At 71.7% G+C, this 55,744-nt stretch carries 50 protein-coding genes, 7 tRNA genes and 1 pseudogene (1 of these 58 cut by a window edge); 40 read left to right on the forward strand and 18 right to left on the reverse strand.

Going from position 1 to position 55,744, the window contains the following annotated elements; genetic code table 11:
• Positions 1-289: 289 nt before the first annotated feature.
• Entirely contained in the window at positions 290-1,726 is a 1,437-nt protein-coding gene (locus tag AB0M11_RS23340; RefSeq protein ID WP_365708457.1) for a hypothetical protein, read from the forward strand.
• Positions 1,727-1,765: 39 nt separating this feature from the next.
• Here AB0M11_RS23340 and AB0M11_RS23345 read toward each other — a convergent pair whose 3' ends face one another.
• Positions 1,766-2,521, reverse strand: a complete 756-nt coding sequence (locus AB0M11_RS23345) for an HAD family hydrolase (protein WP_365708459.1) — start codon at positions 2,519-2,521, stop codon at positions 1,766-1,768.
• Positions 2,522-2,847: 326 nt separating this feature from the next.
• Between AB0M11_RS23345 and AB0M11_RS23350 the strand changes: the two genes are divergently transcribed.
• From AB0M11_RS23350 to AB0M11_RS23360, 3 genes are all read left to right on the forward strand, one after another.
• On the forward strand, positions 2,848-3,819 hold the full coding sequence (locus AB0M11_RS23350; protein WP_365708461.1) for an aldo/keto reductase: 972 nt from the start codon (positions 2,848-2,850) through the stop codon (positions 3,817-3,819).
• An 85-nt stretch (positions 3,820-3,904) separates the two neighbouring features.
• On the forward strand, positions 3,905-4,456 hold the full coding sequence (locus AB0M11_RS23355; RefSeq protein WP_365708463.1) for a helix-turn-helix domain-containing protein: 552 nt from the start codon (positions 3,905-3,907) through the stop codon (positions 4,454-4,456).
• Positions 4,453-5,967, forward strand: coding sequence for an MFS transporter (locus tag AB0M11_RS23360; protein WP_365708465.1), 1,515 nt, complete (start codon positions 4,453-4,455; stop codon positions 5,965-5,967). Before AB0M11_RS23355 ends, AB0M11_RS23360 begins: the two co-directional genes overlap by 4 nt.
• 96 nt (positions 5,968-6,063) lie before the next feature.
• On the opposite strand, the gene AB0M11_RS23365 is transcribed toward AB0M11_RS23360, so the two are convergent.
• Both AB0M11_RS23365 and AB0M11_RS23370 read right to left on the reverse strand, forming a co-directional pair.
• Complete coding sequence (locus AB0M11_RS23365; protein ID WP_365708468.1) at positions 6,064-7,710, reverse strand: multicopper oxidase family protein; 1,647 nt, start codon at positions 7,708-7,710, stop codon at positions 6,064-6,066.
• Between the two features lie 180 nt (positions 7,711-7,890).
• Complete coding sequence (locus AB0M11_RS23370) at positions 7,891-8,562, reverse strand: lysophospholipid acyltransferase family protein (protein WP_365708470.1); 672 nt, start codon at positions 8,560-8,562, stop codon at positions 7,891-7,893.
• 319 nt (positions 8,563-8,881) lie between these two features.
• On the opposite strand from AB0M11_RS23370, the gene AB0M11_RS23375 reads away from it, so the two are divergent.
• The 3 genes from AB0M11_RS23375 to AB0M11_RS23385 all read left to right on the forward strand — a co-directional run bounded on the left by AB0M11_RS23375 (position 8,882) and on the right by AB0M11_RS23385 (position 11,185).
• Complete coding sequence (locus tag AB0M11_RS23375) at positions 8,882-10,063, forward strand: glycerophosphodiester phosphodiesterase (RefSeq protein ID WP_365708472.1); 1,182 nt, start codon at positions 8,882-8,884, stop codon at positions 10,061-10,063.
• 73 nt (positions 10,064-10,136) lie between these two features.
• Positions 10,137-10,643, forward strand: coding sequence for a sigma-70 family RNA polymerase sigma factor (locus AB0M11_RS23380; protein WP_365708474.1), 507 nt, complete (start codon positions 10,137-10,139; stop codon positions 10,641-10,643).
• Between the two features lie 44 nt (positions 10,644-10,687).
• Complete coding sequence (locus tag AB0M11_RS23385) at positions 10,688-11,185, forward strand: GNAT family N-acetyltransferase (RefSeq protein WP_365708476.1); 498 nt, start codon at positions 10,688-10,690, stop codon at positions 11,183-11,185.
• A 70-nt stretch (positions 11,186-11,255) separates the two neighbouring features.
• Here AB0M11_RS23385 and AB0M11_RS23390 read toward each other — a convergent pair whose 3' ends face one another.
• Positions 11,256-11,678, reverse strand: coding sequence for a hypothetical protein (locus AB0M11_RS23390; RefSeq protein ID WP_365708478.1), 423 nt, complete (start codon positions 11,676-11,678; stop codon positions 11,256-11,258).
• 1 nt (position 11,679) lies between these two features.
• On the reverse strand, positions 11,680-12,039 hold the full coding sequence (locus AB0M11_RS23395; protein WP_365708480.1) for a hypothetical protein: 360 nt from the start codon (positions 12,037-12,039) through the stop codon (positions 11,680-11,682).
• Positions 12,040-12,078: 39 nt separating this feature from the next.
• Here AB0M11_RS23395 and AB0M11_RS23400 point away from each other — a divergent pair.
• From AB0M11_RS23400 to AB0M11_RS23440, 9 genes and pseudogenes are all read left to right on the forward strand, one after another.
• Positions 12,079-12,297 (forward strand): annotated as a pseudogene (locus AB0M11_RS23400) (hypothetical protein); the annotation flags it as partial.
• A 321-nt stretch (positions 12,298-12,618) separates the two neighbouring features.
• A complete protein-coding gene (locus tag AB0M11_RS23405) occupies positions 12,619-13,662 on the forward strand; it encodes an ATP-binding cassette domain-containing protein (protein WP_365708482.1) in 1,044 nt (347 codons plus the stop codon).
• 20 nt (positions 13,663-13,682) lie between these two features.
• Positions 13,683-14,396: a methionine ABC transporter permease gene (locus AB0M11_RS23410; protein ID WP_365708568.1), complete on the forward strand. Its 714-nt coding sequence runs from the start codon at positions 13,683-13,685 to the stop codon at positions 14,394-14,396.
• A 75-nt stretch (positions 14,397-14,471) separates the two neighbouring features.
• Positions 14,472-15,302 carry a MetQ/NlpA family ABC transporter substrate-binding protein gene (locus AB0M11_RS23415; RefSeq protein WP_365708484.1) on the forward strand — a complete coding sequence of 277 codons (831 nt, stop codon included), beginning with the start codon at positions 14,472-14,474 and terminating at the stop codon, positions 15,300-15,302.
• Between the two features lie 207 nt (positions 15,303-15,509).
• Positions 15,510-16,139 carry a GNAT family N-acetyltransferase gene (locus tag AB0M11_RS23420; protein WP_365708486.1) on the forward strand — a complete coding sequence of 210 codons (630 nt, stop codon included), beginning with the start codon at positions 15,510-15,512 and terminating at the stop codon, positions 16,137-16,139.
• A gap of 114 nt (positions 16,140-16,253) precedes the next feature.
• The gene (gene cbiE / locus AB0M11_RS23425) at positions 16,254-17,480 is read left to right on the forward strand and encodes a precorrin-6y C5,15-methyltransferase (decarboxylating) subunit CbiE (RefSeq protein WP_365708488.1); all 1,227 of its coding nucleotides are present in this window, start codon (positions 16,254-16,256) and stop codon (positions 17,478-17,480) included.
• Positions 17,481-17,825: 345 nt separating this feature from the next.
• A complete protein-coding gene (gene cobT / locus AB0M11_RS23430) occupies positions 17,826-21,767 on the forward strand; it encodes a nicotinate-nucleotide--dimethylbenzimidazole phosphoribosyltransferase (protein WP_365708490.1) in 3,942 nt (1,313 codons plus the stop codon).
• A 635-nt stretch (positions 21,768-22,402) separates the two neighbouring features.
• Complete coding sequence (cobA, locus tag AB0M11_RS23435; RefSeq protein WP_365708492.1) at positions 22,403-23,647, forward strand: uroporphyrinogen-III C-methyltransferase; 1,245 nt, start codon at positions 22,403-22,405, stop codon at positions 23,645-23,647.
• Between the two features lie 79 nt (positions 23,648-23,726).
• On the forward strand, positions 23,727-24,545 hold the full coding sequence (locus AB0M11_RS23440; protein WP_181807761.1) for an RNA methyltransferase: 819 nt from the start codon (positions 23,727-23,729) through the stop codon (positions 24,543-24,545).
• Positions 24,546-24,557: 12 nt separating this feature from the next.
• On the opposite strand, the gene AB0M11_RS23445 is transcribed toward AB0M11_RS23440, so the two are convergent.
• A complete protein-coding gene (locus AB0M11_RS23445; protein WP_365708570.1) occupies positions 24,558-25,889 on the reverse strand; it encodes a protein kinase in 1,332 nt (443 codons plus the stop codon).
• Between the two features lie 196 nt (positions 25,890-26,085).
• On the opposite strand from AB0M11_RS23445, the gene AB0M11_RS23450 reads away from it, so the two are divergent.
• The 4 genes from AB0M11_RS23450 to AB0M11_RS23465 all read left to right on the forward strand — a co-directional run bounded on the left by AB0M11_RS23450 (position 26,086) and on the right by AB0M11_RS23465 (position 28,595).
• Entirely contained in the window at positions 26,086-26,361 is a 276-nt protein-coding gene (locus AB0M11_RS23450) for a hypothetical protein (RefSeq protein ID WP_365708494.1), read from the forward strand.
• 209 nt (positions 26,362-26,570) lie between these two features.
• On the forward strand, positions 26,571-26,747 hold the full coding sequence (locus AB0M11_RS23455; protein WP_365708496.1) for a hypothetical protein: 177 nt from the start codon (positions 26,571-26,573) through the stop codon (positions 26,745-26,747).
• Positions 26,748-27,220: 473 nt separating this feature from the next.
• Positions 27,221-28,153 (forward strand): phosphotransferase, encoded by a 933-nt coding sequence (locus AB0M11_RS23460; RefSeq protein WP_365708498.1) that lies wholly within the window; start codon positions 27,221-27,223, stop codon positions 28,151-28,153.
• A 100-nt stretch (positions 28,154-28,253) separates the two neighbouring features.
• Positions 28,254-28,595 carry a zf-TFIIB domain-containing protein gene (locus AB0M11_RS23465; RefSeq protein ID WP_365708500.1) on the forward strand — a complete coding sequence of 114 codons (342 nt, stop codon included), beginning with the start codon at positions 28,254-28,256 and terminating at the stop codon, positions 28,593-28,595.
• Positions 28,596-28,646: 51 nt separating this feature from the next.
• Here AB0M11_RS23465 and AB0M11_RS23470 read toward each other — a convergent pair.
• The 5 genes from AB0M11_RS23470 to AB0M11_RS23490 form a co-directional block, all read right to left on the reverse strand.
• Positions 28,647-28,718 (reverse strand) — tRNA-Val (locus tag AB0M11_RS23470).
• A 33-nt stretch (positions 28,719-28,751) separates the two neighbouring features.
• Positions 28,752-28,823, reverse strand: a tRNA-Val gene (locus tag AB0M11_RS23475).
• A gap of 34 nt (positions 28,824-28,857) precedes the next feature.
• A tRNA-Val gene (locus AB0M11_RS23480) sits at positions 28,858-28,929 on the reverse strand.
• A gap of 1 nt (position 28,930) precedes the next feature.
• Positions 28,931-29,004: transfer RNA gene (locus AB0M11_RS23485), tRNA-Cys, on the reverse strand.
• Positions 29,005-29,042: 38 nt separating this feature from the next.
• Positions 29,043-29,115, reverse strand: a tRNA-Gly gene (locus AB0M11_RS23490).
• A 178-nt stretch (positions 29,116-29,293) separates the two neighbouring features.
• Between AB0M11_RS23490 and AB0M11_RS23495 the strand changes: the two genes are divergently transcribed.
• The 3 genes from AB0M11_RS23495 (at position 29,294) to AB0M11_RS23505 (ending at position 32,050) form a co-directional block, all read left to right on the forward strand.
• On the forward strand, positions 29,294-30,331 hold the full coding sequence (locus AB0M11_RS23495) for a chorismate-binding protein (protein ID WP_365708501.1): 1,038 nt from the start codon (positions 29,294-29,296) through the stop codon (positions 30,329-30,331).
• Between the two features lies 1 nt (position 30,332).
• The gene (locus AB0M11_RS23500; RefSeq protein ID WP_365708503.1) at positions 30,333-31,154 is read left to right on the forward strand and encodes an aminodeoxychorismate lyase; all 822 of its coding nucleotides are present in this window, start codon (positions 30,333-30,335) and stop codon (positions 31,152-31,154) included.
• Positions 31,155-31,225: 71 nt separating this feature from the next.
• Positions 31,226-32,050 carry a GNAT family N-acetyltransferase gene (locus AB0M11_RS23505; RefSeq protein WP_365708505.1) on the forward strand — a complete coding sequence of 275 codons (825 nt, stop codon included), beginning with the start codon at positions 31,226-31,228 and terminating at the stop codon, positions 32,048-32,050.
• Positions 32,051-32,090: 40 nt separating this feature from the next.
• On the opposite strand, the gene AB0M11_RS23510 is transcribed toward AB0M11_RS23505, so the two are convergent.
• Positions 32,091-32,609 carry a DsbA family protein gene (locus AB0M11_RS23510; RefSeq protein WP_365708507.1) on the reverse strand — a complete coding sequence of 173 codons (519 nt, stop codon included), beginning with the start codon at positions 32,607-32,609 and terminating at the stop codon, positions 32,091-32,093.
• 230 nt (positions 32,610-32,839) lie between these two features.
• Here AB0M11_RS23510 and AB0M11_RS23515 point away from each other — a divergent pair, with 230 nt between their 5' ends.
• Together AB0M11_RS23515 and AB0M11_RS23520 are read left to right on the forward strand one after the other, a co-directional pair.
• Positions 32,840-33,295, forward strand: coding sequence for a hypothetical protein (locus AB0M11_RS23515; protein ID WP_365708509.1), 456 nt, complete (start codon positions 32,840-32,842; stop codon positions 33,293-33,295).
• Positions 33,296-33,460: 165 nt separating this feature from the next.
• Positions 33,461-33,613, forward strand: coding sequence for a hypothetical protein (locus tag AB0M11_RS23520; RefSeq protein ID WP_167450005.1), 153 nt, complete (start codon positions 33,461-33,463; stop codon positions 33,611-33,613).
• A gap of 73 nt (positions 33,614-33,686) precedes the next feature.
• Here the strand turns inward: AB0M11_RS23520 and AB0M11_RS23525 are convergent, their stop codons facing one another.
• A complete protein-coding gene (locus AB0M11_RS23525; protein WP_365708511.1) occupies positions 33,687-34,247 on the reverse strand; it encodes a CGNR zinc finger domain-containing protein in 561 nt (186 codons plus the stop codon).
• Positions 34,248-34,515: 268 nt separating this feature from the next.
• Positions 34,516-34,929 (reverse strand): SsgA family sporulation/cell division regulator, encoded by a 414-nt coding sequence (locus AB0M11_RS23530; RefSeq protein ID WP_004002642.1) that lies wholly within the window; start codon positions 34,927-34,929, stop codon positions 34,516-34,518.
• A gap of 191 nt (positions 34,930-35,120) precedes the next feature.
• On the opposite strand from AB0M11_RS23530, the gene AB0M11_RS23535 reads away from it, so the two are divergent.
• From AB0M11_RS23535 to AB0M11_RS23575, 9 genes are all read left to right on the forward strand, one after another.
• A complete protein-coding gene (locus tag AB0M11_RS23535) occupies positions 35,121-35,585 on the forward strand; it encodes a TIGR02611 family protein (protein WP_365708513.1) in 465 nt (154 codons plus the stop codon).
• Positions 35,586-35,660: 75 nt separating this feature from the next.
• Positions 35,661-35,732 (forward strand) — tRNA-Val (locus AB0M11_RS23540).
• Positions 35,733-36,718: 986 nt separating this feature from the next.
• Positions 36,719-38,005, forward strand: a complete 1,287-nt coding sequence (locus AB0M11_RS23545) for an extracellular solute-binding protein (RefSeq protein ID WP_365708515.1) — start codon at positions 36,719-36,721, stop codon at positions 38,003-38,005.
• An 11-nt stretch (positions 38,006-38,016) separates the two neighbouring features.
• Complete coding sequence (locus AB0M11_RS23550) at positions 38,017-38,973, forward strand: sugar ABC transporter permease (protein ID WP_365708517.1); 957 nt, start codon at positions 38,017-38,019, stop codon at positions 38,971-38,973.
• Positions 38,970-39,845 carry a carbohydrate ABC transporter permease gene (locus AB0M11_RS23555; RefSeq protein WP_365708519.1) on the forward strand — a complete coding sequence of 292 codons (876 nt, stop codon included), beginning with the start codon at positions 38,970-38,972 and terminating at the stop codon, positions 39,843-39,845. The genes AB0M11_RS23550 and AB0M11_RS23555 overlap by 4 nt, the downstream gene beginning before the upstream one ends.
• Before the next feature lie 16 nt (positions 39,846-39,861).
• The gene (locus AB0M11_RS23560) at positions 39,862-40,440 is read left to right on the forward strand and encodes a hypothetical protein (RefSeq protein WP_365708572.1); all 579 of its coding nucleotides are present in this window, start codon (positions 39,862-39,864) and stop codon (positions 40,438-40,440) included.
• Between the two features lie 138 nt (positions 40,441-40,578).
• Positions 40,579-43,317 carry a Tat pathway signal sequence domain protein gene (locus AB0M11_RS23565; protein WP_365708521.1) on the forward strand — a complete coding sequence of 913 codons (2,739 nt, stop codon included), beginning with the start codon at positions 40,579-40,581 and terminating at the stop codon, positions 43,315-43,317.
• A gap of 120 nt (positions 43,318-43,437) precedes the next feature.
• On the forward strand, positions 43,438-43,884 hold the full coding sequence (locus AB0M11_RS23570; RefSeq protein WP_365708574.1) for an SRPBCC family protein: 447 nt from the start codon (positions 43,438-43,440) through the stop codon (positions 43,882-43,884).
• Positions 43,885-43,923: 39 nt separating this feature from the next.
• Positions 43,924-43,998: transfer RNA gene (locus AB0M11_RS23575), tRNA-Val, on the forward strand.
• A gap of 61 nt (positions 43,999-44,059) precedes the next feature.
• Here the strand turns inward: AB0M11_RS23575 and AB0M11_RS23580 are convergent.
• The gene (locus AB0M11_RS23580; RefSeq protein WP_365708523.1) at positions 44,060-44,785 is read right to left on the reverse strand and encodes a 3'-5' exonuclease; all 726 of its coding nucleotides are present in this window, start codon (positions 44,783-44,785) and stop codon (positions 44,060-44,062) included.
• Between the two features lie 169 nt (positions 44,786-44,954).
• Here AB0M11_RS23580 and AB0M11_RS23585 point away from each other — a divergent pair, with 169 nt between their 5' ends.
• The 3 genes from AB0M11_RS23585 (at position 44,955) to thrS (ending at position 48,840) form a co-directional block, all read left to right on the forward strand.
• Positions 44,955-45,521, forward strand: coding sequence for a DUF4365 domain-containing protein (locus tag AB0M11_RS23585; protein WP_365708525.1), 567 nt, complete (start codon positions 44,955-44,957; stop codon positions 45,519-45,521).
• Positions 45,518-46,753: a hypothetical protein gene (locus AB0M11_RS23590; protein ID WP_365708527.1), complete on the forward strand. Its 1,236-nt coding sequence runs from the start codon at positions 45,518-45,520 to the stop codon at positions 46,751-46,753. Before AB0M11_RS23585 ends, AB0M11_RS23590 begins: the two co-directional genes overlap by 4 nt.
• Positions 46,754-46,863: 110 nt before the next feature.
• On the forward strand, positions 46,864-48,840 hold the full coding sequence (thrS, locus tag AB0M11_RS23595; RefSeq protein WP_365708529.1) for a threonine--tRNA ligase: 1,977 nt from the start codon (positions 46,864-46,866) through the stop codon (positions 48,838-48,840).
• A 26-nt stretch (positions 48,841-48,866) separates the two neighbouring features.
• Here the strand turns inward: thrS and AB0M11_RS23600 are convergent, their stop codons facing one another.
• On the reverse strand, positions 48,867-49,526 hold the full coding sequence (locus AB0M11_RS23600; RefSeq protein WP_365708531.1) for an ion channel: 660 nt from the start codon (positions 49,524-49,526) through the stop codon (positions 48,867-48,869).
• A gap of 67 nt (positions 49,527-49,593) precedes the next feature.
• Between AB0M11_RS23600 and AB0M11_RS23605 the strand changes: the two genes are divergently transcribed.
• Positions 49,594-50,157 (forward strand): HIT domain-containing protein, encoded by a 564-nt coding sequence (locus AB0M11_RS23605; RefSeq protein WP_365708533.1) that lies wholly within the window; start codon positions 49,594-49,596, stop codon positions 50,155-50,157.
• Between the two features lie 114 nt (positions 50,158-50,271).
• Here AB0M11_RS23605 and AB0M11_RS23610 read toward each other — a convergent pair whose 3' ends face one another.
• Both AB0M11_RS23610 and AB0M11_RS23615 read right to left on the reverse strand, forming a co-directional pair.
• Positions 50,272-51,915 (reverse strand): hypothetical protein, encoded by a 1,644-nt coding sequence (locus tag AB0M11_RS23610; protein WP_365708535.1) that lies wholly within the window; start codon positions 51,913-51,915, stop codon positions 50,272-50,274.
• Positions 51,916-52,068: 153 nt separating this feature from the next.
• Positions 52,069-54,267 carry an elongation factor G-like protein EF-G2 gene (locus tag AB0M11_RS23615; protein WP_365708537.1) on the reverse strand — a complete coding sequence of 733 codons (2,199 nt, stop codon included), beginning with the start codon at positions 54,265-54,267 and terminating at the stop codon, positions 52,069-52,071.
• 280 nt (positions 54,268-54,547) lie between these two features.
• Here AB0M11_RS23615 and pgsA point away from each other — a divergent pair, with 280 nt between their 5' ends.
• Together pgsA and AB0M11_RS23625 are read left to right on the forward strand one after the other, a co-directional pair.
• Positions 54,548-55,225: a phosphatidylinositol phosphate synthase gene (gene pgsA, locus AB0M11_RS23620; RefSeq protein ID WP_365708539.1), complete on the forward strand. Its 678-nt coding sequence runs from the start codon at positions 54,548-54,550 to the stop codon at positions 55,223-55,225.
• A protein-coding gene (locus AB0M11_RS23625) for a phosphatidylinositol mannoside acyltransferase (RefSeq protein WP_365708541.1) crosses the window boundary here: on the forward strand, positions 55,222-55,744 show its 5' portion. It continues 386 nt past the right edge of the window; only the first 523 of its 909 coding nucleotides appear in the window; its start codon is at positions 55,222-55,224; its stop codon lies off the right edge, out of view. The genes pgsA and AB0M11_RS23625 overlap by 4 nt, the downstream gene beginning before the upstream one ends.

Here is a 55,744-nt window from a genome sequence, read left to right on the forward strand (position 1 = left end):
TCCCCCGCCCCCCCACCGCGGGGGCCCCCCCCCCGACCCCCCCCCCCCCCGCCCGTCCCCCGACCGGCCGCCGACGGCATCGCGTCCGGCGGGCCGTGCGCGGCGGGGGTGGGCCAAGGGGCGCAGGGGCCGACCGCCGCCGGCGGCCGGTCAAAGGCGCCTCCGGCGGCTCCTGTTCGGATTGACACCGGGCTGCCGGGGCCTCGTACTGAACCAGGAGACGCTTTTGGTCAAAGGCGTCTTTTTGGTGCATTCCACCACCCCCATCCCACCCCCCCATGGAGCCGCCATGACGGTGCAGCCACAGCAAGCGACCATGCCGACGGTCCTGGTGTTCGAGGACGACCCCGGCGGAGACCCGCTGCACATCAACATGCCCGTACCGCACCCCGTCCCCCAGCTGGACACCCAGCCCTTCCCGACGGCCATCGCGGAGACCGCGCCGCAGCCGAACGGCGCCGGGCCCGGCACCGAGGCGTTCCGCTACTGGGTGGCGGCCGACTCGCTCAGCCGGGCCGCCCAGACCTGGGGGCCGCTGGTCCCGACCGGGACGAAGTGGCATCCGCAGGTCGGACGCGCCCTCACGGCGCACCTCAACGCGGGGGACGACCTGAACGCCTTCTACGACCGCAAGGGCCTGTGGTTCTTCCGCTCCACGGTGGCGGGCGTCAACGTGGCGGCGTGCGAGAGCAACGAGGTCGTCCAGCACGAGGCGGGGCACGCGGTCCTGGACGCCCTGCGCCCCCAGCTGTTCAACATGGCGAGCGCGGAGACGGCCGCCCTGCACGAGGCGTTCGGTGACATCAGCGCCCTGCTGGGCTCGCTCCAGCTGGAGTCGCTGCGGATCGCGGTGCTGGCCGAGACGCAGAGCAACCTCGAGATGTCCTCGCGGATCTCCCGGATGGCCGAGCAGCTGGGCTGGGCGATCCGGCAGGGCCACCCGAACGCGGTGGACCCGGACTGCCTGCGCAACCTGTCCAACACCTTCTTCTACCGCGACCCGGTGCTGCTGTCGCCGAACGAGCCCGCGAGCAGGCTCTCCAGCGAGCCGCACTCGTTCTCCCGGGTCTTCAGCGGCGCGTTCCTGAAGATCGTCGCCGGGATCTTCCGGCAGCAGGACCTCCAGGACCAGGCCGGTCTGGGCCGGGCGGCCGAGATCGCCGGACAGCTCCTGGTGGACGCCGTCGTGGCCGCACCGGTGGTGTCCGCCTACTACGCCCAGGTCGCCGGTCACATGATCGCCGCGGACCACCGCCGCAACGGCGGGATGTACGGCCAGTCCCTGCGCTCGGCGTTCATCCGGCACGGCATCCTCTCCCTGGAGTCCGCCGCGTCCATCACCGAGCCGGAGGTGGCCCGCCGGGGCGCCGGGATGGCCGAGGCGACGCCGGGCGGTGGTGACGACGAGGGCCTGACCCCCGTCACGGTCCAGGGGACGACGTACGGCATCACCCAGCCGCTCACCCTCTCGGCCCCGGCGCAGGAGCGACGCTTCGGCATCGCGGGCTCCGACCCCGCCGGCGGCTCGGTGCGGCCCTCCGACCCCGACCGGGTCGCGACCTCGTACCTGGAGGACCTCTTCCGCCGCGGCCGGGTCCACGTGCCCGAAGAGCACCGCTCCGCCACGTCGTTCGCCGACGACAGCCCCTACCGGCTCAAGACGCACGAGATCACGCGGAGCACGACCAGTGAGGGGCTGACCCTGGTCCGGCGCTGCTTCGACTGACCAGCAGGTCCGGGACGTCCGAGCGGGCCGCCCGGGACGTCACCGGGAGAAGCGCAGACGACGGACGGTGAGCCGTCCGTCGTCCTCGCGCCTGATCACGTGTGTCGTCCCGGGCGTCGGCTCCTCGCCCTCGAAGACCGCATCGCCGCGGGCCAGCAGGTCCTCGGCGAACTTGTCGGCGGCCGCCAGGTCCTCCACCGGCCCCTGCACGGTCACCGTGAAACCGGCGTGTTCGAGCACTTCGCCGCCCAGCGCGGTGACCATGGCGACCACGAGCCGGGGGGAGACCACCCGCACGGGCACGGCCTCGGTCCCGTCCATGGCCGCGGTCGACGCGGACGGGCCCTGGCCGTCCGGCAGCCCGATCCGCGCCCGGAACACGGGACGGTCCTCCAAAGCGGCCCGGGTGAACACCGGATGTGGCGCGGTGCGCATCCCCGCCTCCCGTGCGAACGCCCGCTCCCGGACGTCCTCGCCCACGAAGACGCATGCGCCGGCCGGCGTTCCCCCGGTGCCCGCGACGGCCCGGTCGAAGATCCCGCGACCGTCCTTCGCGCCCCAGTGCACGAGGGCCGGGTCCGTGAAACGGCCGGGGAACGCCTCCGCCAGTGCGTTTGCCGCCCGTGCCGCGGCGCCGTCGCCCGGTCCTGGGTCGGAGATGATGCCCTGGCGCACCTCCCCGAGGGCGTCGAGCACGGCACCGACCCGCGGCAGGGGCCGCAGCCTCAGCGAGCCGTCGGGTTCCACCTGGGGATCCGCGAGGGTCCCCCCGATGTCGAAGAAGATCACAGACATGGGGAGTGCCTCCCCGCGCTGCGCACTTTCGACGCGGGACCGCAGGGGTGAAAGCGCCGCAGGGGAAGGCACCGCAAGGGTGTCGGCGCCGTGGGGGTGAAGGCACCGCAGGGGAAGGCCCCGCAGGGGTGTCGGCCGCTGGGTGAAGGCACCGCTGGGTGAGGGCGCCGCAGGGTGACAGCGCCCCAGGGTGAAGGCACCGAAGGGGCGCGCGCACCGCGGGTGTGACATGCGGTGGCGGCGTCCGGCGCGGGCTGAACCGCGCGGTGCTGGGTAGATTGGCTCTCCTGACGTGCGACCCCTACGCCGATCGTGCCGGAGTTCCCATGCCGTTCAGCCGTCTGGCCACCGCCACCACGCCCACCGCGCACATCGGACTCGGCCTGGCCGCGGTCGGCCGCCCCGGCTACATCAACCTCGGCCGCGAGGACGACCTCGGCGCGGACCGCAGCGTCGGCGCCCTCCGCTCCCGCACCCACGACCTCCTCGACGCCGCCTACGCCCAGGGCGTCCGCTACTTCGACGTGGCCCGCTCCTACGGCCGCAGCGAGGAGTTCCTGGCCGACTGGCTGACCGCCCACCCCGGCATCGACGACGTGGTCGTCGGCAGCAAGTGGGGCTACACCTACACCGCCGGCTGGTCGGCGGACGCCGAGACGCACGAGGTCAAGGACCACAGCGTGCGGACTTACGACCGGCAGCGCGCCGAGACCGCCGAGCTGCTCGGCGACCGGCTCGACCTCTACCAGATCCACTCGGTGACCCCGGACAGCCCCGCCCTCACCGACAAGGAGCTCCACGCCCGCCTCGCCGAAGCGGCGGCCACCGGTCTCACCATCGGCTTCTCCACCAGCGGCCCCGCCCAGGCCGACGCCGTCCGCGCGGCCCTCGCCGTCACGGTCGACGGTGAGCCCCTCTTCCGTACCGTCCAGTCGACGTACAACGCCCTGGAGACCTCGGCGGGGCCCGCCCTCGCCGAGGCGCACGACGCCGGGCTCACGGTGATCGTCAAGGAGGGCATGGCCAACGGCCGCCTGGCCGCCCCGCACGCCCCCGCCGCCCTCAAGGCCGTCGCCGACGAGACCGGGCTCGGTTGTGACGCCGTGGCGCTCGCGGTCGTCCTGCGCCAGCCGTGGGCCGGAGTTGTCCTCTCCGGTGCCGCGACGCTCACCCAGCTCTCCTCCAACCTCCACGCGGCCGTGGTCGACCTGGACGAGGACCAGCTGGCCCGCCTCGCCGCCCTGGCGGAGAAGCCCCGCACCTACTGGGAGCATCGCGGCAGCCTGCCCTGGCACTGAGCCAGAACCCGCCCTGACCAGCCATCGGTGAGTCACATCTGCCCAGGGTGAGACAATGATGTCTCACTCGGGCTAGACTTGTCTCATGGCCCTCGATCGTGACCACGTCCTGCGCAGCGCAGCCGCCCTGCTGACCCGCAAGTCCACCGCGACCATGGACGAGGTCGCCAAGGCCGCCGGGATCAGCCGGGCCACCCTGCACCGGCACTTCGCCGGGCGCGACGCGCTCGTGCGCGCGCTGGAGGCGCTCGGCATCGAGGAGTGCGAGGCGGCCCTGGACGCGGCCCGCCTGGACGAGGGCCCCGCCGCCGACGCCGTCCACCGCCTGGTCCGCGAGATCGAACCGGCCGCGGGCCTGCTCGCCTTCCTCTACACCGAGAACCAGCTCTTCGAGGGCGAGCAGCAGAACCAGGGCTGGACCCGGATCGACAACCGCATCGCGGCTCTCTTCCGGCGCGGTCAGCGCGGCGGCGAGTTCCGCATCGACCTCACGCCCGCCTGGCTCACCGAGGCGCTGTACGGCCTGCTGGCCTCCGCCGCCTGGGCGGTCTCCGAAGGCCGGGTCGCCCGCAAGGACTTCACCCACATGATCGTCGAGCTGTTGCTCGGCGGCGCACGACGAAGAGAGGAATCATGACCAGCACCGTGCAGCCGGCGCGCGTGGCGGAGACCGAGGAGCAGCGGCCGGGCCGCTGGCTCGCGCTCTCCGCTCTCGTGCTCGCCGTGCTGCTGGTGGCCGTCGACGCGACCGTCCTCGGCCTCGCGACCCCCTACATCAGCGAGGACCTGAACCCCTCCGGCACCCAACTGCTCTGGATCGGCGACGTCTACTCGTTCGTCATCGCCGGGCTGCTGGTCTCGATGGGCAGCCTCGGCGACCGCATCGGCCGCAAGCGGATCCTGCTCGTCGGTGCCACCGCGTTCGGCGCGGTCTCCGTCCTGAACGCGTACGCGACCACCCCCGGCATGCTGATCGCGGCCCGTGCCCTGCTGGGCGTCGCGGGCGCGACCCTGATGCCGGCCACCCTCGCCCTGATCCGCAACCTCTTCCACGACCCCCGCGAGCGCAGCCTCGCCGTCGGCATCTGGGGCGCGGCTGCCTCGGCCGGCACGGCCGTCGGCCCGATCGTGGGCGGCTTCCTGCTCGAACACTACTGGTGGGGCTCGGTCTTCCTGATCAACCTGCCGGTGATGGTGGTCCTGGTGCTCGTCGGCGCCAGGACGCTCCCCGAGTCCCGCAACCCCGACCCCGGCCCCTGGGACCTGATCAGCGTCGTGCTGTCCCTGGTCGGCATGATCGCCGTCGTGTACGCGGTGAAGGAGGCCGCGACGCACGGTCTCACCGGTGTGACCGCGGCCGCCGCCGTCCTGGGCAGCGTGGCCCTCTGCGGGTTCGTCCGCCGTCAGCTCACCATGCCCAAGCCCCTGCTGGACATGCGGCTGTTCCGCAACAGCGGCTTCAGCGGCGCGGTCCTCGCCGACCTGCTGACCGTGCTCGGCATGTCGGGCCTGGTGTTCTTCCTCTCCCAGTACCTGCAACTGGTCCAGGGCAGGCACCCGTTCGAGGCGGGTCTCGCCGAACTCCCGGCCGCGATCGGCGCGGTGGCGGCGGGCCTGGTGGCCGGCCGCGCGGCTCGCCGGCACTCGGTCCGGGCGGTGGTCTCCGGCGGTCTGGCGGCGGTGGGCGTGGCCCTGGCGGCCCTGATCACCCTCGCGCAGTCCACCGGTTACCCGGTCCTCGGCGCCGCCCTCCTGGTGGTCGGCGTAGGCGCGGGCTTCTCCTTCACGGTGACGGCGGACGTCATCCTCTCCAGCGTCCCCAGGGACCAGGCCGGCGCCGCCTCGGCGGTCTCCGAGACGGCGTACGAACTGGGGGCGGCGCTCGGCATCGCCCTGCTCGGCTCGATCGTGACGGCCGTCTACCGCGGCTTCCCGGACCCGCCGGGCACCCCGGCCGCCGCCCATGAGTCCCTGGGGGCGGCGGTGGAGGCGTCGAAGGCCATGCCGGCCGCCACGGCGACCGACATGCTGACCGCGGCCCGCGACTCCTTCACCCACGGCCTCCACCTGGCCTCGGGCGCGGGAGCAGCCGTCCTCCTTGCGACGGCGACTGCGGCGTGGTTCCTGCTGAAGAACCAGAAACTCTGAACCCCGCCCAGGGACAGCGCCCCGCAAGGGGCGCTGGGAACGGCGCGACCAGCCCCCACCCACCCGTACCCGGCGTGCGACGAAGTCCCCGGAACCTCATTTCTGGTAACCGAGGACCGTCATCATCCCGCTCTCCGAGTGGTACTGGTTGTGACAGTGCAGCATCCACAGCCCGGGGTTGTCGGCATCGAAGTCGAGCACCAGTTTGCGGTGCGGCAACACGATCGTCGTGTCCTTGCGCGCCCCCGCCGAACTGATCCCGGTGACCGAGAACGTGTGCCCGTGCAGGTGCATCGGATGCCACATGTCGGTCGCGTTGACGAGCGTCAGCCTCACCCGCTCACCGGCCCGCACCGCATGGCGTTCCCGCACGTCGTACGCCTTGTGGTCGAACCCCCAGTCGTACTTCTGCATCGTCCCCGTGATCCTGATCCGCAGGTCGCGGTCGGGAACCCGGTCGTCCATGGCGACGGACTCGGCCGGCAGCAGGCGGCGCGCCGGCACGATCTCGCGGTCCAGTTCGGCCGGGCGGACATCCGGCGACGGAAGGTTTCTCCCCTTGTCGGTGCGGAGGATCGCGAGCGCCTTGCCCTTCTTGCCCTCGGCCAGCGCGACGAGCGGGAAGACGCCGTCCTTGACGGTGACGAGGACGTCGTAGCGCTCGGCCATGCCGATGAGCAGCGCGTCGGTCCTCTTGTGCTGCACGGGATAGCCGTCGGTGTGGGTGACCGTCATGGCGTGGCCGCCGAGGGCCACCCGGAAGGCCGTCTCCGAGCCCGCGTTGATCAGGCGGATCCGGACCCGGTCACCGGGGCGGCAGCGGAAGACGGAGGGATTCGTACGCAGCCGCCCGTTGGCCAGGTAGTGCGGGTAGGCGACGTTGCCGCCCTCGCCGTGGAGCAGGTCGCTGTGGGAGTTGCGCAGTACCCGGTCCGGGCCGGTCGGTGCCTTGGACCGGGGCTTCGGGCCGGACGGCGACGCGGAGGCGTGCGCCGACGCGTGCGGGCTCGGGCTGCCGCGGCCCGGACCCATGCCCATACTCATGTCCATCGCCATCGACCCGCCCGGCTTGAGCTGGTCCAGCACCTGATCGGGGTGGGAGCCGCCGATGTCGTCCACCCAGTCGTCCAGGACGACGACCCACTCCTGGTCGTAGGCGAGCGGCTCCTTCGGGTCGTCGACGATGAACGGCGCGTAGAGGGCGCGGTCGGGCTGCATACCGACGTGCGAGTGGAGCAGATACGTGCCCGGGTGGGCGGCGACGAACCGGTAGATGAAGTCCGTCCCCGGCGCGATGGGCGCCTGGGTCAGGTCCGGGACTCCGTCCATGTCACAGCGCAGCCGCACCCCGTGGGCGTGCAGTGTGGTCTTCTCGGTGAGCTGGTTGGAGAGGGTCAGGCTGAGCACGTCACCGGCGGTGACGCGGACCAGCGGCCCCGGGACCGACTCGTTGTACGCCCAGCTGTGGACCGAGCGTCCGCCCAGATCCAGCATGCTCCTGGCGGCCGTGAACCTGATCATGCGGACGGGCCCGGACCCGCGCTTCCGCTCGGTCGCGAGCACTTCCGGGTCCGACGGGTTGACGTACCCCTTGGGCCCCTGCGGGACGAACGCCGCGGTGCCGGCCGTGTGCTGCGGGCCGGAGCGGGGCTCGGAGCCTGAGTCGCTACACGCCGCAAGTAGCCCCGCGCCGGCGGCAGCGAACGGAGCGCGGAGCAGGGTACGCCGAGAAGGTTTCTGCATGTCTGAATAAGACATGCTGTGTGCTCATATGGCCGGTAAATCCGGATGAATGACCGAAGTGTCGGGGCAGATTCCACCGGCAGGCGGACCCCGGGCGGGTGTCAGGCAGATGGCAGACAGACGGGCACGGACCACCGGTCCGTGCCCGTCTGCCGAAAGGGTGCCGTCAGGACCCCGCCGTCAGGCAGCCTTCGCCTTCGTGGCGTACATGTCCACGTACTCCTGCCCGGACAGCCGCATCACCTCGGCCATCACCGAGTCGGTCACGGCCCGCAGCACGTAGCGGTCCCGGTCCATCCCCTCGTACCGCGAGAACTCCATGGCCTCGCCGAACCGGACGGTGACCTTGCCGGGCCGCGGGATGCCCGCGCCGCCGGGCTGCAGCTTGTCCGTGCCGATCATCGCGAACGGCACCACCGGGGCGCCGGTCATCAGCGTCAGCCGCGCGATGCCGGTACGGCCCCGGTAGAGCCGGCCGTCGGGGGAGCGGGTGCCCTCCGGGTAGATCCCGAAGATCTTCCCCTCGTCCAGGACCCGCTTGCCCGTCATCAGCGCGGCGACCCCGCCGCTCGCGCCGTCCCGGTCCACCGGGATCATGCCCACGCCGGTGAAGAACCAGGCCATCAGCCGGCCCTTGAAGCCCTTCCCGGTGACGTACTCGTCCTTGCCGATGAAGAACACCTGCCGCTTGCTCACGAGCGGCAGGATCATCGAGTCGATGAAGGTGAGGTGGTTGCCGGCGAGGATGACCGGGCCGTCCCCCGGGATGTGCTCCACGCCCTCCACCTGGAGGCGGAACATCAGGCGCATGATCGGTCCGAGCACTGCCTTGATGAGCGCGAAGCGGGACAACGGGTCCTCCGATGTCGAGGGGCGGTATGAGTCTGTGCAGGTGAGGACATTACTCGCGGCTCCGGGGGAAGCGCACATCGGGAGCGGCCGGTTCACCGAGGTCTTACGTACTGTTGACGCTGGTTTACCTGGGGTGACGCCCCGGTGACGGGACACGACGCGCGCACGGCGATGTGACGGAAGTCGCCGACGGACCGTCACGCTCGCCGTCCATCAGCCATTCGGCGTCATCCGGCCGTTGGACCGGCGGTCTCCCTGCGGTCACGTGCGCAGCCCTACGATCGGCCCGCATCGAAGGGCGAAGGTCAGGAGGGCGCTCATGAACACGGACGGCTCGAACGAGCGGACGCAGGCGAACGGTACGACCGGACGGCGGGCGCTGCTCGGCGCCGCGGTGCTCGGCGCCGGCGGCGCGGTCCTCGGACTGCCCGGCGCGGCAAGAGCGGCCGAGGCCAGGCAGGCCGGTCACGGCGGCGGCCTGAAGAGCCTCCCGAAGCCGACCGTCATCGGCCACCGGGGCTCCAGCGGCTACCGCCCGGAGCACACCTTCGGCTCCTACGACCTCGCTCTCGACCTCGGCGCCGATGTCGTCGAGGCCGGCGACCTCGTCCCCACCAAGGACGGCCACCTGGTCTGCCGCCACGAGCCGGAGATCGGCGGCACCACGAACGTCGCCGACCATCCCGAGTTCGCCGACCGCAGGACCACCAAGACGCTCGACGGCGTGCCCACCACCGGCTGGTTCACCGAGGACTTCACGCTCGCCGAGCTGAAGACGCTGCGCGCGGTCGAGCGCATCCCGGCCAACCGCCCGCACAACACGCTCTACAACGGCCGCTGGGAGATCCCCACCTTCGAGGAAGTCCTCAAGTGGCAGGACGAGCAGACCCGCAAGCGCGGCAAGCAGGTCTGGATCTACCCCGAGACCAAGCACCCCACCTACTTCCGCCGCCTCGGCCTCGGCCTTGAGGAGCGGGTCGCCAAGCTGCTGCACAAGTACGGCAAGGACAAGCGGAACTCGCCGGTCATCCTGCAGTCCTTCGAGCCGTCCAGCATCCAGCGCCTGAACACGCTGGTCGACAACCCGCTGGTGGTGCTGCTCTCCGCCGCGAACTCGCAGCCCTACGACTTCGTCGCGACCGGCGACCCGCGCACGGTCGCCGACCTGATCACGCCGAAGGGGCTCCGCGAGATCGCCGGTTACGCCCAGGGCATCGGCCCCACCCTCGACCTGGTCATCCCCAAGGACGCGAGCGGCAACCTCACCACGCCGAGCACCCTCGTCGCGGACGCGCACAGGGTCGGACTGATCCTGCACCCGTACACCATGCGCAACGAGAACCCCTTCCTGCCGCCGGCCTACCGCAACGGCTCCGCCCCGGACGCCTACGGTGACGTCTTCCCGGTCTTCCAGAAGTACTTCGAGACCGGCATCGACGGCGTCTTCACGGACAACGCCGACACCGCGCTGCTGGCCCGCGCCGACTTCGTCAACGGTTGAGCCCTCGCACCCCCTTCGGGTGGCTCCCGGCCGCCCCGGCAACCTGCCCCGGGGCGGCGGCGTCGTTCGGCACATGACGCCCGACCTGGTCACCGCCCTGCGCCCGCTGCTCACCGCCGAAGCCTCGGCCGAGGCGTACGCGTCCGGCGGGGACCCCCGCGACCTGGAACAGACCGTCTGGCTCCGCCTGCTGGAACGCCTGGCGACCCATGGACCGCCGCGCGCGCCCGAGGACTGGCTGCGCCGGGCGGTCCGCGCCGAGTCCCGTCGAGCCCGGCGCACCGCCCGCCGGGAACGCCCCTACGCCGAGGACCCTGCCGACACCGGCACCCCCACCCCCGAACAACGCGTCCTCAGCACCGCCCGCCACCGCGCTCTGCGCGAGGCGGTGGTCCGCCTGCCCGGCCGCTGCCCCCGGCTCCTCCAGGCCCTGCTCTCCTCGAAGGACCTGACATACCGGGAGATCGCAGGGGAGTTGGGTATCTCACAGGGCAGTCTCGGCCCGGAACGTTCCAGATGTCTGGGTTGTCTGCGTCGATTGTTGACGCCGGAGGTTGCGCCCCGCGAAGTGCGGGGATAGGAGTGAGAACGACAGGCGATCAGGTGAGCGGGAGGCGTGCGCACATGGGCATGAGCGTGACCATCTCGGTGGCGACCGAGCAGGATGCAGAGCAGATCTTCAGGCTCCAGTACCTGTGCTTCCAGAGCGAGGCGGCGCTGTACGGCAACTACCGCATCGACCCGCTCGTCCAGAGCCTCGACTCGGTCCGCGAGGAGCTTGCCACCGACTGCGTCTTCGTCGCCCGGCTCGGCGAGGAGGTCGTCGGCTCGGTCCGCGGCTCGGTCACCGAGGACGGCGCCGCCGCCATCGGCAAACTCTGCGTCCACCCCCGCCTCCAGGGCCACGGCATCGGCGCCCGCCTGCTCCGCGCGGCCGAGGGGGCATTGGCGGAAGAGCGAGGCGCCAAGAAGTTCCGTCTGTTCACCGGCCACCGCAGCGAGGGCAACCTCCGCCTGTACCGGAGGGTCGGCTACGAAACCGTGGGCACCTCGAAGGGCGCGGACGGCGTCCCCATGATCGTCCTGGAGAAGCCGGCCAGTACGTACGCAACAACGGCTTGATGCAGCGCCCCTTCAGGGGCGCGGGGAACTGCGCGACCAGCTACCACGCACCCGCTGTCGCGCACGTTCCTCAACCAGCTTCCCCTTGGGCGCCCTTCCGCAACCAGTACAGAGCGGAAACCGGCAGGAGCACGGGAATGAACACGTACCCCATCCCGTAGTCCGACCACACGGTCGCATCCGGGAACGCGGAAGAGTCGACGACGGTCCACGTGCCCACGATCAACACCCCCGCGAGCTCGGCGGCGCAGCACACCTGCGCCACCCTGCGAGCCGTCTCGCCGCCCCGCACCAGCGTGTACGTGATGAACGCGTACACCACCCCGGCGACGGCGGACAGCGAGTACGCCAGCGGTGCCCGATGGAACTCGGTCGCGATCTGGTACGCGGACCGCGACAGGGCCCCGACCACCATCACCCCGTAGAACCACACCAGCAACGTCCCCGGCCCGCTGGTCAGCCGCCGCTTCGGCCTCTCTTCCACGGCCGTCATCTCACCTTCCCCAGATGTCATAGAGCCGCACCTCCAGCACGGCCAGCACCACACCGGCCGCGGCGACCGTCACCGAACCCCACCGCGTCCGCTCGGCCAGCGACATGAAAGCCGCGGCCGGCACGCACGCGAACGCGCCCAGCAGATAGGCGACGAAGATCGTCGTCCCCTGCTCCGGTTTCTCGCCCCGCGCCAGCAGCACGATCCCGGCGATCAGCTGGACCAGCGCCAGCACCGTCACCACGGCCATCCCGATGAAGTGCCAGTCCTTCGTCGGCTGGTCCCGGTACGCCGCCCAGCCGCACCACGCGGCGAGCAGCAGCGCGGCGACTCCGGTCACCAGCAGCAGGGCATTGAGCATGCGGTGACCTTATTACGGCCGAATCGGCCCGATGCCGTCGCCCCCGCCGGACTCCGGGCCGGCCGCGCCGACGGCGTGGCCACCGTGGCCTTGGCCACAACCCACCAGGCGCACGAGCCGGCCGCGGACCTCGTGGTGAAGGACCTCTCGGGCTTGTCCGCCCTGGTCACCGAGCACACCGCCGAGATGTCGGCCCGCGGCCGAGAGGTGTCCATCGCTGTCCAGCATGCGGACAGCGGAGGCCTGTCAGGACCGTAGGTCTGGTTTACTGATCGCATGACCACGACGAGCGACCGCACCCCTGCGACCGAGGCGACCATGACGCCCGGTGCTCGTTGTCTGTGTCGAATGTGCGCCTTCTAGAGGGCCCCCGCACCACCCCAGCGCTCGCGCCCCGAAGCGAGACCGGTGGCATGTCCGTACGACGCCACGACGCCCGTATGTGAGCCGAGCCGCCCCCCGCGCACATGTTCTCCCCGGTTCAGCGCCCCTGCGAGAACCGTGCCGCGTCCCTGAACGAACGCACCCGTGCGCCAGGGCACACCCACGCCCGCGCACTCGACAGTGACGGAAACCCACGTGATCACCACCACGGGCCTGACGAAGATCTATCGGTCCCACCGCTCCCACGGCCGCGAGGTCACCGCCCTCGACGGCGTCGACCTGCACGTCCGCGAAGGCGAGGTGTACGGCGTCATCGGCCAGTCCGGCGCCGGCAAGTCCTCGCTGATCCGCTGCGTCAACCTGCTGGAGCGCCCCACCGCCGGCACCGTGACGGTGGACGGACAGGACCTCACCGCCCTCGCCGGGCGCGGTCCCCGGGCCGGCAAGGAGCTGCGGCAGGCGCGCAGCCGGATCGGCATGGTCTTCCAGCACTTCAACCTGCTGTCCTCGCGCACCGTCCAGGACAACGTCGAGCTGCCGCTGGAAATCCTCGGAATGTCAGGGAAGGAACGTTCCCGCAAGGCACTTGGTCTGCTCGACCTGGTCGGACTCGCCGACAAGGCCAAGGCCTACCCCGCCCAGCTTTCCGGCGGCCAGAAGCAGCGCGTCGGCATCGCCCGCGCGCTGGCCGGCGATCCCAAGGTGCTGCTCTCCGACGAGGCCACCAGCGCCCTCGACCCGGAGACCACCCGTTCCATCCTCCAGCTGCTGCGCGACCTGAACCGCCAACTGGGGCTGACCGTCCTGCTCATCACGCACGAGATGGACGTCGTGAAGACGGTCTGCGACTCGGCCGCCCTCATGGAGAAGGGGCGGATCGTCGAGCACGGCACCGTCAGCGAACTGCTCGCGACACCGGGCTCCGAACTGGCCGCCGCGCTCTTCCCGGTCGGCGGCGAGGCCTCCGGCGACGACCGCACCGTCCTCGACGTCACCTTCCACGGCGAGGCCGCCACCCAGCCGGTCATCTCCCAGCTCTCCCGCACCTACAACATCGACATTTCGATCCTCGGTGCCGCCATCGACACCGTCGGCGGTCTGCAGATCGGCCGGATGCGCATCGAACTGCCCGGCCGCTACGAGGAGAACGTGGTGCCCATCGGCTTCCTGCGCGAGCAGGGTCTCCAGATCGACGTACTGGGCCGGGAGGCCCTGCTGGTGAAGGACGGTGCCCAGTGACCGGGACTGACTGGTCGGAGATGCAGCCCCTGCTCTCCCAGGCGTGTTGGGACACCCTCTACATGGTCGGCTGGTCCACGCTGATCGCGGTCGTCGGCGGGCTCCCGCTCGGCGTCCTCCTCGTCCTCACCGACCGCGGCGGCCTGCTCCAGAACGTGCTGGCCAACAAGGTCATCGGGCAGATCGTGAACATCGCCCGCTCGATGCCGTTCATCATCCTGATGGTCGCGCTGATGACCTTCACCCGCTGGATCACCGGGACGACCATCGGCCGCGAGGCCGCCATCGTGCCGCTCGCCGTCGGCGCCGTCCCCTTCTTCGCCCGCCTGGTCGAGACGGCGGTCCGCGAAGTGGACGGCGGCCTGGTCGAGGCAGTGCAGTCGATGGGCGGCAACACCTGGACCGTCGTCCGCAAGGTCCTCGTGCCCGAGTCGCTGCCCTCGCTCATCTCCTCCACCACGACCACGATCGTCGCGCTCATCGGCTACTCCGCCATGGCCGGCACGGTCGGCGCCGGCGGGCTCGGCGACATCGCCATCCGCTACGGCTACCAGCGGTTCGAGACCGAGCTGATGTGGATCACGGTCGCCATCCTCGCCGTGGTCATCTCGGCCATCCAGTTCGCCGGCGACTACGCGGCCCGCACGCTGCACCGCCGGGGCGGCCAGTCCGGCCCGGCGCCGAGGCTGCGCCTGCTGAAGGCGTCGACGGCCCCCACCGGCGAGACCGGCTGACCCCTACGGCACCCCACAGATTTCCCCGCACCACCCACCGCGGGGTCGCTCCACCCTTAAGGAAAGGCACTTTTCGTGCGTAACACCGCAAAGCTCACCACCGCCGTCCTCGCCGCCGGAGCCCTCACCTTCGGGCTCACCGCCTGCGGCTCCGGCAAGGACTCCGCCTCCTCCGACTACAGCGGACCGCTGGTCGTCGCCGCCAGCCCGACCCCGCACGCCGAGATCCTCGACTACATCAAGGACAACCTGGCGAAGAAGGCCGGCCTCGACCTGGAGGTCAAGGAGTTCACCGACTACATCACGCCGAACACGGCGACCGAGGACGGCTCGGTGGACGCCAACTACTTCCAGAACCAGCCGTACCTCGACGACTTCAACAAGAAGCGCGGCACCCACATCGTGCCCGTCGTCACGGTCCACCTGGAGCCGCTCGGCCTCTACTCCCACAAGGTCAAGAGCGCCGACGCGCTGAAGAGCGGTGCGACGATCGCCGTCCCCAACGACGCCGTGAACGAGGCGCGCGCCCTCAAGCTGCTCGCCGCCGACAACCTCATCACCCTCAAGGGCGGCGTCGGCAGCGAGGCGACCCCGCAGGACATCGCCAAGAACCCGAGGAACCTGAAGTTCAAGGAGGTCGAGGCGGCCCAGACCGCGCGCTCCCTGGACGACGTGGACGCCGCGGTGATCAACGGCAACTACGCCATCTCGGCCGGCATCAAGCCCGCCAAGGACGCCCTCGTCCTGGAGTCCGCGAAGAACAGCCCGTACGGCAACTTCCTCGCGGTGAAGAAGGGCAACGAGAAGGACCCGCGCGTGAAGAAGCTCGCCAAGCTGCTCACCTCGCCCGAGGTGAAGAAGTTCATCGAGGACAAGTACCAGGGCTCGGTCCTGCCGTCCTTCTGACCGTCCGTCCGTCCCACCGGCGGCACGTATACGGCGTATCGCCACGCACGGGGTCCACTCGCTCACCGCTGGGGGTGCCCCCACACCCTTTGGGTAGTGGGGGAGGACCCCGTCGTGCGGTTCAGTGGTTTCATGCTGCATGCTGGGCAGTTCGCGGGCTCTCACGGTCTGGGCCCGGACGTGTTTCCGAAGGTTACGGAGCGGCGCATGACGAGCACCTTCCCCAACATCTCCATCAGCACGGAGCGGTTGGTGCTGCGTCCCCTCGACGAGGACGATGTGCCCGCCCTGGCGGAGATGATGAACGACGAGCAGGTGGCCGCCTGGACCGACGTCCCCCAGCCGTTCACCGAATCCGGTGCCCGGCACTGGATCACCGACTACGCCCCCGCGGAGCGCGCCTCGGGCCGGGGCCTGGACCTCGCGGTCACCGAGTTCCTCACCCAGCGCCTGGTCGGCGTCATCCAGCTGACCAAGACCAACTGGCACATCCGCGCCACCGAGTTGTCGTACATCATCGCCCCCTGGGCGCGCGGCGAGGGCTACGCCTCCGAGGCCGCGCTCGCCACCGCACAGTGGCTCTTCGGCGACCAGAAGTTCGAACGCATCGAGTTGCGCACGGCCGCCGACAACACCGCGTCCCAGCAGGTGGCCCAGAAGATCGGCTGCATCAGCGAGGGCGTGCTGCGCAACGCCTGCATAGCCCACGTCCGCACCGAGGACGGCACCTGGGCGGACCTGCGCACCGACTTCATCGTGTGGAGCCTCCTCCCGGAGGACCTGGAAGGCGCCGGCGAGGAACTGGCCGGAAGTGACGGCTTCACCTCCTGGAACTGACGCCGAGGGACCTCGCCCCGCCGCGCGCCGGACACCTCCACCAGATACCCTCACGGAGCCCGTGCACAGGCACCGGACCCTGACGACCTGCGACATCCCTGGAGACTGACGACGATGGCCGACCGGGTCACGGTGATCGGCTGGGACGGCTCCCCCCTGACCGCCGCGGGGCGCGGCGCGCTGGGCGCCGCCACGCTCGTCGCGGGTGCGGCCCACCATCTCGACCTCCCCGAGGTGCCGCCCGGCGCCGAACGCATCCGCCTGGGCAGCGTGGCCCTCGCCGCCCGCCGCATCGCCGGCCACCGCGGCACCGCCGTGGTCCTCGCCGACGGCGACCCCGGCTTCTTCGGCGTCGTACGGACCCTGCGCGCACCCGAGTTCGGCCTGGAGGTCGAGGTCGTCCCCGCCGTCTCCTCGGTGGCCGCCGCCTTCGCCCGCGCCGGCATGCCCTGGGACGACGCGCAGGTGGTCGTCGCACACCGGCGCACCCTGCGACGCGCGGTGAATGTGTGCCGCGCCCACACCAAGGTCGCCGTCCTCACCTCACCCGGCGCCGGACCCGCCGAGCTCGGGCTGCTTCTGGAGGGCGTCCACCGCACCTTCGTCATCTGCGAGGAACTGGGCACCGAACGCGAGCAGGTGCACGTCGTCACCTCCGACAAGGCCGCCGACCACGCCTGGCGCGACCCCAACGTCGTCATCGTCATCGGCGGCACGCCCGGACCGGTGGCGGTGCCCGAGGGCGGCGGCTGGATCGCCGGCCGGGACCCCGCCGCCGGCCCCCGCGGCTGGGTGCAGCCCGACGCGGAGTACGGCGAGGGAGCCGCGCTCGGCGAAGGGGAAACGGATCTGCTGCGGGCCGCCCAACTCGTCCGGCTGGGGCCCCGGGTGGGGGACCTGGTCTGGGACATCGGCTGCGGCAGCGGCGCGTTCGCCACCGAGGCCGCGCGCGCCGGTGCCGCCGTCATCGCCGTCGACCGGGACCTCGCGGCCTGCGTCCGCAGCGAGTCGGCCGCCCGCAGATTCGGGGTCCAGCTGCAGATCGTGCACGGCAACGCCCCGCATGTCCTGGAGAACCTGCCCGAGCCCGACGTCGTCCGGGTGGGCGGCGGGGGAGCGGCCGTGGTGAACGCGGTGGCCGACCGCCGCCCGCAGCGCATCGTCACCCACGCCGCCACCCGCGACGCCGCCGAACTCGTCGGCCGCGACCTGACCGAGCACGGATACCAGGTCGAGTGCGCCCTGCTGCAGTCCCTCGAACTCGACACCAGGGCTTGGACGGAGACCGAGCGGAGCGTGGCGTTCCTGCTCAGCGGCGTGCTGCCCGAGCGCGCCCCGTGATCCTGTTGTCATACTTCGCGCGGTAGGCTGGCCGATCGCTGCACTACACCAGTGGCCCGGAAGTTCGTTCGTCAATGTCCGGAAAACACGCCTCTTTTGGGGCGGGTGTGGTACGGCGGAACCGGGGACGCGCAACGTGGCGCAGTCCACAGCGGGCTGTCGCGGATCATGCTGTCGCGACGGTCGAACGGCCGGGACAATGCCACTGAATGGCTTTGTCGCCTTTTCCGGCGGGTCGTTCGTGCCGCTGGGCACGCACGCTCGTTCTTGACTGCGGGGGCGGTCGGTGCGCCGCCCCGGGCGAGCAGGTCGTAGAAGGCACTAACCGATGGGCGAGGGGTACGCATGACGGACACCGGCCAGGTCCCGGGCGAGGGACTGCCGGAGAGCGCAGGCATGGTGGAACAGCCGGGCGTTCCCGCACACGGCGCGTACACCTACCTCTCCGAGTCGCCCGCCGAGGACGAGGACCTGCTGCTCCCCGGCGCCCAGGGCGCCTGGGGCAACGAAGTGCCGCCGCCGGCCCCGGAGCCGGTCGTCGAGGCCGTCCACGAGCCCGGCCCGCACGAGACGGGCGGCCGGGACAGCGGCTCGGTCGACCTCACCGCCGTCCGGCTGCCCAGCTCGGTACCGGCGTCCCCGATCCTCTCCGTGCCGCACGACCCGGCGGCCGCCCCGGCCCCGCGCCGCCCCTTGCACCTCGGCCCGCCGATCCCCGACGCCTCCGCCAGCCCGGTCCGCTCCCTCGCCGACCGCGGCCCGGCCGGGGCGCCGGTACGGCAGCCGGGCGTGCCGGCGGTTGGTCCCGAGTATCTCGACGTCCAGCCGCCGCGCGAGGCCGTACCGCCGTCCGCGGCCCCCTGGGGGGCGCCGCAGCCGGCGTCTGCCTTCCCGCCCGCCGCACCGCAGGCCGCTCCGGTGGCTCAGGCGGCCGCACCGGCCCCGGCCGCCGAGGCGGTTGCTCCGGTTCCGGAGGCCGTCGCCGTCGCGGCCCCCGCCGCTCCTGCGGTCGCGCAGCCGCAGCCGCAGCCCGCGGTCGCCCACGAGCCGCACCCGGTCGACGCGTACGACGCCGCGCAGGCGGCCGTCGCCCGGATCGCCACGGCGGCCGTGGCCGCGACCGCCGCGGCCGAGCCGCAGGCACCTGTGGTCGGCATCGCCGCAGAGCCCGAGCACGCGCACGGCCCGCAGGGCGCGGCCCAGCCGGTCGACGGAAGCGGCCCGGTAACGGTGGCGGAGCCGGGAGACGAGCCGGCGGCCGATCCGGTGGCGCCGGAGGCTGCCCGGACGCCGCAGGCTCCGCAGTTCGCGGGAGCTCCGGGGACCGCAGAGGTGCCGCTCGGGCCGGGCGGGGTGCCTGCGCAGGCGGCGCCGACGGACGCGGTGAGCCAGGAGACTCCGCAGGCGGGGCCGGTACCGGGCGCCGACGCGGCACCCGGTGCGGCCGCCGGGACCGAGGCCGCGGCGGTGGTGGCGGAGGAGGCCGGTCAGCCGCTCGCGGAGCCGGTCGCCGAGGCCGTGGTGACCGAGCCGGAGCCGCAGGCCGTGGCGCCGGTCGCGACCGAGCCGGTCGCGGGGGGCGGGACGTCGGAGCCCGGCCCCGCACAGGCGGGCCCCGCACGTGAAACCGCCGAAGCCGCCGAAGCCGCCGAACCGCAAGCCGTCGAACCCGAGGCTGTCGTGCCGGAAGCCGTCGTGGCCGAGGCCGCAGTGCCCGAGGTCGGCGTACCCGAGGCCGCAGTGCCCGAGGCTGTCGTTTCGGAAGCCGCTGTGCCCGAGGCCGCTGTGCCCGAGGCCGGCGTGCCGGAAGCTGCCGTGTCCGAGGCCGGCGTGCCGGAAGTCCTGGCGGCGGAGTCCCTCCAGGGCCCGGAAGGCCTTGCCGTCGAGCCCGCCCAGCCGGTGCCCGCCGCGCCGCCGGTGCCGGGACAGCCCGCTGAGGCCGCCGCCGAGGAAACAGTGCCGGTCGCCGCCGCCGAGGAAGCCGTGCCGGCGGCCCAAGCACCCGTCGCCGCCGAGGCCCCGCAGCCGCCCCAGGCGCCGGAACCGCTCGCGGCGGCCGTCCCGGAGGCCGAGCAGGTCGCCCCGCCCGCCCCCGCCGAGGTCCCCGCGGCGGCTGTCCTACCGCCGTCCGGGACCCCCGACGCACGGCCCGACCAGCCGGCCGACGGCGTCGTCCCCCTCGCGGGCCCGCAGATCCAGGGCGGCGCGCCCGCCCCCGAGGCGACCCCGACGGCCGCACAGCCCCTGGCCGCCGCGGGCCCGACGGAACCGGCGCCGGAGCCGCCGCTCGGCGAGTTCGTGGCCGTCGACGGCCAGGTGCCGACCACCCCGCACCTCGCCCCGACCCCGCCGCACCCGCTGGTCCTCCCCGCCCAGGACCAGGGCGGCGAGTCGCTGCCCGAGCAGGCCGCGACGGTCCCCGCGCCCCGCGAGGCCGAGCCCGCTGCGCTGCCGGAGCAGCCCGATGTCGTACAGCACGCGGAGGACCTGGACACCAGGGCCGCCGACCAGGAAGAAAGCACGGCCCCCGTGGCAGAAGCACGTCAGTCCACCGGCCCGGCCGCACCCGCCTACGACGACGCAGAGCGCGAGGCCGTCCTCAAGGTCATGCGGGAACGCCGTGACATCCGCAACGGCTTCCGCAGCGACCCCATCCCGCACGAGGTGCTGCTGCGGGTCCTGGAGGCCGCGCACACCGCGCCGTCCGTCGGCCACTCCCAGCCCTGGGACTTCGTCGTCATCCGCTCGGCAGACACCCGCCGCACCATGCACGAACTGGCCATGCGCCAGCGCGAGGCCTACGCCAAGTCCCTTCCCAAGGGCCGGGCCAAGCAGTTCAAGGAACTGAAGATCGAGGCGATCCTCGACACCCCGGTCAACATCGTCGTCACCGCCGATCCGACGCGTGGCGGCCGTCACACCCTCGGCCGTCACACCCAGCCGCAGATGGCGCCCTACTCGGCCGCCCTCGCCGTCGAGAACCTCTGGCTCGCCGCGCGTGCCGAGGGCCTCGGCGTCGGCTGGGTGAGCTTCTTCGACGAGCGGGAGATGGTGCGCGCCCTCGGCCTGCCCGAGCACCTGGAGGTCATTGCCTACCTGTGCGTCGGGTACGTCGACGAGTTCCCGGACGAACCCGAGCTGATGCAGGCCGGCTGGTCCAAGCGCCGCCCGCTGTCCTGGGTGGTCCACGAGGAGACGTACGGCCGCCGCGCGCTGCCCGGCGAGGACCCGCACGACCTGCTCGCCGAGACCGTCGCCAGCGTCCGGCCGCTGGACGCCAAGGCGCTCGGCGAGGCCTGGGAACGGCAGAAGCGGATGACCAAGCCGGCCGGCGCGCTCGGCATGCTGGAGATCATCTCCGCCCAGCTGTCCGGGCTGTCCCGGCAGTGCCCGCCGCCGATCCCGGAGCCCGCGGCCGTCGCGATCTTCGCCGGCGACCACGGGGTGCACGCGCAGGGTGTGACGCCGTGGCCGCAGGAGGTCACCGCGCAGATGGTGGCCAACTTCCTCGGCGGGGGAGCGGTCTGCAACGCCTTCGCGAGCCAGGTGGGCGCGGAGGTGTGCGTGGTCGACGTCGGCGTCGCCTCCGAACTGCCCGCCACGCCGGGCCTGCTGCCCCGCAAGGTCCGCGCGGGCACCTCCGACATGACGACCGGCCCCGCGATGACCCGCGAGGAGGCCAAGCAGGCCATCGAGGTGGGCATCGAGACGGCCCGTGACCTGGTCGCGGCCGGTAACAAGGCGCTGCTCACCGGCGAGATGGGCATCGCCAACACGACTGCGTCCGCGGCCCTGATCTCGGTCTTCACGGGCGCCGACCCCTCCGAGGTGACCGGTCGTGGCACCGGCATCAACGACGAGACGCTCGCCCGCAAGACCGAGGTGGTCCGGCGTGCCCTGGAACTCCACCAGCCGGACCCGGCCGACCCGATCGGCGTCCTCGCCGCGGTCGGCGGTTTCGAACACGCGGCGATGGTCGGTCTGTTGCTCGGCGGCGCCTCCCTGCGCACCCCCGTCATCCTGGACGGCGTGAGCGCGGGCGCCGCGGCCCTGGTGGCCCGCGCGATCGCCCCCGAGGTCCTCGCAGCCTGCATCGCGGGCCACCGCAGCGCGGAACCGGGCCACGTGGCGGCCCTCAACAAACTCGGCCTGCGCCCCCTGGTCGACCTCGACCTCCGCCTCGGCGAGGGCACAGGCGCCCTCCTGGCCCTCCCCCTGGTCCAGAGCACGGCCAGAGCCATGCACGAGGTGGCGACCTTCGACTCGGCGGGCGTGACGGAGAAGTAGGAACCCGCCCCTGGGGCGACCAGCCGGTTGCCGAGACCGTTGCGAGGACGAAAGGCCGTCACCGCCCCGGGCGACCGGCAGGCCGTCAGCGGCTGGCGGCGGACGATGCTCCGACCGCCGCGCGCCGACCCCAGCCACCGGCTTCCGCGCCACCGTCCACCGGCTCCGGGGCTGTCGCTTATCGGTTACCGACTTCCTGGTCGTCGGCTCTCGGCTCGGGTCGGTTGCTTACCGGTTACCGGTTACCGACTTCCTGGTCGTCGGCTCTCGGCCACCGGCTTCCAGGCCGTCGGCCACCGGCTCCGAGGCTGTCGCTTACCGGTCAGCGGCTTCGGGGTCGTCGGCTCTCGGCTCGGGGGCTGTTGCTTACCGGTTACCGGCTTCCGTGCCGTCGGCCACTAGCGCTACGCGCCTGTCGCTTGCGCCACTGCCGCGCCGGGTTCCCCGTCGGCCGGCCCGGTGGTTGTGGGCAGTCGTTCCGCTGGGGCGGAACGGGTGGGCACAACCACCCACGACCCCGCACCCGGCAGACGACGCCCAGCCACCGGACACCTGTCCCGCCCCCCTCCCACCCCGCTTAAAATGCCCACGTCAGGGCACCAGACGCCGCCGCCACCCAAGGGAGCCGCCCCCTCATGGCCGAACACCCCGCCTACCCCGTAGGCCTCCGCCTCGCAGGCCGTCGCGTGGTCGTCGTCGGCGGTGGCCAGGTGGCTCAGCGCCGCCTTCCCGCCCTCATCGCGGCAGGCGCCGACATCACCCTCGTGTCCCCGGAAGCCACCCCCTCCGTCGAGGCGATGGCCGACGCCGGCGAGATCACCTGGACCAGGCGCCCCTACCAGGACGGCGACCTCGGCGAAGCCTGGTACGCGCTGATCGCCACCAGCGACCCCGCCGCCAACACCGCAGCCTCCGCGGAAGCGGAACGGCACCGCGTGTGGTGCGTCCGCGCCGACGACGCCGACCAGGCCACCGCCTGGACCCCGGCGACCGGCCACAGCGAGGGCGTCACGGTCGCCGTCCTCACCACCGACGCGCGCGGCCGCGACCCCCGCCACACCGCCGCCATCAGGGACGCGGTCGTCGAGGGCCTGCGCGACGGCACCCTTGTCGCCCCCCACCACCGCACCCGCACCCCCGGCGTCGCCCTGGTCGGCGGCGGCCCCGGCGATCCGGACCTCATCACCGTCCGCGGCCGTCGCCTGCTCGCCGCCGCCGACGTCGTCATCGCCGACCGCCTCGGCCCCCGCGACCTCCTCGCCGAACTCCCCCCGCACGTCGAGGTGATCGACGCGGCGAAGATCCCGTACGGCCGCTACATGGCCCAGGAGGCCATCAACAACGCCCTGATCGAGCATGCCAAGCAGGGCAAGTCGGTCGTACGCCTCAAGGGCGGCGACCCCTACGTCTTCGGCCGGGGCATGGAGGAGGTCCAGGCCCTCGCGGAGGCCGGGATCCCGTGCACCGTCGTCCCGGGCATCTCCAGCTCGATCTCCGTGCCGTCCGCCGCCGGCATCCCGGTCACGCACCGCGGCGTCGCACACGAGTTCACGGTGGTCAGCGGCCATGTCGCACCGGACGACGAGCGCTCGCTCGCCGACTGGCCCTCCCTCGCCAAGCTCACCGGAACCCTCGTCGTCCTGATGGGCGTCGACAAGATCGGCAGGATCGCCGAGACGCTGGTCGCACACGGGAAGTCCCCGGACACGCCCGTCGCGCTGGTCCAGGAAGGCACGACGGCCGCTCAACGCCGGGTCGACGCGACCCTCGCCACGGTCGCCGAGGTCGTCCGCGCCGAAGAGGTGAAGCCCCCGGCGGTCATCGTGATCGGCGAGGTCGTCAACGTCGGCGTGGACGCGGGCCCGTGGCCGGCCCCCTGAAGCGCACTGACGTAACCCCGGGTAACACAACCCGTTCCAGCCCGTTGGCACCACACCCAGGACAAGGCAGTATCACCCTGTGGCCGATCTCATCACCGTCGAGGATCCCGACGACCCGCGCCTGCGCGACTACACAGGCCTGACCGACGTCGAGTTGCGCCGCAAGCGCGAACCGGCCGAGGGCCTGTTCATCGCCGAAGGCGAGAAGGTCATCCGCAGAGCCAAGGACGCGGGTTACGAGATGCGTTCCATGCTGCTCTCCGCCAAGTGGGTCGACGTCATGCGCGACGTCATCGACGAACTCCCGGCCCCCGTCTACGCGGTCAGCCCCGAGCTCGCCGAGAAGGTCACCGGCTACCACGTGCACCGCGGCGCCCTCGCCTCCATGCAGCGCAAACCGCTGCCGACGGCGACCGAACTGCTGCGCACCACCCGCCGGGTCGTCGTCATGGAGTCGGTCAACGACCACACCAACATCGGCGCGATCTTCCGCTCGGCGGCCGCCCTCGGCATGGACGCGGTGCTGCTCTCCCCGGACTGCGCCGACCCGCTCTACCGGCGCAGCGTGAAGGTCTCGATGGGGGCGGTCTTCTCCGTGCCGTACGCCCGTCTCGACACCTGGCCCAAGGGGCTGGACTCGGTCCGCGAGGCCGGGTTCACGCTGCTGGCCCTGACTCCGGACGAGAAGGCCCGCAGCCTGGACGAGGCCGCCCCGCACCGGATGGACAGGGTCGCCCTGATGCTCGGCGCGGAGGGCGACGGCCTCTCCACCCAGGCCCTGGTCGCCGCCGACGAATGGGTGCGCATCCCGATGTCCCACGGCGTCGACTCCCTCAACGTGGGCGCGGCGGCCGCGGTCGCCTTCTACGCGGTGACCACCGGCCGCCCCGAGGCGTAGGACGCCCGCCCGCTACTCCCTGAGAGCCACGGCCTTCGCCGCCACAGTGCCGGAACCGGGCACGCCCATCCCGTGCGCGGGCCCGGAGCAGCCCTGCGCCAGCGCGATCCCCAGCGCCACCAGCAGCGTCACCACCACGAAGACGAACAGCCGCTGGCGCAGCAGCCGCGGATTGGCGGGCCGCCGTCCGGTACCCGTGGGACGCGGCGCCGGACGCCCGGTACCGCCGCGCGACGCGGGCCGGCCGCCGGTGCCGTTCCCCGGCCGGGTGCCGTTGCCGCGCGGGGCGGGCGTGGGCCGCGAGCCGTTCGGCCGCGACGGCACACTCCCGGCCGGCCGCGGACCGCTGCCACCGCGTGACGGGGCGTTGCCCCGCGGCGATCCGCCCGGCAGACCGGGGGAGGACTGCGGCCGCCGCTGGGTGCGCTGCGCATCCGGATAGGTGTCGGCGAGCCGCCCGGTGGGCCGGTCCGCCTCCGCGGCACGCTGCGCGGGCGGCCGCACGTCGGCCAGCCCCTGAGCCTCGCGCGCGGCGATCTCCTTCAGTCGGAGCGACAGCTGCAGCGTGCTGGGCCGGTCTTCCGGATCCTTCGCCAGGCAGGCCCGCACCAGGGGTGCGAGCGCGTCCGGCACCCCGTGCAGGTGCGGCTCCTCGTGCACGACCCGGTAGAGCATCACTTCGGAACTGCCGTGCCCGAAGGGAGAGTCACCGGTCGAGGCGTAGGCGAGGGTCGCGCCGAGCGAGAAGACGTCCGTGGCGGGGGTGACCGCCGCCCCCCGCACCTGCTCGGGGGCGAGGAACCCGGGGGAGCCGACGGCCGTACCGACGTGGGTGAGGGTGGACGCGCCGGTGGCCCAGGCGATGCCGAAGTCGATGATCCGCGGCCCCTTCGGGGACAGCAGGATGTTGGACGGCTTGAGGTCCCGGTGCACGACCCCGGCCTCGTGCACGGCGACCAGGCCCTCGGACAGCGCCGCGCCGACCGCCGCCGCGTCCGCCGCGCCCAGCGGGCCGTCGTCGGCCACCTTGTCGTGCAGCGAGGGTCCGGGCACGTACTGGGTGGCGAACCACGGCCGCTCGGCGTCCAGATCCGCCGCGACCAGCCGTGCCGTGCAACCGCCCCTGATCCGCCGGGCCGCCGAGACCTCACGGGCGAAACGCGAGCGGAACTCCTGGTCCTCGGCCAGATCGGGCCGGATCACCTTCAGCGCGACCCGCTGCCCCTTCTTGTCGGAGCCGAGATAGACCACGCCCATGCCGCCGGCGCCGAGTCTTCTGTGAAGCCTGAACGAGCCGACGACGCGCGGGTCCTCGCGCCTCAGGCGCATCATCGCCATGTTCATCCCCGCTGCCCGGTCCGTCTGACGTGGCACAGCTTACGTTTACCGGGCCGCCCGTGCGCAGAGGCCGCGCCCTCTCGGCCCGATGGATTGTCAGTGCCGGGTGCGAGACTTGAGGAGTGGTCAGGAAGGCGCCGTTATCGGCGCCTTTGAGCACCTCGCTGCTCCAACAAGCCGTCACAGAAGGGGGATTGATGCTGTGAAGGGTGACCGCGTGGAGATAGTCGTGGACGCCGGTGACACCACCCGCACCTACGAGGTGGTGGCGAGCAGGGCGGGCCGCCGGGTGGAGACAGCGGTCCGTCGAGGGGTGGTGGAAGTGAGCGAAGTCACGCGAAGCGGCACCGTCGTCCGCACCGCCCGCTTCATGGCGACCCGGGTCCTGGCCCTCGTCGAGCAGCCGGTTCCCCGCGAGGACAGCTCGGAAAAACCGGGAAGGACCGGGCACCCCCTCCGGGAAGACCCCGAGGGGTAGGACGAGACGCGGTCCACGTCTCCACCCAGAGGAGTAGACCGCAGGTCACGGCTCATCCTCTCGGAGGCCCGCGATTCGGTACGAGGGCATGACGTCCCCGAGGCGCCGCGCGCCTAGATTTGATGTCAAGCGGCGGGTGCAGCACTCGTCCCCCGAGGTCAGACGCCCGCCGCTGCCAACGACAACTGAGCACGGTCAGGAGAGGGACCATGGCCCTTACGGCACAGCGGACACACACCACCCGCCCCCGCCGAGAGGGCCGTCGCCACCCGCTGGTGGCGACGCTGATGGCCCTTCCCCTGGCGGCCCTGCTCCTGCTCGTCTTCGACGGCTGGGAGACGGTGGCCACACAGGCGTCGTCCGTGGGAGTGATGCTGGGGCGCTGAGCGGCGACCCCAGGCCCGGAAGAGCGGTCCGGGCGGGGACATCCACCCATGAAACCCCGTGGGGACGGGGGTGCGGCGGACGGCAAAAATGCCGGCGCAGCTGGGGAGCTGCGCCGGCATTGCTTTCCCCCACACCGGCACCCTGCCCCTCGCAGGCCACGCGCCAGCCCTGGCTGCGGGCAGCCGGGCCCCTTGCGGACCGCGTGCCAGCTCTAGCGGTCGCCCGTCGTGCCGCTTGCGGACCGCGTCCTACCTCCAACTGCGGGCAGTCGCGCCGCCTGCGGACCAGGTCCTGGCCTGGCCCCAGCTGCGGGCAGTCGTGCCGCTGGGGCGGCACGGGTGGGCGCAGCGGCACCCCGCTGGCGCGGGCGAGCCAAACCCCGGCCCGACCCCAGCCCGTGCAGTCGGCAACCCCGGCCCACCGCACCCCACGTACCCTCGCCGCAGCACAGCCGCACGCCCCGGGGGACCCCATGACCGCAGACCTGATGCCCGAACTGACCGCCAGGATCAGAACCGTCGCCCACCCCGACGCGGCCCCCTGCACCTGCGTCGACGGCACCACCACCCTCGCCCACCGCCCCGACACCACGGTCCTCCGCCACGCGGAAACCGTCGCCAAGGCCCACGCCCCCGGCACCGACCCCGCCGCCCTCACCCTCCGCCTGACCACCGCCGCCCGTCTCCCCGACGTCTTCCTGCCGCCCCTCACCCCGGCCCCCGCCGCCTTCGTCGACGACCGCCCGGTCACCCTCTGGCCGTACGGCACGCCCGTGGACCCCGACACCCCGGGCGCCGCCCCCTGGGAAGCCGCCGCGACCCTCCTCGGCCGCCTCCACCGCGCCCCGGCCACGCCCGGCACACCCCCGATGCGCGGCCCCGCCAAGGCGGCCCACGCGATAGCCCGCCTCCGGGAAACCCTGGCCGGCACGGCCCCCCACCCCGCCGCCACGCCCCTCCTGCGCGCCTGGTCCGCGTTGCCCGCCTGGGCCCGCGGCGAGGCACCGATGCCCGGCCGCCCCCGCACCCTCTGCCACGGCGACCTCCACCTCGGCCAGCTGGTCCGGCACCCGGCGCCTGACGGCCCGTGGCGGCTCATCGACGTCGACGACCTCGGCGTCGGCGCCCCCGCCTGGGACCTCGCCCGCCCCGCGTCCTGGTACGCGTGCGGCCTTCTCCCGCCGGACGCGTGGACCCGTTTCCTCGCCGCGTACCGCGCGGCCGGCGGCCCGGCCGTACCGGAGGACGGCGGCGACCCCTGGCCCGCCCTGGACGTCCCGGCCCGCGCCCTCACCGTCCAGACCGGCGCCCGGTACCTCGCCAAGGCCATCGCGGCGGACCGTCCGCTGGACGAGGTCGAGCGGTCCCTGATCGACGCGTGTGCCCGGATGGTCTCCGGCGGTTGACCCGTGACCTCGCGAAGTAAGGTGCAACCGACCCGGAGCGGACGGAGTCTGTCCTGGGGAGACGCGAAGCAGTTCTTACGGGCGAGGAGTTGAGCCGACCATGCAGTGTCCGAAGTGCCATGCGCCGATGCACACCTACAACCGCAACGGCGTCCAGATCGAGCAGTGCAGCGGCTGCCGGGGCATCTTCCTCGACTACGGCGAGCTGGAGGCGCTGACCCAGCTGGAGGCGCAGTGGTCCAAGCCCGTGCCGCCGCCGGCTCCGCAGGCGTACCCCGCTCCGCAGGCGTACCCCGCTCCGCAGGCGTACCCGGCCCCGCCCGCGCCCGCCTGGGGCGCCCCGCACGGTGGCGGTCACCACGGCGGCGGCCACGGTGGACACTACGGCGGCCACGGTCACCACGGCCACAAGAGCTGGGCGCACATGCTTTTCTCCAGCTGACCGCACGCAGAAGCCCCGGCCGTCTGAGGCGGCCGGGGCTTCTGCACCGTGTGGACGATACTGGGATTGAACCAGTGACCTCTTCCGTGTCAGGGAAGCGCTCTCCCGCTGAGCTAATCGTCCTCGGGCCGTGATCCAGGGGTCACGGTGACTGCGTGCGCGATACTGGGATTGAACCAGTGACCTCTTCCGTGTCAGGGAAGCGCTCTCCCGCTGAGCTAATCGCGCGGGACGGATCCAAGGTCCTGCGACCAAGATCCAGTGGACGATACTGGGATTGAACCAGTGACCTCTTCCGTGTCAGGGAAGCGCTCTCCCGCTGAGCTAATCGTCCTTGGAGGTGGAGACGGGATTTGAACCCGTGTAGACGGCTTTGCAGGCCGTTGCCTCGCCTCTCGGCCACTCCACCAGGAGTGTAGGGGATCGGGAAGACCCCTCGTTCCTTCGAGCGGACGACGAGGCTCGAACTCGCGACCTCAACCTTGGCAAGGTTGCGCTCTACCAACTGAGCTACGTCCGCCTGTCGTTTCGGTCCGCTCTCGCGTCCCGGCGACGTGTTGAACTCTAGCGGATTCCCGGGCCAGCACAAAAACGCGTTTGCGCAGCGTGCTGCGCCGGACCCGGCGGATGACGTGGTCAGGGCACCCTCGACGACACGCCCGGGTCACTCCCAGGACACCCGCCATAGACTCGACGACGTGCTCCATCATGCTCCTCTCGCCCGGTTCGGCGGCCGCGTCGCCACCGGCCTCCTCGACGTCACCAGCGATCCCGCGGCCCTCGACTCCTCCGGATTCTGGGCCGTCTGCGCGGATTTCGAGGGACGGCTGACCTGCGCCCGCTTCGGCGACGTACGGGAGGAGCCGGTGCCCGCGCCGGTGCCGGGGCGGTGGCGCGGCCCGGCGGTCGGCGACTGGACGTCGTCCCTCGACCGCGAGGCGTACACGGCCGCGGTGCGGCGGATCCGCGCGCACATCGCGGCCGGCGAGGTCTACCAGGCCAACCTCTGCCGCGTGCTGTCCGCGCCGGTCGCCCCCGACGCCGACGTGGACGCCCTGACCGCCCTGCTGGCCCGCGGCAACCCGGCGCCGTACGCCGGAACGATTCGCCTCCCGGAGCACGGGGTGGAGACGGCCACCGCCTCGCCCGAACTGTTCCTGCGCCGGACGGGGCGGACCGTCGAGAGCGGGCCCATCAAGGGCACCGGCCGCACCGAGGCGGACCTCCTGGAGAAGGACTACGCCGAGAATGTGATGATCGTGGACCTGGTCCGCAACGACATAGGCCGGGTCTGCGCCACCGGCACCGTGACCGTCCCCGACCTGTGCGTCGTGGAGAAGCACCCGGGACTGGTCCATCTGGTCTCCACGGTCCGGGGGGAGCTGGGCCCGGACACCGGCTGGCCCGAGCTGCTGACCGCGGCCTTCCCGCCCGGCTCGGTCACCGGCGCTCCGAAGTCGAGCGCCCTGCGGATCATCGAGGCCCTGGAGACCGCGCCCCGCGGCCCGTACTGCGGCGGCATCGGCTGGGTCGACGCGGACCGGGGCACCGGCGAGCTGGCCGTGGGCATCCGTACCTTCTGGATCGACCGGGAGGCGGGCGCCCTGCGGTTCGGCACGGGGGCCGGGATCACCTGGGGATCCGACCCCGAGGGCGAATGGCGGGAGACCGAGCTGAAGGCCGCCCGGCTGCTCGCGGTAGCGTCTGGTACGTACGACGTGAACGGAGGGGTCTGAGGTGAAGATCTGGCTGGACGGCGGGTTGCGGGACGTGGAGTCCGCGCGTGTCTCCGTCTTCGACCACGGGCTGACCGTCGGGGACGGCGTCTTCGAGACGGTGAAGGCGGCCGAGAGCAGGCCCTTCGCGCTCACCCGCCACCTCGACCGGCTGACCCGCTCGGCCCGGGGCCTGGGCCTGCCCGACCCCGACCACGACGAGGTCCGCCGGGCCTGCGAGGCGGTCCTCGCGGCCAACCCGATGCCACTGGGCCGGCTGCGCATCACCTACACCGGCGGCCACGGCCCCCTCGGCTCCGACCGCGGCGACCGCGGTCCCACCCTCGTGGTCGCCGTCGGCGAGACCAGCCGCCGCGCCGACTCTACTGCCGTGATCACGGTCCCCTGGACCCGCAACGAGCGCGGCGCGGTCACCGGCCTGAAGACCACCTCCTACGCCGAGAACGTCGTCGCTCTGGCCCGCGCTCACCAACACGGCGCGTCCGAAGCCCTGTTCGCCAACACCGTCGGGCAGCTCTGCGAGGGCACGGGCTCCAATGTCTTCGTCGTCCTCGACGGCGAGATCCACACCCCGCCGGTCGCCTCCGGCTGCCTGGCCGGCATCACCCGTGCCCTGACCGTCGAGTGGACGGGCGCCCGGGAGTCCGACCTGCCCCTGGACGTTCTGGAGCGGGCCGACGAGATCTTCCTCACCTCCACCCTGCGCGACGTCCAGGCCGTGCACCGCGTCGACGACCGCGAACTCCCCGGAGCCCCCGGCCCGGTGACCGCCAAGGCCATGCGCGTCTTCGACGAGCGCTCGGGCGACGACCTGGATCCGTGAGCGCCCGGATCACGTGAGCGCCCGGATCAATTGAGCGGACACGGGCGTCTTCGACGGGTAGAACACCCCTGATGACCACGACCCTGCGGCCGATCGAGCCGCTTCAGCACGGCCCTGACGGAACACTGCTCCGCCGCTTCCAGGTGTGCGTGAACAGCAGGCCCGTCGGCACCCTCAGCCTTGAGACGTCGGAGCGCTCCGGCCCCGGGGTGGCGCGGATCACGGACCTGCGCATCGAGGAGCCCGACCGCCGCCGGGGCCGGGGCACCGTGGCCGCGCTCGCCGCGGAGGAGGTGGCGCGCGGCTGGGGCTGCCGGCAGATCGAGGTGGAGGTGCCCGCGGCCGCGGAGCCCGCGCTGCGCCTCGTGGGGGCGCTCGGGTACGCCCTGCGCAACCGCGGTATGGAGAAGCGGCTCGGCGACACCCCGCCCGGACTGCCGCCGGGAAGCCGGGCCCGCGACCTGACCGAAGCCGAGTACGAAGGGTGGCTCGCGCACGCCACCGAGAGGTACGCGCGCACGTGGGGCGAGCGGGGCGTGCCCGAGGCCGAGGCGTGGGAGAGGTCACGGCGCGACCACGCGCGGCTGCTGCCCCGGGGCCTCGCCACGGAGGGCGTCCGGCTCAGCGTCCTCGAACACCAGGGGACGCGCGTCGGCGTCCTGTGGCTGGACGTCCGCGCGGACGACGCCTGGGTGTACCGGGTCGAGACCGAACCGGAACACCGGGGACAGGGGCACGGCCGCACGCTCATGCTGCTGGCGGAGGAGCAGACGATCGCCGCCGGAAAGCACGTCCTGGCTCTCAACGTGTTCGCCGGCAACACCCCGGCCGAGCGGCTCTACGAGTCGCTGGGGTACCTCATCCGCTCGTACTCCTTCTACAAGGACCTGATCTGAGGCCCTGATCCGAGGCCCAGCGGGCCAGGGACCGGGGCGGTCACTCCTGTCCGGCCAGCAGCCGGTCCGCGATCTGCTCCACGCGCTCGCGCAGCCCCTCCTGGCTCTTGCCGCCGTCGAGGCGTTCACCGCCGATGACATAGGTCGGGGTGCCGGTCACGCCGATGGCCTTGCCCTCGGCCTGGTCGGCGTCGACGATCAGGATGTGCCGGCCGTCGATCAGCGCGGTGTCGAACTCCTCGGCGTCCAGGCCAAGTTCACCGGCCACCTCGACCAGGAACGGCTCGCCCCCGCGGTCCAGCTCCGCCACCCGGCCGAGGACCGCTTCGACGTACTCCCAGCCCTTCCCCTGCTCCAGCGCCTCCTCGGCGGCCTGTGCGGCGGCGAAGGCGTGCCGGTGCTTCTCCAGCGGGAAGTGCCGCAGCCGCAGCTCCAGCCGGTCGCCGTACCGGGCGCGCAGGGCACGGAGATCGTCCAGGGCACTGCCGCAGTCAGGACACTGCAGTTCACACCAGACGTCGAGAACCAGGGCGCCGGTGCGCTCGGGGGAGTCGTTCATGCCGTCCAGTCTTCCAGCCCGCGCCCCACCGACCCAATCGAGCCGCCGCACGCCGGCCGTCGCGGCTCGTACCTGGGGTGGAGGTGACCCGGAGAGGACCCCGAGATGCCCCTGATTGTCGGGGCTGGGCATGGATCGCACGGGCCGGGCGGTGCACGATGGAAGGGGCGAGGCAACGCGTGCGTGAGGCCCGCCCCCGCCCCGCCCGACACCGCCCGCAGGAGGACCGGATGATCGCCGAGACAGTCTGTTCCGCCGTGTCCGCGGCGGGCCTGGGCATCGCCGTGGTCACCGCCTACCGCAAGCGGTACCTGGCGGCGGCCCGCATCGCCGCCTACTCTCTCGTCCCTGTCGGCCTGGTCATGACGGGTGTGGTCGGCTGGCTCGCCGACACCGCCTTCAGCCCCACCGCCTGGGCGGGCTTCGGCGTGCTCGGCGTCGCCTGGGCCCTCTTCGCCACCACCCGGGCCGTGGAGCGCCGGCGCGGCGGCACGCGCGGCACCCGGGCCGAGCGGAAGGCGGCCGCCCGGGGCGCGCAGCGCGACGCCGTCGCCCCCGCCGCCTCGGCACCGTCCCTGGGTCCGGCCGCCCGTCCGGCCGCCCAGCCCTCGGCGGCTCCCCGGAGCACCAGCTCGGGTGACGACTTCAGCGACATCGAGGCCATCCTCAAGAAGCACGGCATATGACAGTCACATGAGGCATTGAAACGACACAGTGTGCTCCCGGCGTGCGCCGAAGTGTTCAGAGGGTGGGCGCAAGCGAAACGGACATCGAGGAATTCGGCGAACTCCCGCGCATTTCGGGCGTGTTGATCGCGCGCGGGGTGTCCGCTGGGACATCATCGCCGCGAGATGCTGGACACGAAACAGAGCGAGGCCGCGCCGCCGAAGGACGAGCCCCGCGGGTGCCTCTTCGCCCTTTCCCAGCCACCGCTGATGATCTTCCTAGCGGTGATCGGGTGTCTGCTCCTCATGGCTGCGCTGCACGACCTGCTGTGGCTGTGAGCCGTACCCGCCAGTCCCGGCGCCACCCGCCGGGACCGGCGTCGGCATCGATGCCGCCCCCGGCCTCCCGGGATCAGCCGGCCGCCTCCTTGCGGCGTGCCCGGTACGCGGCGACATGCAGGCGGTTTCCGCAGGTCCGGCTGTCACAGTACCGACGCGAACGGTTGCGGGAGAGGTCCACGAAGGCGCGTCGGCAGTCCGGGGCCTCACAGCGCCGCAGCCGCTCCTGCTCACCGGCGACGACGAAGAACGCGAGCGCCATCCCGCAGTCGGCGGCGAGATGGTCGGCCACCGAGGCGCCGGGCGCGAAGTAGTGCACATGCCAGTCGTAGCCGTCGTGGTCCGTGAGCTGGGGCGTGGTGCCCGCGGCGGCGACCAGCTCGTTGATCATCCCGGCCGCGGTCCGGGCGTCGGGAGCGGCGAAGATCCCCGCGAACCGTCCGCGGACCTTGCGCACCGCCGAGAGGTCGAACTCCGACAGCACACCCACATCGCTGATGTTGTGGTTTCGTACGAAATCCTGGAGAGCCGCGACATCGGCCAGTCCGTCCGCCGCCGTGTCGTCCTCCGGTGCGGTGTTCACCAGATCCACCACGGCGTCGAGAGAACACCGGGTGTCGTGGGTGATCAGCACGTTTCGCTCCCTGGCCTGAGGGTCGGGCGGGCGCCCGCCGATGGTGGCCGATGGTAGCGACATACGGCGGCGCCGCACCGCGCCCTGTCCCACTCGTGACTGTCCAGGAGAACGCTCACCGCGCCCCGGCGGTTCCCCGGAACGCGGACACACCGGTGCCGCCCCGTGACGGAACACGGTGGCGGCGCCGGTGCTGCCGTATGCGGTTGTCTTGGCCCGAGCCGTCTCCCCGAGTGGACGGCGCCGGGCGGCCTGCAGGGGCTGTGCCCTAGCTCTCCGCCAGGATGTGGGAGAGCTCCTGGTCGAGATCGAAGTGCCGGTGTTCCGTGCCGGGGGGCACGGCGGCGTCTGTTCGCTTCAGGAAGGATTCCAGGGCCCGCGCCGGGGCTTCGAGCAGAGCCTCCCCTTCCGGGGAGCTCAGGGCGATGCACACGACGCCCTGACCGTGACTGCGGGACGGCCAGACGCGGACGTCGCCGGTGCCGGTGGGGCGGTGCAGCCCCTCGGCGAGGAGGTCGCGGGCGAACACCCACTCGACGGTCTCCTCGGCTCCGGTGTGGAAGGTGGCGTGCACGGCGTAGGGGTCGGCCGTGTCGTACCGCAGGCCTGCGGGGACAGGCAGGGAGGACTCGCTCGACACAACGAGGCGCAGGTGCAGCTCGCAGCTGACCGTGGTGTTCATAAGCGCCAGGGCCTTTCGCTCAGTGTGCGCTCGGGGATTCGCACGTCGGCGAAATCGACATGCCACCTACGGTGCCGTTGTAAACCCCTCTGAGTGTTTTGCGTGTGTTTACGTAACTCTTCCGGCCGAGAACCTGAACGCGATCTACGACCATTCCGGTGACCGGAATCGCTCAGGTAGGGTTTGGTCGTATGAATACGGGGAGTAACGAACCGGGCGGGGCCACGGTGGCCTCGGACGGGAGCGAGGTGGACGGGACGACGACGGACCGGGCACGTGACGAGCGGGGGCTCGGATCGCGGGCGCCCGAGTTCATCAAGGCGCGCCGGGTGCTGCACCTGAGCTGGCAGGTCGGGGTTTTCGCGGTCGGTCTGGCGATCGTGGCCGTGGGCATCGTCCTGCTGCCGTTGCCCGGACCGGGCTGGGTGGTCATCTTCGCCGGCATGGCGGTCTGGGCGACCGAGTTCGTCTGGGCCCAGCTGGTGCTGCGCTGGACGAAGCGCAAGGTCACGGAGGCGGCCCAGAAGGCCCTGGACCCCAAGGTGCGCCGCCGGAACCTGACGCTCACGGCGATCGGCCTGGTGATCGTGGGCGCCGGGGTCGGGATCTACCTCTCCCGGTTCGGGATAGTGATGCCCTGGAAGATCGAGGAGTGATCCGGCCGCCGGTCACGGGCCCCGGCGACTGGTCAGGGGCACCCCCTGACATGGGGTAATGTTCTTCCTGTGCCCGGGCGATTAGCTCAGTGGGAGAGCGCTTCGTTCACACCGAAGAGGTCACTGGTTCGAACCCAGTATCGCCCACCCGGAACCACGGCCCACCTGCCAGAGAGCAGGTGGGCCGCGGTCGTCTCCAGGCCGCGCGGCCAGGGGCTTGCCGCCTACGGCCACCGACCGCGGCGCGGCTGTGGCGACGGAGGCGCAGGGCGCGCGACGATCGGCGGCCCGCCCCGGCCGGACAGCCGCCGAGCGGGTCACGGGATGCCCCGCCGACGCCGACGGCGGTCGCACCGTCGGCGACGAGCGGTGCGGGCGGCACGCACCGAGCCGCCCTTCGGCGGTGCGTCGCCGACACCCCAGATGGACCAGAGCGCGGACGGGACGTGGACGCTTGATCACCCTCCGCCTAACAGGCGGGACGAGCTGCCGTGTTCCCGGAGGTGACCGCGAACCACCTGGCCAGGCCCCGTCCGCTGGCCCGCCGAGCCGATCGCAAACCGAACAGAACCCGATCACCGGACCCGGTCTCCCGCCCGCCGCCCGCCGCCCGCCGCAGTGGTCGGAGGTGTGCGCACTGGCGCCCTCACCCCGGTCCAGGAGTCGAGCTGCGGCACCAGCCAGACCTCAGCCCGCCCTGGCCCTCGCTCACCCTGCGCCCCCGCGCCCCCCGCGCCCCCGCGCCCCCCGCGCCCCCGCGCCCCCCGGGCCGCCCCCACCGCCCCCGCGGCGGGCCCTGCCACCCCCCGGCAGCCCCCGGAGCAACCCTCGCCCCGCCCCGCCCACCCTCCACCGCCTCCGTCCCCGCCTCCGCCCCGAAGCCAACCCGTAACACCCGCCCCCCGTAAGCCACTTCGCGTTCGACCACCCGACCGCGCGCCGCTCACCAGCGATGTCGTCCACCCGGCACCCCCGCCCCTTCGCCGCGCCGCCTCGCCCGCTCGCCCACCCCCGCAAGAAATTCCTGTGCGAATCATTGACGCCTCACCGGGCCCTCCGTAACTTGTGCCAGCAAGCGCTTACTTGAAACGATTCATGCAAGCGTCGGCGACGCTGCGGGGAGGGGCCCGACTGTGGGAACCAGCAGGAATGTGGAGAGGCGCACCATCCTGAAGGCGGCCGGAGCGTCGGCGGCCGTGCTCGGGCTCGCCGGGACGGCCGGGTGTGGCGGCGGCACCGGTTCCGGGGACGGCACGGTGACGATCCGTTACTCCTGGTGGGGTGCGGAGGAACGCGCGCAGAAGATCAACAAGACCATCGCGCTCTTCGAGCAGAAGTATCCGAAGATCAAGGTCAAGACCGACTTCCAGACGTATGCGTCCTTCTGGGAGAAGTTCCAGACGCAGGCCGCCGGCGGAAATCCCCCAGATGTTTTCCAAAATGCCGTCACCTTTCTCCGGAAGTACGACAAGCGAGGAATTCTCCTTGACCTCAGGTCACAGGTGCAGGCCGGAAATCTGAGCCTGGATCACTTCCGGGCCGGGGTGACCAAGGTCGGCGAGGCCGACGGAAAGCAGCTCGGAATCCCCGTCGGCTCCAACACCATGGCGCTGGTCATCGACAAGAAGGTCTACGAGAAGGCCGGCGTCGAGCCGCACGCGGGCTGGACCTGGGACGACTACTTCAAGGCCCTGAAGACCATCCACGACCGGACCAAGGTCGCGGGGGACACCGGCTACTTCACCATCATGTACCTCTACGACCTCTACCTCCGCCAGAACGGCAAGGCGTTCTACACCGACGACGGCCTAGGCTTCGACAAGGCCGACCTGACGGAGTGGTGGACCGACGGCTACAACCGCGTCAAGGCCGGCATCGTCACCGATCCGAAGGTCGTGGCCCAGGACTTCCCCAAGTCCTCCCTCTCCGCCGGTCACGGCGCCTCTGAGTTCACCTGGGACAACTTCACCGTCCGCTACTCCGCCGAAGGCGACAGCACCTACGGCCTCGCCCCGATCCCGACCACCGACGGCAAGCACACCGGGCAGTACCTCGCCTCCCTGATGCTGAGCGCCTCCGCCCGCACCGCTCATCCCAAGGAGGTCGCGCAGTTCATCGACTTCATGGTGCACGACCCCGAGGTCGGCAAGGTCATGGGCTACGACCGGGGCATCCTCGCGAGCACCGAGCAGTACACGGCGTACCGGCCGACCGACGCGGTGAACAAGGAGATCGCGCAGTACGAGGCCGACACCGCCAAGGCCGGCGTCCTCGGCACGATCACCCCGCACCCCTCCGGTGCCGACACCATCGAGGCCGCCTTCCTGCGCATCGGCGGCGACCTCGGCCAGGGCAAGACCAAGGTCTCCGACGCGGTGAAGCAGTTCTTCACCGAGTCCGAGGCCGCCTTCCAGGCCTGATGGGATCTGCCGTGACGCTCGTCCAGGACTCCCCGCCCGCCGCCCGCGAGCCGCGCCCCGCCGCCCCCGCCGGGCGGCGGCCGGGCCGCCGGCGCGAGAACCTCGCCGGCTACCTCTTCATGTCCCCGTGGATCGCGGGCTTCCTGCTGCTGACCGCGGGCCCGATGGTCGCCTCGCTCTACTTCGCGTTCACCGACTACAACCTCTTCAACACCCCGAAGTGGGTCGGCCTCTCCAACTTCACCAGGATGTTCGGCGACCCCCGCTGGCAGAAGTCGGTGGCGGTGACCGCGAAGTACGTGGTCATCGGCACCCCGCTGAAGCTGCTGCTCGCCCTCGGGGTGGCGCTGCTCCTCGCCCAGAGCCGACGCGGCCAGGCCTTCTACCGGGCTGCCTTCTACGCCCCCTCGCTCATCGGCGCGAGTGTCTCGGTCGGCTTCGTCTGGCGGTCCCTGTTCTCCGACGGCGCGATCGTGGACCGGGGGCAGACCTTCTTCGGCCGGCACGTCGGCGGCTGGGTCGGCAACGCCGACTGGGTGCTGTACTGCCTGGTCGCGCTGACCGTCTGGCAGTTCGGCGCGCCCATGGTCATCTTCCTGGCCGGCCTGAAGCAGGTGCCCAGGGAGCTGTACGAGGCGGCCGAGATGGACGGCGCCGGGCCGCTGCGCAGGTTCTGGAACATCACCCTGCCGACGATCTCCCCGGTGCTGTTCTTCAACGTGCTCCTGGAGACCATCCACTCCTTCCAGATCTTCGGCTCGGCCTACGTCGTCTCCAACGGCACCTGCGGACCGGCCGACGCCACCCTCGTCTACACCTGCTACCTGTACGAGCAGGGCTTCAGGAACGCCCAGATGGGCTTCGCCGCCGCGATGGCCTGGATGCTGCTGCTGGCCGTGGCCCTGGTGACGGCCGTCCTCTTCTGGTCCCAGAAGAAGTGGGTGCACTACGAGGAGGACGCCCGATGAGCGCGATCACCACCAAGGTCACGGACACGGTCGGCCGCAGGCGGGCCGGATCCCTCGGCTGGCACCTCGGCGCCCTGCTGATCCTCGCCGTCATCCTCTACCCGGTGGTGTGGGTGATCGGCGCCTCGTTCAAGCCCAGCAAGGACATCATCAACAGCCTCCAGCTGTTCCCGTCCCACCCGATCGTGTCCAACTTCAAGGGCCTGGCCGACGGCATAGCGGACATCAGCATCTGGACGTTCTTCCAGAACTCCCTCTTCTACGCCGTCGGCGCCGTCGTCGGCGTGCTGGTCTCCTGCTCGCTCACCGCCTACGCCTTCGCCCGCATCCGGTTCACCGGCCGCAACCTGCTCTTCTCCCTGATGATCGGCACCCTGCTGCTGCCGTACCACGTGCTGTTGATCCCGCAGTACGTGATGTTCCAGAAGCTCGGCTGGATCAACACCTACGTCCCCCTGCTGATCGGCAAGTACCTCGCCACCGAGGCGTTCTTCGTCTTCCTCATGGTGCAGTTCATGCGGAACCTGCCCAGGGAACTCGACGAGGCGGCCCGGCTCGACGGCTGCGGGCACGTCCGCATCTACTGGTCGATCGTGCTGCCGCTGTGCCGGCCCGCCCTGATCACCAGTGCGATCTTCACCTTCATCAACGCCTGGAACGACTTCATGGGCCCGCTGATCTACCTCAACGAGCCCGGCAAGTACACCGTCTCCCTGGGCCTGATGATGTTCCGCGACTCGGACGGCGTGGCCGCCAACTACGGCGGGATGATCGCCATGTCGCTGGTCGCGCTGCTGCCCGTGCTGCTGTTCTTCCTCGCCTTCCAGCGCTATCTGATCGACGGAATGGCGACCTCCGGACTGAAGGGCTGATGACGTCGTGGCCGACGTGCGAGCAAGGCCGTCCGTCTTCGCGGAGCGGTTCGGCGTCTTCGCCGAGTGTCTCCTCACCGGGGTGTGGATCGCCATCGGATCCCTCGGGGTCGTCACCTACCCGGCCGCCTTCGCCGCCGGCGCCCGGCATCTGCGCCGCCGTACCGGTCAGGTGGGCGGCGGCTGGCGGGAGTTCACCCGGGACTTCCGGGCCGCCCTGTCCGGCGGGTGGGCCGTCGGGCTGGCCGGGTGGGGTGTGGTCGCCGCCGCCTGGGTGGACGTCCAGGCGGTGCGGGCCGGGCTGCCCGGCGGGCCGCTCGTCGGGGCCGCCGGTCTGTTCGCGGTGATCGGCCTCGTGGTCGCGGGGGTGCGCGCGGCGGCCGTCTGGACGCCGGGCGACCGCTGGCGCGCCCTGCTCGCGGCGGCCGGCCGCCGTACCGTCCTCGACCCCGGCGGATCCTTCCTGCTCGTCGGCGGAGCGGTCCTCGTCGTCTGTTCCGCCCTGCTCGTGGCGCCACTGGCGGTGCCCGTACTGGGTGCTCTCGCGGGGGCGGCCGTGGCCGCGGAGGAGCGCTACCGGCGCCGCCGCGGCTGACCGGTCCGGCATCCGGGCTGGCGCTCCCGCGCCGGCTTCTCCTCTGTCATGTCCCTGACCGCACCGCCCCCATCTCCGCCCCATCCCCGACCCCATCCATGACCGCCCCCGCTCTCGCACGGAAAGGAAAGGCGGACCATGTCTCCCATTCCCCGCAGGTCCCTCCTCAAGGCGGCCGCCGTGGCCGGCGCCGCCGCCCAGTTCAGCTGGGCACTGGGCGCGAAGAACGCGCAGGCCGCGCCCGGAGCCGGGGCCGCCGACGCGGACCCGGTGACGCTGGACTGGCTGGAGGACGGCGGCCTGGGCGCCGCGCCCGGCTCGACGGTCGGCGTGCCCTGGCCGAAGGGCGTCTTCCCGGCGGACCAGGCCTTCGCACTGACCGACGCGGACGGCAAGGACGTGGCCGTCCAGTCCTGGCCGATCGCCTACTGGCCCGACGGCTCCCTCAAGTGGACCGCGCACGCGGTGAGTTCCGGGAACGGCGAGCTGACCCTCGCGGCAGGCGAACCGGCCGCGCCCGCGCAGCGGGTCACCGTCGACCAGCGCGGCGGCACCGTCGACGTCTCCACCGGCGTGATCGCCGTGAAGATCGGCAAGAACGGCTCCACCCTCGTCAAGTCCGTCACCCGGGGCTCCACCGAGATCGCCACGAACGGCCGGCTGGTCCTCCTCCGCCAGCCCGAGATCGAGGACGAGGACCAGGGCACGGTCAGGACGGAGCGTTTCGACGGAGCGATCGACTCCGTCACCGTCGAACAGGACGGACCGGTCCGGGCCGTCGTCCGCGTCGACGGCAGACACCGCAGGGGCAGCCGCAGTTGGCTGCCGTTCTCGATCCGCCTCTACTTCTACGCGGGCGCCGACTCCTTCCGCATGGTCCACACCATCACCTACGACGGCACCCAGGAACCGGGCAGGGCGAGCGGCGACTTCATCCGCGGGCTGGGCGTCCGGTTCAGCGTGCCGATGCGCGACGAGGCGTACGACCGGCACGTGCGGATCGGCGGCGAGGGAACCGGCCTGCTGCGGGAGGCCGTCCAGGGCATCACCGGCCTGCGCCGCGACCCGGGCGCGGCCGTCCAGGCGGCCCAGTACGCGGGGGAGAAGCTGCCCGACCCGGCCACCTGGGACCAGCGCGTCACCACCCGCCTGCAGTACATCCCGCACTGGGGTGACTACACCCTCGCCCAGCTCTCCGCCGACGGCTTCACCCTGCGCAAGCGCACCAGGAAGGGGTACGGCTGGATCGCGGCCGGCGGCGGCAGGCGGGCCTCCGGATTCGGCTACGTCGGCGGGGCGAGCGGCGGACTCTCCTTCGGCCTGCGCGACTTCTGGGAGAAGCACCCGGCGCAGCTCGACATCCGCGACGCCCACACCGACACGGCCGAGGTCACCCTCTGGCTCTGGTCGCCCGAGGCCCAGCCGATGGACCTGCGCTTCTACCACGACGGCATGGGCCAGGACACCTACGCCGAACAGCTCGAAGGCCTCAACATCACCTACGAGGACTACGAGCCCGGGTTCGGCACCCCCTACGGCATCGCCCGCACCTCCGAACTCCTCTTCTGGGCCAACGAGTCGACCCCGTCGGCGGACGCGCTCGCCGAACAGGTCGCGGCCGTGCGGACCTTGCCGCAGCTCACCGCACCCCCCAGGCAGCTCATCAAGGCCAAGGTCTTCGGCCCCGGCCTGTTCTCCGAGCCCGACCGCTCCACCGCCGCCAAGGCGAAGATCGAGGACCACCTCGACTTCCTCTTCACCTACTACAAGGACCAGGTCGAGCAGCGCCGTTGGTACGGCTTCTGGGACCACGGCGACTTCATGCACACCTACGACACCGTGCGCCACCAGTGGCGGTACGACGTCGGCGGCTACGCCTGGGACAACTCGGAGCTCTCGCCCGACCTCTGGCTCTGGTACGCGTACCTGAGAAGCGGGCGCGCGGACATCTTCCGGTTCGCGGAGGCGCTCACCCGGCACACCGGCGAGGTCGACGTCTACCACATCGGCCAGTGGGCCGGCCTCGGCACCCGGCACGGCATCCAGCACTACGCGGACAGCGCCAAGCAGCAGCGCATCGCCAACACCACCTACCGGCGCTTCTACTACTTCCTCACCGCCGACGAACGCGTCGGCGACCTCATGGCCGCCAACGTCGACTCCGACGAGACCTTCCTCGTCCTGGACCCGCAGCGCAAGGTCCGCACCGACCCCTACACCCCCGACCGGCACGCCCTCTCCATCGGCTTCGGCACCGACTGGAGCGGCCTGGTCTCGGCCTGGCTGACCGAGTGGGAGCGCAAGGGTCCCAAGTGGGAGAAGGCCAGGGCCCGCGTCCTGTCGACCATGGCGGGCATCGCCGCCCAGCCCAACGGCTTCGTCCAGGGCAGCGGTCTGTACGACCTCGACACCGGCAGGTTCGCGACCGCCACCACCCCGGTGGTCTCCGTCTCCCACCTCTCGGCGGTCTTCGGCCTCAACGAGCTCTGCGCCGAACTCATCTACCTGGTCGACCTGCCGGAGTTCAACGAGGCGTACTTCGACTACTGCCGTTACTTCAACGCCACCAAGGCGGAACAGGCGGCACGCTACGGCGCCGACTTCGGCACCCTGCTGCTCTTCCAGGGCCACTCGCGGCTCGACGCCTACGCCGCCGTCCAGACCGGTGACGCGACCCTCGCCCGGCGCGCGTGGACGAAGTTCTACACCTCCGACGGCTACACGGAGTCCTCACCCTGGAAGACCGAGCCGCTCTCCGGCCCGGTCACCCTGGTCGCGGGCAGCGAGGCGAGCTGGGTGTCCTCCAACGACACCGCGCTGTACGGGCTCGCGGCCATCGAGAACCTGGCCCTGCTCGGCGACAGGATGCCCGCCTAGGCAGACGGGGGAGCGCCGTCGCACGGGCGGCGGCGCTCGCACCGACGAGTGTGGTCCAGGTCACTCGGAGCGGGCATGAGTACGCGTACTCAGATCACCGGTCTGCGCCACACTGCGTCCATGGACTGGAACCACTACCGTTTCCGCAGCCTGTGGCCCCTCCCGGTACCGCTCACCACCGTGTACGAGGCGCTGCGGAAGGTGGACGAGTACCCCCGCTGGTGGCCCCAGGTGCGCTCGGTGAACCGGCTGGACGACACCAGCGCCGTCCTCGCCATCCGCTCGTTCCTCCCGTACGACCTCACGTTCACCGCGCGCGAGGCGCGGCGCGACCCAGAGGCGGGGGTGCTGGAGATCTCGATCACCGGTGACATCGAGGGCTGGGCCCGGTGGACGATCGCCGCCGACGGCACCGGCACCGTCGCCCGCTACGACCAGGTCGTCGACGTCGGCAAGCCGCTGCTTCGACGACTCGCCGTGCCGGGACGGCCGTTCTTCCGGCTGAACCACCGGCTGATGATGAACTCCGGACGACGCGGACTGCTCAGCCATCTCCAAGCGGTTTGAACGAGACCCGCCGGTACCTGTATCGTTCTCTGCGTTCCCGGGCGATTAGCTCAGTGGGAGAGCGCTTCGTTCACACCGAAGAGGTCACTGGTTCGAACCCAGTATCGCCCACCACCGGGAAGGCCGGTCCGCCGTGGCGGACCGGCCTTTTTGCTGCTCCCGGCCGACCCGCTCCTCACGCCGCCGTCGGCAGTTCCGGCCGCAGCGGCCAGTACGTGTTCACCGTCTCCGGTGTGCCGCTGCGGGTGAACCACGCCTGGAGGCCACGCGCCTGGGCCGCGTGCCAGGTCGTCTGCAGGGTGTGCAGTTCGGCCGGGCTCAGGCGCTCCAGGCGGGCCGCGAAACGACGGCCCAGCGCCCGTACGACCTCCAGGGACGCGAGCGCGTCCGCGCCCGCGTCATGCGCGCCGTCGAGAGTGACCTCGTAGTGCGCGCACAGGTCGGTCAGGGTCCGGCGGCCCTTGCGGTAGCGGTCCAGGTGCTTGTCCAGGACCCGGGGATCGAGGACGAGCAGGGGGCTCGCCTCGAACCACTGGTCCAGCGAGGACGCCCGATGGCGGCGCAGCTCGCGGTCCAGCAGGGTCAGATCGAACGGCGCGTTCATCACCACCAGCGGGCGGTGCATCGCCGCGTGCTCGGCCAGTTGCTCGGCTATCTCGTACATCACCGGCGCCGGCCAACGGCCGTTGCGCTGCAGGTGTTCGTCCGTCAGCCCGTGCACCGCCGTCGCCGCTTCCGGCACCGGCACGCCCGGGTTGACCAGCCAGCGGGTCACCCGGGGGCGGGTGCCCGGGGCGTCCTGGACGACGACCGCGGCGGACACGATGCGGTCGGTCTCCACGTCCACGCCCGTGGTCTCCGTGTCGAAGGCCGCCAAGGGCCCCTCGTACCAGCACGTCATGCCCATACAACTCCTCGTTCACCCACGGCAGGTGACGTTCCGTCTTCTGCCTGTTTGGTGATACCCGGGCCGTTTGCGACGTACGCCGGAAGGACACAACAGGAGTGCGGGTCTTTGCAGTTCAGCGGCCCGCCACGGGGAAACTCTTTGGCTGGGAAGGCTGTTGGTCATGGCGATAGCGCAGCCCGAACGGGGCGGGCTGCTGCCCGAGCGTACGGGCCCCCATCGCGGCACACTCGCCACCACCGCCTGCATGGAGACACTGCAGGTGGGCTATCTGCACGCCGTCGCGGCGGCGGCCGGCTGCTCGCTGTCGCAGCCGTTCCCGGACAACGGCATCGACTGGCACGTCAGCCACGGCTCGCCCGGTCACACCGTCGACGACGAGGTGACCATAAAGGTGCAGCTCAAGTGCACGTACCAGATAGCGCCCAACCCGCCGGGGCGTTTCTTCTCCTTCACGCTGGACAACGACCACCTGCGCAAGCTCGCCCGCACCCCGGTGTCGGTGCACAAGATCCTGGTGGTGATGCTGGTGCCGCGCTCCCCGGACGACTGGCTGCGCGCCAGCCACGACCGGCTCGATCTGCGCCACTGCTGCTACTGGGTCAACCTGGCAGGGCACCCGATCACCGGCCGGCACCGGACCACCGTGCGGGTCCCGACCTCGCGCATCTTCGACGACCGGGCGCTCTGCGAGATCATGACGCGGGTCGGGACGGGAGGCAGACCATGAGGCACCGTCCGTACGAGGAGCAGCTGCGAGAGGTCCGGCCGCATCCCGACGATCTCCACGGACCCCACTGGAACCGTCCCCCGGAGCCCGCCGAGGTCGACCCCGCCGTGCTCGGCGCCCTGCTGCGCCGGCACGGCTGGCAGCGGCGCGGCGGCGCGCCGGGGCGCTACGGCCGCTGGACCCCACCCGGGCCGGGCAACACCGGCACCAGCCTGCTGGTACCCGAGAGCCGCGCCTTCCCGGACAGTGACGATCTGCTCGGGGAGGCGCTCACGGCTCTCGTGCGCAGCGACACGCCGGCAGCCCGTGAGGTGCTGGTGGGACTCGCCGTGCCCAGCGACGAGATCCGCTGGTGGCGGGATGTCCCCAGCGGACCGGCGGACGCCGCGTCCTGGACGGCCGAGGAGCAGTTGCGCACCGCGGCCCGGGGGACCCTGCTGGCCGGCGCGCTCGCCACGCGCGCGCGTGCCGGCTTCTACGGCGCCCGGCACAAGCGCGCGGCCGCCGCCCTGCTGGAGTCCGTCCTCGTGGGCTCGGCGGAGGGCGGGCGCGGCCTCACCGCCTTCGTGCCCGTCGGCACCGGCCGGCCTCTCGCCGTGCGCCTCCACCAGGCCCTCCACGCGGCCCGCGAGGCCATCGACTACCAGCGGGCCACCGGCGGTATGGACGCCTTCGACGGAGCCGTCGAGGCCGGCGTCAGCCGGGAACTGACCGATGCCCTGGTCACGCTCGTGCGCGGCACCGAGGGCGCCCGGATCTCCGTCGACTGGGCGCCGGGCGCCGGCGTCCCCGAGGACTGCGCGGCCACCACCGAGCCCGTCGAGTTCTCACCCGGCGACCTGCCCGTGCTGCGCGAGGCCGGCGCCCGCTACCTGCGCGACGAACCCTCCGTCGCGGTCCGGATCACCGGCACCGTCGTCCGGATGCGCCGCTCCGAGCCGCGCGGCGAGGGCGCGGTACGGCTGCGGGTGATCGCCGGGGCCGAGGTGCCGTACGTCAGGGTCACCCTCGACGAGGAGGACTACCGGATCGCCGGCCAGGCCCACCTGGTCGGGCTCCCGGTGCGGGTGCACGGCCGGCTGGAGAGCCGGGGCGGCTTCCGGCGGCTGTCCGGCGCCTTCGGGGTCGCGCCGGTCCAGGTGGAGGAGGCCGACCGGGACCGGCTCATGAAGTCGCTCCAGGAGAACCTCGACTTCTTCGAGGAGGCCTGCACCGGGGACGACTGCGACTGAGCGGGGACGGTCGGTAACCGTTTCGCGGTCGGACGGCCGGGGTCGGTACGATCCCCTGGTGCGCGCGCTCCTGGTATGGCGCCGCAACCACCTTCAGTCAGGAGAGACCGGTGTCAGACGTCCGTGTGATCATCCAACGCGATTCCGAGCGGGAAGAGCGCCTGGTGACGACGGGCACCACGGCCGCCGAGCTCTTCGCCGGCGAGCGCTCGATCATCGCCGCCCGGGTGGCCGGTGAGCTCAAGGACCTCGCGTACGAGGTGCGGGACGGCGAGACCGTCGAGGGCGTCGAGATCTCCTCGGAGGACGGCCTCAACATCCTGCGCCACTCCACCGCGCACGTCATGGCGCAGGCCGTCCAGGAGATCTTCCCCGAGGCCAAGCTGGGCATCGGCCCGCCGGTCAAGGACGGCTTCTACTACGACTTCGACGTGGCGAAGCCGTTCACGCCCGAGGATCTCAAGGCCGTCGAGAAGAAGATGCAGGAGATCCAGAAGCGCGGCCAGCGGTTCTCCCGCCGCGTGGTGACCGACGAGGCGGCCCGCGAGGAGCTGGCGGACGAGCCGTACAAGCTGGAGCTGATCGGTCTCAAGGGCTCCGCGTCCAGCGACGACGGCGCGGACGTCGAGGTCGGCGCCGGTGAGCTGACGATCTACGACAACCTGGACGCCAAGACCGGCGAGCTCTGCTGGAAGGACCTCTGCCGGGGCCCCCACCTGCCCTCCACCCGCCTGATCCCGGCGTTCAAGCTGATGCGCAACGCGGCCGCCTACTGGCGCGGCAGCGAGAAGAACCCCATGCTCCAGCGCATCTACGGCACCGCCTGGCCGTCCAAGGAGGAGCTGAAGGAGCACCTGGACTTCCTCGCCGAGGCCGAGAAGCGCGACCACCGCAAGCTGGGCAGCGAGCTGGACCTGTTCTCCGTCCCGGAGCAGATCGGCTCCGGCCTCGCCGTCTTCCACCCCAAGGGCGGCATCGTCCGCCGCGTGATGGAGGACTACTCGCGCCGCCGGCACGAGGAGGAGGGGTACGAGTTCGTCTACACCCCGCACGCCACCAAGGGGAAGCTCTTCGAGACCTCCGGGCACCTGGACTGGTACGCCGACGGCATGTACCCGCCCATGCAGCTCGACGAGGGCGTGGACTACTACCTCAAGCCCATGAACTGCCCGATGCACAACCTGATCTTCGACGCCCGCGGCCGGTCCTACCGTGAACTCCCGCTGCGGCTCTTCGAGTTCGGCACCGTGTACCGGTACGAGAAGTCGGGTGTCGTGCACGGCCTCACCCGGGCCCGCGGTTTCACCCAGGACGACGCGCACATCTACTGCACCAAGGAGCAGATGGCGGAGGAGCTCGACAAGACGCTCACCTTCGTCCTGAACCTGCTGCGCGACTACGGCCTCAACGACTTCTACCTGGAGCTGTCCACCAAGGACCCGGAGAAGTTCGTCGGCTCCGACGAGGTCTGGGAGGAGGCCACGGAGACCCTGCGCGCGGTCGCCGAGAAGCAGGGCCTCCCGCTGGTCCCCGACCCGGGCGGCGCCGCCTTCTACGGCCCGAAGATCTCCGTGCAGGCCAAGGACGCCATCGGCCGCACCTGGCAGATGTCGACCGTCCAGCTCGACTTCAACCTGCCTGAGCGCTTCGACCTGGAGTACACCGCCGCCGACGGCACCAAGCAGCGCCCGGTGATGATCCACCGTGCCCTGTTCGGGTCCATCGAGCGGTTCTTCGCGGTCCTCCTGGAGCACTACGCGGGCGCGTTCCCGGCCTGGCTGGCGCCGGTCCAGGCGGTGGGCATCCCGATCGGCGACGGGCACGTCGACTACCTGCACAGGTTCGCCGCCGAGGCGAAGAAGAAGGGCCTGCGGGTCGAGGTGGACGCGTCGTCCGACCGCATGCAGAAGAAGATCCGCAACGCCCAGAAGCAGAAGGTGCCCTTCATGGTCATCGCGGGCGACGAGGACATGGCGGCCGGCTCGGTCTCCTTCCGCTACCGCGACGGCTCGCAGGAGAACGGCATCCCGTTCGACGAGGCCATCGCCAAGATCCAGAAGGTCGTCGAGGAGCGGACCCAGGTCTGACCGGCCTCCGCCAGGGCCCCGGGAGCTCAGTGCTCCGGGGGCCCTGGCACGTCCTCGCTCAGGGAGAACCGCTGCAGCATCCAGGACGAGAACGAGCCCGTGACCGTGCCCAGGAGTCCCAGGCCGCAGGCCATCAGCCCCACGGCGATGAACCGCCCCCGCGTGGTCACCGGGACGTAGTCGCCGTACCCGACCGTGGACAGGGTCGAACAGGTCCACCAGAGGGAGTCGCCGAACGTGCGGATGTTGGCGTCGGGGGCCGACCGCTCGGCCTGGTAGACGGCGAGGGCGCCGGAGAAGCCCAGCAGCGCGATCGACAGCGCCGAGTAGGCGGCCACGCGCGCGTGCAGCGCGAGCCGGGGGTGACCGCGCCGGTGCTGGATCGACTCGTAGGTCCGCACGACCCGCAGCGGCCGCATCAGGGGCAGCACCAGGACGAGCGTGTCCAGCCAGTGCCGCCGCACGAACCCCGGCCCCTCGCCGCTGAGCCGCCAGCGCACCGCGTAGTCGACGGCGAACAGCGCCCAGGCCGTGTACATCAGCGCCAGGAAGAAGACGTGCGCGGCCGTCGGCAGGCCGGGCAGCAGTACATGCACCGCGTACGCGCCGAGGAAGACCAGTGACGCGATGCCGAGCGGCAGGCCGATCCTGCGGTCCCAGCGGCTCAGCGGGCTGTCGTCGTCCATCCGCCCAGCTTCGCCGCCGGGCCGTTTCCCCCGGCCCCGGCGACACGCCGCGAACGGGCGAAGCCATATGCTGCCTAGCATGACGAGTGAGCCGGAGCAGCAGATCGGAGTGGGGACGCAGGACGCGTTCCAGCGCCTGTGGACGCCCCACCGGATGGCCTACATCCAGGGCGAGAACAAGCCGACCGGCCCCGGGGCCGACGACGGCTGTCCCTTCTGCTCGATCCCGGCCAAGTCCGACGAGGACGGACTCGTCGTCCGGCGCGGCGAACACGTCTACGCGGTCCTCAACCTCTACCCCTACAACGGCGGCCACCTGATGACCGTGCCGTACCGCCATGTCGCCGACTACACCGACCTGACCGCCCCGGAGACGGTGGAACTGGCCGAGCTGACCAAGCAGGCGATGACCGCGCTGCGCACGGCGTCCGGTGCCCACGGCTTCAACATCGGCATGAACCAGGGCTCGGTGGCGGGCGCCGGCATCGCGGCCCACCTGCACCAGCACATCGTCCCGCGCTGGGGCGGCGACACGAACTTCATGCCGGTGGTGGGCCACACGCGGGTGCTGCCGCAGCTGCTGGCGGACACCCGCAAGATGCTGGCCGAGGCCTGGCCGACGGCACACTGAGCGGCCCGTCCGGCGCCTGCGGACGAGGCCGCCCAGGCCGAAGCGGGGGTCCCGGCGCGGCGGCCCGCAGCGGCCGGCGTCCCCGCCCGCCCCTTCGGCCGAACCGCCGGGGGCTCACGCGTCGTAGGTGTCGGCCTTCTTCGGTGACGCTTCCTGGACCGCCCCGCTGAGCGCTCCCGCCCGGGAGTTGAACTTGTCCATGTTCACGTCGTGCTCCTTCAGCACGGTGAACGCGGCCCGGTGCACCGCCCGGAGCACCGGCGTGGCCGCGCGCAGCGCGTCGTCGGCCATGAAGCGGTGCCGCCAGGGCTGGTCGGCCCAGGCGTGCCGGAGGCCGAACGGCTCCGGCAGGCCGATGGAACCGCCGAGCCACTTCAGCAGCGGCGGATACCAGCTGATCATCGCCCGCGCGCCCAGCCGGACCACCTCGTCCGGGGTGACCAGGGGCAGCTTGACGGTCCGGGTCTCCCAGAACCGGACGGTCTTGGCGACCGTCCTGGTGGGGGCCTCCGGTTTGCCGCTGAACAGGCCGTTGACCGGGCCGAGGGCGTGTCCGGTGACCTCGATCCGCAGGGTCTCCTTGAGCACGGTGACGGTGGTCATCATCGTGATGATCAGATCGCCGTTCCACAGGTGCGGCCACTGTACGCCCAGGTAGTGCCGCTCACCCTTGTCGAAGTGGTTGTTGTTGCAGATCCGCTCCACGTCGGCGGGCCCCACCTGGTAGTCGGTGCCCTCGGGCCGGGGCACCGCCGTGGCGCCCTCGCCGACATGCGTGACGATCCAGTGCTTGACCTGCGGGGCCGGGAAGCCACCGGTCTTCAGGTGCTGCCGGTGCAGCACGCTCAGCTCCTTCTCGATCTCCCGGACCACCGTCCAGGCCCGGAACTCGTGGACGCCCTTGACCGGATCGAGCGGGACCAGCTCCTCCGCGAGGTGCCAGGAGCCCCAGCGGGTGCCCATGCCGAGTATGCCCTTGGGGCCGGCGTAGAAGACCGAGTTGGACTGCTGCTCGGCGCTCAGCCGGGCCAGGGACTGGCGCAGCTGCTCGGCCGCTGCCTGGTCGGGGCTGGTCGGCACCGCCTCCGGGACCTTGGCGCCGACGCTGCCGCCGGAGAGCAGGCCGTCCCAGGCGTCCCGCAGGTCCCTCGCGGTGCGCTCGCACAGCCGCTTGGCCAGGTACCAGCCGACCACCGGGAGCACGATGCAGCCACGCGCGTACCACCCCCAGAAGCCGGTCAGCGGCATCCGGATCAGGAAGATGACCGCGAGGACGCCGACGGCGGCCAGCAGGGCGCTGCCGAGCCCGGAGACCCGCTTGTTGTCGGCCTTCAGCATGGTGGCCCGCAGCTGGAAGACCCCCAGCCAGACCAGCAGACCGGGCAGGAAGAGCACCCCGCACACGAGCATGACGGCGGTGAGCCGCTGGTCGCGTTCCCGGCGGATGCGGTTGGCCGCCAGACAGTGCTCGACGACCACCTGGGGTTCGCTGCCGAACGACTGCACGAGGGGCTTGCGGCCGACGCCCAGCATGCGGTCGATGACCGCCTGGGAGTACGCCTCACCGAAGTTCGGCCGGAATATCTTCGCCCACTTGCGGCCCTCGGTGACCGTGGACTGGTGCCACTCGTTGTCGGCCTTCTTGATCTCCTCCATCGGCGTGTCCCGGTAGGCCGCCGAGGCCAGGGCGTAGGTCGGTGCCTGCGCCTCGCCGCCCGGCCTGGGCACCTGTGGCCCGAAGAAGTCCTCGAAGCTCATTCCCGCCCCCACTTGCCGCCGTCCCGCTTCTGCGGCCTTCCCGACTTCCGTACTCCGCACACCTGTTGATCAAGTACTCAGAGTATCCCCAGCCACCGACAGGCGTTCGGCGGACGGCCGAAGCCGTCCGCCGGACACTCCGTCACCACCCGGCTAGGAGACTTTTTCGGCCTGTTCGCGGATCTTCTGGGCGATCTGCGGGGGCATCGGCTCGTGCCGGGCGTAGGAACGGCTGAACCGTGCCGTCCCGTGCGAGAGGGAGCGCAGGTCGACCGCGTACCGGCCGATCTCGAACTCCGGCACCTCGGCCTTGACGAGGGTGCGCCCGCCGCTGGTCTGCTCGGTGCCCAGCACCCGGCCGCGCCGTCCGGACAGGTCGCTCATCACGGCGCCCACGTAGTCGTCGCCGACCAGCACGGACACCTCGGCCACCGGCTCCAGGAGATGGATCTTCGCGTCCGCCGCGGCCTCCCGCAGCGCCAGCGCGCCGGCCGTCTGGAAGGCGGCGTCGGAGGAGTCCACCGAGTGCGCCTTGCCGTCGAGCAGGGTGACCCGCACGTCGACCAGCTGGTAGCCGGCGGCGACACCCTTGGCGGCCTGGGCCCTGATGCCCTTCTCCACCGACGGGATGAACTGCCGGGGCACCGCTCCGCCGACCACCTTGTCCACGAACTCGATGCCGGAGCCGCCCGGCAGGGGTTCCACCTCGATCTCGCAGATCGCGAACTGCCCGTGGCCGCCGGACTGTTTGACGTGCCGGCCGCGCCCGGCGGACTTGCCGGCGAACGTCTCCCGGAGGGACACCTTGTGCGGGACGACGTCGACCTGGACGCCGTAGCGGCTGCGCAGCCGCTCCAGGGCGACGTCCGCGTGCGCCTCACCCAGGCACCACAGCACCACCTGGTGGGTGTCCTGGTTCTGTTCGAGCCGCATGGTCGGGTCCTCGGCGACCAGCCGGGCAAGACCTTGCGAGAGCTTGTCCTCGTCGGCCTTGCTGTGCGCCTCTATGGCGAGCGGCAGCAGCGGGTCCGGCATCTCCCACGGTTCCATGAGCAGCGGGTCGTCCTTGCCGGAGAGGGTGTCCCCGGTCTCCGCGCGGCCGAGCTTCGCCACGCAGGCCAGATCGCCGGCGATGACGTGCGTGACCGGACGCTGCTGTTTGCCGAACGGCGTGGACAGGGCGCCGATCTTCTCGTCGACGTCGTGATCCTCGTGGCCGCGGTCGGCCAGCCCGTGCCCGGAGACGTGGACCGTCTCGTCGGGGCGCAGGGTGCCGGAGAACACCCGCACCAGCGAGACCCGGCCCACGTAGGGGTCGGAGGCGGTCTTCACCACCTCGGCGACCAGCGGGCCGCCGGTGTCGCACGGCTGGATGTCGCGTGGTGTGCCGTCGATGGTGGTGACCCCGGGCGTGGGGTGTTCGAAGGGGGTCGGGAAGCCGCCGGTGACCAACTCCAGGAGTTCGACCGTGCCGAGCCCCTGGCGGGCGCCCTCGGCCGCGGGGGCGGCGGCCAGGACGGGGAAGAAGGCCCCGCGCGCGACAGCCCGCTCCAGGTCCTCGATCAGCGTCTTGAGGTCGATCTGCTCGCCGCCCAGATAGCGGTCCATGAGCGTCTCGTCCTCGCTCTCCGAGATGATCCCCTCGATGAGCCGGTTGCGGGCGTCCTCGATGTCCGGCAGCTGGTCGGGTCCCGGCTCGGACTCCTTGCGCTCGCCGGTGGAGTAGTCGAACAGCTTCTGCGTGAGCAGCCCCACCAGACCGGTCACGGGCGCGTGTCCGTCCGGCCCCTGCGGGCCGTGCAGCGGCAGGTAGAGGGGGAGCACGGCGTCCGGGTCGTCGCCGCCGAAAGCCTCGGCGCAGACCCGGGTCATCTCCTGGAAGTCCGCGCGGGCGGCCTCCAGGTGCGTGATGACGATCGCCCGCGGCATCCCGACCGCGGCGCACTCCTCCCACACCATCCGGGTCGAGCCGTCCACCCCGTCCGAGGCCGAGACGACGAAGAGAGCCGCGTCCGCCGCGCGCAGACCGGCCCTCAGCTCTCCGACGAAGTCGGCGTATCCCGGGGTGTCCAGGATGTTGATCTTGATTCCGTTCCAGTCGACCGGCACCAGGGACAGCTGTACGGAGCGCTGCTGCCGGTGCTCGATGTCGTCGTAGTCGGAGACGGTCCCGCCGTCCTCCACGCGGCCCGCGCGGTTCACCGCTCCCGCGGTCAGCGCGAGCGCCTCCACCAAGGTGGTCTTGCCCGATCCGGAGTGGCCGACCAGCACCACATTCCGTACAGACGCGGGGTGGTCGGCCGCCCTTGCCCTGCCGGCGGCTCCGGGGTGTTCCTTGACCTTGTCGCCCATGGTTTTGCCTCCCGTGCACGGTGAGGTCTCTGTGGGCGCGGGCGAGCATGGCGGGCCGCGTGCGGTGGCGGCTCCGATGACGCCCGCGGTTATTCGAGCTTTCCACTCCGGTCACGGTGCGTCCATACGAAGGACGTGATCGCGCCCCGAGGACGCCTCCGGCCCGGCCGCCGGACCCGTCTGTGAGTGCCCACCCCTCGCACACACGCGCGCGTGGCTACGATGGGCCAGCCGGGGTGGCCAGCAGGGGCCGCACGGCGCAACGACCGTCGGGAAGGCCATGCTGAACAAGTACGCGCGTGCATTCTTCACGCGTGTCCTCACACCGTTCGCCGCGTTTCTCATCCGCCGGGGCGTGAGCCCGGACACGGTCACGCTCCTCGGCACGGCCGGAGTGGTCGCGGGCGCGCTGGTCTTCTTCCCCCGGGGCGAGTTCTTCTGGGGCACGATCGTGATCACGCTCTTCGTGTTCTCGGACCTGGTGGACGGCAACATGGCCCGCCAGCTGGGCCGCACCAGCCGCTGGGGCGCCTTCCTGGACTCCACCCTGGACCGGGTCGCCGACGGCGCGATCTTCGGCGGCTTCGCCCTCTGGTACGCGGGCAACGGCGACAACAACGCGCTGTGCGCGGTCTCGATCTTCTGCCTGGCCAGCGGCCAGGTGGTGTCGTACACCAAGGCGCGCGGCGAGTCGATCGGGCTGCCGGTGGCCGTCAACGGTCTCGTGGAGCGCGCCGAGCGCCTGGTGATCTCCCTGGTGGCGGCCGGTCTGGCCGGTTTCCACAAGTTCGGTGTGCCGCACATCCAGATCCTGCTGCCGATCGCCTTGTGGATCGTCGCCGTGGGCAGCCTGGTCACCCTGGTCCAGCGGGTCGTCACGGTCCGCCGGGAGTCCGCCGAGGCCGAGGCCGCGGCCGAGCGGGAGAAGGCCTCCCACGGGAGCGAGGCCGCGCAGTGACCGCGACCGACCGGCTCACCGACGCGCTCTACGGTGTCGGCTGGAGCACCGTCAAGAAGCTCCCCGAGCCGGTCGCCGTGCGTCTCGGCAACTCCCTCGCGGACCTCGCCTGGAAGCAGCGCGGCAAGGGCGTCCAGCGACTCGAGTCGAACTACGCGCGGGTGCTGCCGGAGGCGACTGCCGAGCGGCTGCGCGAGCTCTCCCGCGCGGGCATGCGCTCCTACCTGCGCTACTGGATGGAGTCCTTCCGGCTGCCGTCCTGGGGCGAGGAGCGGATCCGCGCCGGCTTCGCCCCCAAGGGCCTCCACCACCTCACCGACGGCCTCGCCTCCGGCCGCGGGGTGATCCTCGCGCTGCCGCACCTGGCCAACTGGGACCTCGCGGGCGCCTGGGTCACCACCGAACTGAAGACGCCGTTCACCACGGTCGCCGAGCGGCTCAAGCCGGAGACCCTGTACGACCGTTTCGTCGCCTACCGCGAGGGCCTCGGCATGGAGGTCCTCCCGCACAGCGGCGGCA

The organism is Streptomyces sp. NPDC051987 (assembly GCF_040680735.1).
Lineage (GTDB): Bacteria > Actinomycetota > Actinomycetes > Streptomycetales > Streptomycetaceae > Streptomyces.

What these genes read in the sequence shown, in the direction of transcription:
- AB0M11_RS23340 (WP_365708457.1), top strand. Translation starts at nt 290, where the DNA reads ATGACGGTGCAGCCACAGCAAGCGACCATGCCGACGGTCCTGGTGTTC.
- AB0M11_RS23345 (WP_365708459.1), bottom strand. Translation starts at nt 2,521, where the DNA reads ATGTCTGTGATCTTCTTCGACATCGGGGGGACCCTCGCGGATCCCCAG.
- AB0M11_RS23350 (WP_365708461.1), top strand. Translation starts at nt 2,848, where the DNA reads ATGCCGTTCAGCCGTCTGGCCACCGCCACCACGCCCACCGCGCACATC.
- AB0M11_RS23355 (WP_365708463.1), top strand. Translation starts at nt 3,905, where the DNA reads ATGGCCCTCGATCGTGACCACGTCCTGCGCAGCGCAGCCGCCCTGCTG.
- AB0M11_RS23360 (WP_365708465.1), top strand. Translation starts at nt 4,453, where the DNA reads ATGACCAGCACCGTGCAGCCGGCGCGCGTGGCGGAGACCGAGGAGCAG.
- AB0M11_RS23365 (WP_365708468.1), bottom strand. Translation starts at nt 7,710, where the DNA reads ATGCAGAAACCTTCTCGGCGTACCCTGCTCCGCGCTCCGTTCGCTGCC.
- AB0M11_RS23375 (WP_365708472.1), top strand. Translation starts at nt 8,882, where the DNA reads ATGAACACGGACGGCTCGAACGAGCGGACGCAGGCGAACGGTACGACC.
- AB0M11_RS23380 (WP_365708474.1), top strand. Translation starts at nt 10,137, where the DNA reads ATGACGCCCGACCTGGTCACCGCCCTGCGCCCGCTGCTCACCGCCGAA.
- AB0M11_RS23385 (WP_365708476.1), top strand. Translation starts at nt 10,688, where the DNA reads ATGGGCATGAGCGTGACCATCTCGGTGGCGACCGAGCAGGATGCAGAG.
- AB0M11_RS23390 (WP_365708478.1), bottom strand. Translation starts at nt 11,678, where the DNA reads ATGACGGCCGTGGAAGAGAGGCCGAAGCGGCGGCTGACCAGCGGGCCG.
- AB0M11_RS23395 (WP_365708480.1), bottom strand. Translation starts at nt 12,039, where the DNA reads ATGCTCAATGCCCTGCTGCTGGTGACCGGAGTCGCCGCGCTGCTGCTC.
- AB0M11_RS23410 (WP_365708568.1), top strand. Translation starts at nt 13,683, where the DNA reads ATGCAGCCCCTGCTCTCCCAGGCGTGTTGGGACACCCTCTACATGGTC.
- AB0M11_RS23420 (WP_365708486.1), top strand. Translation starts at nt 15,510, where the DNA reads ATGACGAGCACCTTCCCCAACATCTCCATCAGCACGGAGCGGTTGGTG.
- cbiE (WP_365708488.1), top strand. Translation starts at nt 16,254, where the DNA reads ATGGCCGACCGGGTCACGGTGATCGGCTGGGACGGCTCCCCCCTGACC.
- cobT (WP_365708490.1), top strand. Translation starts at nt 17,826, where the DNA reads ATGACGGACACCGGCCAGGTCCCGGGCGAGGGACTGCCGGAGAGCGCA.
- cobA (WP_365708492.1), top strand. Translation starts at nt 22,403, where the DNA reads ATGGCCGAACACCCCGCCTACCCCGTAGGCCTCCGCCTCGCAGGCCGT.
- AB0M11_RS23445 (WP_365708570.1), bottom strand. Translation starts at nt 25,889, where the DNA reads ATGAACATGGCGATGATGCGCCTGAGGCGCGAGGACCCGCGCGTCGTC.
- AB0M11_RS23455 (WP_365708496.1), top strand. Translation starts at nt 26,571, where the DNA reads ATGGCCCTTACGGCACAGCGGACACACACCACCCGCCCCCGCCGAGAG.
- AB0M11_RS23460 (WP_365708498.1), top strand. Translation starts at nt 27,221, where the DNA reads ATGACCGCAGACCTGATGCCCGAACTGACCGCCAGGATCAGAACCGTC.
- AB0M11_RS23465 (WP_365708500.1), top strand. Translation starts at nt 28,254, where the DNA reads ATGCAGTGTCCGAAGTGCCATGCGCCGATGCACACCTACAACCGCAAC.
- AB0M11_RS23505 (WP_365708505.1), top strand. Translation starts at nt 31,226, where the DNA reads ATGACCACGACCCTGCGGCCGATCGAGCCGCTTCAGCACGGCCCTGAC.
- AB0M11_RS23510 (WP_365708507.1), bottom strand. Translation starts at nt 32,609, where the DNA reads ATGAACGACTCCCCCGAGCGCACCGGCGCCCTGGTTCTCGACGTCTGG.
- AB0M11_RS23515 (WP_365708509.1), top strand. Translation starts at nt 32,840, where the DNA reads ATGATCGCCGAGACAGTCTGTTCCGCCGTGTCCGCGGCGGGCCTGGGC.
- AB0M11_RS23520 (WP_167450005.1), top strand. Translation starts at nt 33,461, where the DNA reads ATGCTGGACACGAAACAGAGCGAGGCCGCGCCGCCGAAGGACGAGCCC.
- AB0M11_RS23530 (WP_004002642.1), bottom strand. Translation starts at nt 34,929, where the DNA reads ATGAACACCACGGTCAGCTGCGAGCTGCACCTGCGCCTCGTTGTGTCG.
- AB0M11_RS23535 (WP_365708513.1), top strand. Translation starts at nt 35,121, where the DNA reads ATGAATACGGGGAGTAACGAACCGGGCGGGGCCACGGTGGCCTCGGAC.
- AB0M11_RS23555 (WP_365708519.1), top strand. Translation starts at nt 38,970, where the DNA reads ATGAGCGCGATCACCACCAAGGTCACGGACACGGTCGGCCGCAGGCGG.
- AB0M11_RS23565 (WP_365708521.1), top strand. Translation starts at nt 40,579, where the DNA reads ATGTCTCCCATTCCCCGCAGGTCCCTCCTCAAGGCGGCCGCCGTGGCC.
- AB0M11_RS23570 (WP_365708574.1), top strand. Translation starts at nt 43,438, where the DNA reads ATGGACTGGAACCACTACCGTTTCCGCAGCCTGTGGCCCCTCCCGGTA.
- AB0M11_RS23580 (WP_365708523.1), bottom strand. Translation starts at nt 44,785, where the DNA reads ATGACGTGCTGGTACGAGGGGCCCTTGGCGGCCTTCGACACGGAGACC.
- AB0M11_RS23585 (WP_365708525.1), top strand. Translation starts at nt 44,955, where the DNA reads ATGGCGATAGCGCAGCCCGAACGGGGCGGGCTGCTGCCCGAGCGTACG.
- AB0M11_RS23590 (WP_365708527.1), top strand. Translation starts at nt 45,518, where the DNA reads ATGAGGCACCGTCCGTACGAGGAGCAGCTGCGAGAGGTCCGGCCGCAT.
- AB0M11_RS23600 (WP_365708531.1), bottom strand. Translation starts at nt 49,526, where the DNA reads ATGGACGACGACAGCCCGCTGAGCCGCTGGGACCGCAGGATCGGCCTG.
- AB0M11_RS23605 (WP_365708533.1), top strand. Translation starts at nt 49,594, where the DNA reads ATGCTGCCTAGCATGACGAGTGAGCCGGAGCAGCAGATCGGAGTGGGG.
- AB0M11_RS23610 (WP_365708535.1), bottom strand. Translation starts at nt 51,915, where the DNA reads ATGAGCTTCGAGGACTTCTTCGGGCCACAGGTGCCCAGGCCGGGCGGC.
- AB0M11_RS23615 (WP_365708537.1), bottom strand. Translation starts at nt 54,267, where the DNA reads ATGGGCGACAAGGTCAAGGAACACCCCGGAGCCGCCGGCAGGGCAAGG.
- pgsA (WP_365708539.1), top strand. Translation starts at nt 54,548, where the DNA reads ATGCTGAACAAGTACGCGCGTGCATTCTTCACGCGTGTCCTCACACCG.